Genomic DNA, 56,564 nt, shown 5'->3' with positions numbered 1-56,564 from the left:
TCCGGTCGGCACGGTGCCCGCTCGATCTCCTCGTGCTCACCGCTCCCATGGGACAGCGGCTGGACAAGCCGGATCGGGGCGTCACCTTGTCATATTCCGGAGAGGAACATACCGCCGTGATCGGCGAATCGCTCCAGTATGCACCTGGCCGACCCCGGAGGGTATCTTTTTCCCTTTGCACCTGAATCAAGTTGCAGCGGAATCGCGTCGCACCTGAACGGCCGGCCCGCCCCCGCGGGACCGGCCACGGCCGTCTCCGGCCCACAGGTCAGCTCCGGGGCGCGAACCGGTAGGCGCGGATCACGGTCTGCTCGACCGTGTTGCCCGCACTGTCGGCGGACCTGGCGCGCAGGGAGACATGACCCTCACCGGCCGGGTGCCGCACCATGGCCTGGCCCCGCAGCACCGGCGCCGGGCTCCAGGTGGCGCCGTCGTCGTAGGAGACCTCGACGGTGAGGTCACGGGACGCACCCGCGCCGGAGCCGGCCTGCGGCCGCACGCTGACCGGCACGCCGTACGGCCTGCCGCCCGGCACGGCGTTGCGGGCGTCCAGCGCGGGGGAGAAGCGGACGACGGAGATCGGCAGGGGCAGCTCCGTGCTGTTCTCGACGTGCTCCGAGCGGAACGTCCAGACGGTGGAGATTCGGGTGGACAGGGTGGCCGGGGCTCTCCGGTCGGCCTCCACGACCACCCGGTAGCCCGCCGCGCCGGCTGGGACGGCGAAACCCTTCCCGCCGAGCGCGGGCCGTTCGCCGATCAGCCGGCCGTCGCTGTAGAGGGCGGTGCGCGCCTTGGCGGTCGCCGCCCGGCCGGCGCGCCCGGCTCCGTCCCCGTACATCGGCACGTTCACCCGGATCGTATCGCCCGTGCGGGTCAACCCGCCGAAGTCCTCGCCCACCGGGGGCAGGGTAGGGCCGAAGACGCCCCGGTTCCACGACTCCCGGTAGCCGCGGCCGGGGATGTAACTCGTGAGCGGCGACTCGAAGAAGGTCTCCTCGCCGCCAGGGCCGTCCTCCCAGAAGAAGTGCCGCCAGCGGATCCCGCCGTCGGCGTTGACGTAATCGGTGTGGACCGACGGGGTGGTGAACCTGACCGGCGCGAGGTGGATGCTCATCCGCGCGTCCCCGGACGAGGCGCTGCCTGCCCGGCGCTGGACGCCGGGCAGGTGGGCGGCATAGTCGGCGTGGATCGCCGCGAGGTCGCGGTCGGCGACCCGGCGCTGGAAGCCGGTGACCATCCCGCCGCTGTGGAACCAGGCGAGCCGGTAGGTACGGGGGCTGTCGTCGGTGCCGCCGTCTGCGCCGGCCTGCGCCCACACCCCGCCGATCCCGGTCGTCACGTTGTCGTAGGTCCGGTCGGGGCCGAGCTGCGCGGTCGCCATGTTCTCGAAGCGGCCGGATACGAAGGTCCGGGTGCTGAGCTCGTCGCTGTAGGTCACCTGGGCGTCGAGCTGTACGGCCGACGGGTTCGGCACGGTCACCGAGACGGGCCGGCCCAGACGGGCGTCCAGTTCGAGGGTCTGGGCGCCGGTCAGGTCCAGGCCCGGGTGGATCAGATGGGTGGCGTGCTCGCCGTCGAACAGGCTGCTCTTCACCACCCACCTGCCCTTGGGCAGCCGGAGCGTGACGGAGCCGTCCCCCGGCTCCCGCAGGGAGATCTCCTTCCAGTCGCCGGCCTGGCGCAGGGTGGTGAGGTAGCGGGTGGCCGGGCCGCCGTCGCGGCCGCTGTGCCTGAGCGTCAGCGCGTAGGTCTCCTTCTCGTTCTCCGCTGCCAGCGGCGTGCTCACGCTGAGGCCCCCGTCCCCGCTCGCCACGAGGTAGCCGCCGATGTTCCCCACCGGCGCTTCGGCGGTGTCGGCGGTGACGGAGACGTCGGCCTGCCCGCCCGCGGGCACTGTGACGGTCCGGGGGGTCACGGTGAAGGACCCTGTGCCGCCCTGGTCCCCGATGGACAGTTCGAGCGTCACCGGGGAGGCGCCGGTGTTGCGGTAGGTGACCTTCCTGGTGATCGGCTTGTCGTCGTCGTGTGGCCACTCCTGCAGGCCGAAGCCGAGGCCGCCGGGTTCGGCGGTGACCTGCTGGGCCGTGGCCCGCGCCACGTCGACCCGGCCGGCGCCCTGCTCGAAGACCCCGTGCGCCGGGTTGGGGCGGGCCGATCCCATCAACGCGGCCTTGAGCGTCCCCGCGGTCCAGTCCGGGTGCTGCCCGGCCAGGACCGCCGCGGCGCCGACGACGTGCGGGGTGGCCATCGAGGTGCCGTTCATGGCGACGTAGGAGCCGCCGCCGCCTGGTGCGTCCTTGGAGCGCGCGGCGGTGATGTCCACGCCGGGCGCGGTGATCTCGGGCTTGAGCGCGGAGTCGCCCAGACGCGGCCCCCGGCTGGAGAACTCCGCCAGTTCATCGGACTTCGTGACGGCGCCGACCGCCAGGGCCGCGGCGGCGCTGGCCGGTGACTCCACCGATCGCTCCGCTCCGGTATTGCCCGCGCTGATCACGAAGAGCGTGCCGTAGCGCTCGGTGAGGGTCTCCACCGCGAGTTCCAGCGGGTCGGTCTCGGGGGTGTCCGTGGCTCCCAGGCTCAGGTTCGCCACCTTCGCACCCTGCTCACCGGCCCACTGCATGCCCGCCAGGACCGCCGATTCCTGGCACACGCTCTCGCAGACCTTGCCGGCCAGGATCGTCGCCCCAGGGGCGACTCCCCTGTACCTACCGTCGGAGGCGGCGCCGCTGCCGGCGATGGTGGAGGCGATGTGGGTGCCGTGCCCGCTCCGGTCGACGGCGTCGGGGGCCTCGGTGAAGTTGGCCTGGGCGCTCACCCGGTCCGCCAGGTCGGGGTGGGTGGCGTCGACGCCGGTGTCGAGCACCGCGACCTTCACACCGGTGCCGGTGTGCCCGCTCTCCCACGCGGTGGGCGCGCCGATCTGCTTGACGCTCACGTCCAGCGCCGGCTTGCGCAGGCCGTCCAGCCACACCTTGGCCGTGCCGCCGGCCAGGGCCCGCCCGCCGCCCGCGACGCCGTTCCAGAACCCGGTCCGGTCCTTTTCCGGCGCCCGTACGGCCAGGCCGTCCACTGCGGGCAGCTCCCGCGTCACCTGGGCTCCGCTCGCGGCCATCACCGAGCGCAGCCCGCTCCGGGCCGCGGGGCCGTCCGCGGGACCGGAGTGGGTCACGAGGAGCGGCAGGTCGTCCCGGCGGTCGTAGCCGTACTCGATGAGCGCCGTCACGTCGAACAGCCGGGGGTCGAGCCGGCCCTCGCGCAGCGGCGCGAGCGCGTCGCTGGGGAAGACGCGCAGCCGCCCGTTCTGGTCGTCGGTGACGAAGGAGATCCCCTCGCGGCCCTCGCCCCGCTCGATCACGGTGCCGTGGCCGGAGCCGGTGACCGTCACCCGGTCACCGGTGATCAGCGTGACGGCGACCGGTGCGGACACCCGGCCCGCGGCCCCCGCCGCCTCCGCCCGGCCCGCGGCCCCCGCCGGCTCCGGCTCGCTCGCGGCTCCCGCCGCCTGCGGCCCGGCGAGCGCCGCGACGAGCGCCCCGGCGACCAGCGCGCTCGTCGCTCTTCGTCTATTTGTCATGTCTTCCTTTCGGCCGGGATCTCCGGCTGGGGGGATGGGCGCCCGCCGCATGCCGGCGGGCGCGTGGACGCCGTGCCGTGACCGTCGTCCAAGCGCGCACGCGTGACCGATCCCCGGATTTTCCCCGTCAATTGAAGGTTCCGCGTTCGCATGGTCGTCCCGTCTCATGACGCGTTCCCGGGACCTCCCCCGGTCCCGGGAACGCGGCGCCCTAGGGGAGGGCGGGCACCGCCGGCTTGTCGTCGGTCCAGCCGATCTGGAGCGTGACCCTGGTGGAGGTCTTGGCGGGGAACGGCTCGCCGTCCATCATGGTCTTCACCTCGAAAGACAGCGGCGTCATCGTGCCGGTGTCGACGACCAGCCGCTCTGTGGCGGTGATCGCGTGCTTCTGCCGCGACTTACCGAAGCCCTTCTCCGAGTCGATGGAGAAGCCCTGTCCGGTCCTGCCCTGCGAGTCCTTGACCTTCCCCAGGGAACGGACGCCGGGCATCGTCGGCAGCGCCCCGTACGCCGCGGCGCGGACCTCCTTCACTGGAGCGCCGGACAGCGTGAAGATCAACGCATTCCTCACGACGCCTTCGCGATCGGCGTCGCGAACCTCCGAGTTCGGATCCCGCGTCGCCTTGTCGATCCAGGCCTTCAACCCGGCCGGGTCCGTGGGCAGTGCCTGGACCTGCTCGTACGACAGCAGCCGGCCCCCCGCGTGGAATCCGACCACGGGGACCCCCTTCATGTCCTTGACGACCTGGACCCGGCCCTTGTCCGGCTTGGCGGACAGGGAGACGGCCTTGCCCTCCGCGGTGCGGGTCCAGCTGGTCGGGGAGTCGTCGCGGCGCCACGCCTGCTCGTCCGCCGGGCTCTTCGGGCGCATGCCCAGCGCCCGGTACCCGCTCCAGGTCCTGCCGTCGGGCGCGGTCCAGCTCTCCGAGACCTCCTGCTTCTCCATCCAGTAGCGGTTCTCTCCGCTCCCGAGCTGCTGGGCGCTGCCCTTCCAGAGCGTTCTGGTGTGCCAGTAGGCGCCCTCCGCGGGAGCCGTCACCGCCTGAGCGGCGGCCGCGAGCCGGAGAGCCGGCATGGGCTGCGGGCTCGACAGCGCGATGGCGCCCACCGCGGCCAGGCCGATCCCGATCGCGGTCAACCGGCGGATCGGCGTGGCCGGGCGCGTCGTCCGGTCCCTCGAATGATCAGTTCGCATGCCAGCTAATACGCCTGGGCCGTCCGGGGCGTTGCCCGCCGAATCCATGAATTTCCTGGAATCGGGGTGGTCGATGCGGGCAACGGTCTGTCCGGCCCGGACGTATTAGGGGGCATGAAATCGGATGAACAGGCGTGAGCGGCCCGGAGGACGACGGGTTCGCCGCGTTCGTCGCCGCGCGCGGCACCAGCCTGCTGCGGGTCGCCTACCTCGCGTGCGGCGACGACCGGGAGGCGGAGGACCTGCTGCAGACGGCGCTGGAGCGCACCTACCGCAAGTGGGACCGGGTGCGCTACGACAACCCCGAGCCCTACGTCCGCCGCGTCATCGTCAACACCGCCATCAGCCGCGCCCGGCGCCGGGCGATCCTGCGGATCATCCCGACGCACACCCCGCCCGAACTGCCGGTCAGGGAGACCGACGTCGACCTGCGCCACGTGCTCATGGACGCCCTGCGAGCCCTGCCTCCCCGGCAGCGCGCGGTGGTCGTCCTGCGCTACTGGGAGGACCTCGGCGAGACCCAGACCGCGGAGATCCTCGGCTGCTCGGCGGGCACCGTGAAAAGCCAGGCGTCGAAAGCGCTCACCAAGCTCCGGTCGGCGATCGGCGCCCAATCAGTGGAAGGGCTGATCAGGAATGTCCATGCTTGAGGACGACCTCCGCCAGGTCATGGCGGACGAGACGGCGCACCTGCGCGCCGCACCCGACCTGGTGGACCGGGTCATCCGCTCCTCACGGCGCAGGAGGACGGTGCGGACCAGGTACGTCGCGGTGGCCGCCGCGGCGGCCGTCGTGGGGATCACGGTCCCCGCCGGCCTGATCCTCGCCTCCGGGCCCGCGGTCGTGTCCGGGCCCGCGGCCGAGGGGGTGGCCGCGGTGGTGTCACCCGACAGCACCGGATCCGCCGTGCCGCAGCCCTTCGAACCACCCCCGCTGCCCACCCCGTCGCCCACCCCGTCGCCCACCCTCGACTTCGGGGACCTGAGCGACGGAAAGGCCTTCGGGCGCGTCAAGGTGGGATACCTGCCCGACGGCCTGCAGTGGTCCCACCGGTCGAGCGACTGGGGTGACGCGTACACGACCTCGTGGAACTACGACGGCGACAAGAACGGCTTCTACTGCGTTCAGATCTTCGTCCACGAAGGCCAGGCCCTCCAGGAGGCCCGCGAGCGCGTGCAGTCCTACCGTTTCGACTCCAAAGGCCGGTCCTCCCGTGACGACTCCAAAGGCGAGGAAGTGACCATCGGCGACCGGACCGGCTATCTGATCACCCAGTGGGTCGGCGAGGACGGCGGCAAGGGCACCCCCACGATGTTCCTCGACATGGGCCCCGAGCGGATGGCCGAGATCATGCTCAGCCCGGTCTTCGTCAAAGATCTGGGCACCCGGGAAGCGGTCGAGCGCGAGCTGAAGAAGATCGCCCAAGGCCTTACCGCCACCGACGGGGACCCGGGGACGACCAGCGAGGCGCCCGCCGCCGACGGCGGGGACGCGGGGAAAGCCACCGAGGCGCCCGCCGGCGGCTGAACTCCCCGGGAGACCGTCCGAGGGCTCACCCGCGGCGACCGGAGCCCTCGGGAGACCTTCCGAGCTCGCCGCCGGGACGCGAGCCGCCCGTCACCGGCTCAGCGGCGGCCGCGATACGGCCCGTCCCGCCACCCCCGGTACGGGCGGTCGGCGCGGTCGCCGTATCCGGCCTGGTCGCGCGCGTTCCGCTGGTGCGGGCGGTCGCCCGTACGCCGCCCGGTCGCGTGCCCCCAGCCGCCGCGCCGCCCGGCGGCGCGGCGCTCGCCCTCCCCGTCCTTCTCGTCCTTGTCCTTCTCCATGCCGGGGGTGAAGCCGCCGCCGAAACGCCCCATGTCCGGGTGGCGGAAGGAGGACGGCGGGACGTCCTCCAGGGCGGCGGACATGGACGACACCCAGATCGGGCCGGGCAGGGAGGCGCCCTGCACCGCGCCGTAGTATTCGCCGCCGATCCGCACGTCGCGCAGCGGGTGGCGGTAGGAGCCGCGGATGTCGCCCACGCTGACCGCGGCGGCCAGGTCGGGGGTGTATCCGGCGAACCACGCCGAGGTGTAGCCGTTGTTGGTGCCGGTCTTGCCCGCCGCGTCGCGGCCGATGCCCTGACCCGTCATGGTGCCCTTGGTGAACACCCCCGACAGGATGTGGTTGACCGCGTCGGCCACCTCGCGATCGATCGCCTGCGTGCAGCTCGGCGGCACCTGGACCCGCCTGCCGTTGCGCTGGACGATGTCGGAGATGGCCATCGGCTGGCACTGGCGCCCCCGCGCGGCGAGCGCGGCGAACGCCCCCGCCACCGTCACCGGGTCCATCTCGTTGACCCCGAGGGTGAAGGTCGGCACCTCGCGCAGCGGCTTGCCGTCCGCGCGGACGATGCCGAGCGCCTTGGCGGTCCTGACCACCGGGCACAGGCCCACGCGCCGTTCCAGCATCATGTAGAAGATGTTCACCGACTTCCAGGTGCCGGTGGAGATGCTCTGCGGGCCGCCCTTGCCCTCCCCGCTGGCGTTGAAGACCTCGGCGTTGGGGTCGTTGACCTTGCGGCCCCGGCAGTCGACGTACCCCGACGCGGGCACGAACCGGCCCGGCGTCATGAAGCCCTCGTCGAACCGCCAGCCCTTGTTCAGCGCGGTGGTCAGGGTGAACACCTTGAAGGTGGATCCGGCCTGGAAGCCCTGCCCGCCGCCGTGCGCCACGTCGGCCGGCAGGTTGTAGGTGGTCCGGGGGCCGTTGTTGGTGTTGCCGGAGTTGCGGCCGTACTTCTTGCTCGCCGCCATCGCCCGGATCCGCCCGGTCCCCGGCTCGATCATCGCCTCGGCCGCGACCTCGGTGTCGCGCGGGTCGACCCGCGCGGAGATGGCCCGCTGCGCCGCCCGCTGGGCGACCGGGTCCACGGTGGTGCGCAGCACCACGCCGCCCCTGGCCAGACGGCGCTCCCGCTCGGCGCGGGTGTGGCCGAACACCGGGTTGGTCAGCAGCTCCTTGTGGACGTAGATGCAGAAGTAGGGGTAGGAGCTCTCCGCGCAGCCGCCGGGTTCGGGCTTCAGCCGGATGCCCAGGGGGCTCTTCTTGGCCGCGACGGCCTGGGCCGGGGTGATGTTCCCCACCTGGGCCATCCGGTCCAGCACGGTGTCCCTGCGCTCCCGCAGGCGGGCGCGGCGCCGCTCGTCCAGCGACGGGTCCGTCGCGTACGGCGTGCGCACCGCGCCGGCCAGCGTCGCGGCCTGCCGCAGGGACAGGGCCGACGCCGGGACCGAGAAGAAGCGCTGGGCCGCCGCCTCGATCCCGAACGCCCCCGCGCCGAAGTAGGCGATGTTGAGGTAGCGCTCCAGGATCTCGGCCTTGGTGTACTTCTTCTCCATCGCCAGCGCGTAGCGCAGCTCGGTGATCTTGCGCTTGAGGCTCGGCGCCCGGGCCTGGGCGCGTTCGGCGCCGGTCTGGGCGTTCTCGACCAGGATGTTCTTGACGAGCTGCTGGGTGAGCGAGGACCCGCCCTGCCGCACCCCGCCCGCCTGGGTGTTGGTCACCAGCGCCCGCAGCGTCCCCTTGACGTCGAGGCCCGCGTGCTCGTAGAACCGGGAGTCCTCGATCGCCACGATCGCCTGCCGCATGATCGGGGCGACCTTGTCGAGGGGCACGATCGTCCGGTTCTCGGTGTAGAACTGGGCGAACTGTTTGCCGTTCTTGTCCAGGAGCACCGTGCGCTGCGGGAGAGGGTCCTCCCGGGGGCTGGGAGGCAGGTCGGTCACGGTGCGCGCGACGTTGTTGACGGTGATCCCGGCGCTGCCGACCAGCGGCAGCGCCGTGGCCGCCGCCAGCAGCCCGCCGAGCACGCCGCAGGCCAGCAGCCCGCCCAGGCACACGACGGGGTCGCGCCTCACCTCATGTCGTCGCGCAGTCACAGATAGTAAAGTGCGGCCGGATGATCGAGCACAAACATCCGGGTGGAAAACTTTACCCTTGGGGGGCCTCTTCCCGGCTGACCTTCAGGCCCAGCGAGGCGAACTGCTCGAAGGGGCGGTGGTAGCCCCGCTCGATGTGGTGCACCCCGCGCAACGTGGAGGTGCCCTCCGCGGCCGCCGCGGCGAGTACGGCGGAGAAGCCGGCCCGGATGTCGGGCAGCGTCACGTCGGCGCCGCGCAGCTTGGACACGCCCCGCACGACCGCCGAGTGCTTGGCGTTGGTGTCGTGGTAGCGGCACGCCGGGCCGCCGAGGCACACGTCGAAGACCTCGATCTCGCAGCCCATCCGCTGCAGGGCGGGCACGTAGACCAGCCGGTTCTCGAACACCGTCTCGTGCAGCACCGACATGCCCTGGGCCTGCGTGAACAGCACCATCAGCGGCGTCTGCCAGTCGGTCATGAAGCCCGGATGCGTGTCGGTCTGCACCGCCGCCGCCCGCAGCCCGTCCGGTGCCGACGCCGACACGTAGTCGTCGGTGATGTCCATCTCGGCGCCCATCCGGGCCAGGGTGGTGATCGCGGTGACCAGCCGGTCCTGCGGGCAGCCGTGCACCCGCACCTCGCCACCGGTGATCAGGCCGGCGGCCAGGTAGGAGAACGCCTCGATCCGGTCGCCGTTGAGCCAGGTGGAGGCGCCGCGCAGCCGGTCCACGCCCTCGATCACGATGCGCCGGTCGGGGCTGAGCTCGATGCGCGCGCCCATGCGCTGCAGGAACAGGGCGAGCTCCACCACCTCGGGCTCCATGGCCGCGCCCTTGAGCACGGTCTTGCCCTCGGCCAGCACCGCCGACATCAGGATCGTCTCGGTGGCGCCCACGCTCGGGTAGGGCAGTTCGAGCCGGGTCCCGCGCAGCCGCTTGGCCTTGGCGTAGACACCGGTGTCGCTCACCTCGACCTCGGCCCCCATGGCGCGCAGCGCCTCGACGTGGAAGTCGACGGGCCGGCGTCCGATCGGGTCGCCGCCCACCAGCGGCACGAACGCCTCGCCCGCCAGGTGCAGCAGCGGGCCCAGCATCAGGATGGGGATCCGGTTGAGGCCGGTGAACGCGGCGGGCACGTGCGGGTTGATCTGCGGCCCCTGGGCGATGCGGATCTCCCGGGGCGTGATCTCCACGTCGATGCCGAGCGCCCGGAGCATCTGCGCGGTGATCCCGACCTCGCCGACGTCGGGGGCGTTGTGGATCGTGCTCTCACCGGTGCCCAGCATCGCGGCGACCATGTGCTTGGAGACGCCGTTCTTGGACCCGCGGACCTCGACGTCGCCACGGAGCGGCCCGGAGGGCTCGATCAGCCATACCTCTTCGTTCACCCGGACAGACTAACGGGATTCGGTCGAAGTCTCGGGGATCATGGGCCGGAGGGTCGGTAACATCGGGCACACCAGTACAGAGGGTGAGGGGAAACACATTGCGGCATGCGCGCGACTTCGCCGTCACGGTGCTCGTGCTCGGCCTCCTGGGAGGGGCCGCCGGTGTCCTGTGGTCGCTTCTCGCGCCACGCCCGCCGTACGTCATGACCAAGCAGGGGCCGCTGCTCGCCGATCCCTCCACCCAGGCGCTCATCGCGGCCGACGGCTGGTTCGCCGTCGTCACCGGCGTGCTCGGGCTGGTCTGCGGCGCCGCCGGCTACCTCCTGTCGCGCCGGGGGCGCCCGCTCGCGGTGGTGCTCGGCCTGGCCGCCGGCGGGCTGCTCGGCGGATACCTCACGCTGGTGGTCGGCCAGGCGGTCAACCTCGGCGCGCGGAGCGTCACCGCCGCCGGACCGGGCATGACCGTGACCCCCGGTCCGCTGGAGCTGACCGCCTGGGGGGTGATGTGCGCCTGGCCGCTGCTGGCCGTCGGTCTCTTCTTTGCCCTGGAGGGCGTCGCGGGCTACCGCGACTCGCCGCTGCGCCGCCCGTTCGGCGGGCAGGACCCCTACGGGCCGCTGTCCGCCTACGACATCAGCGGAAAGTAGGCCTGCGCGCGCCGTGCCCGGTGGCCCGCTCGAAGGCGTGGGCCAGCCGCAGCACCTCCAGGTCGGCGAAGGGCCGCCCGACGATCTGCACCCCCACCGGCAGCCCCCCGGCGGTGAACCCGCACGGCACCGACGCCGCGGGGGCGTGCAGCACGCTGATCCAGTAGGCCGAGCGCATCCACGCCAGGTAGTCCGGCAGCGCCTCCCCGTTGATCTCCGAGACGTACGGCGCGTCCACCGGGAACGGCGGCACCTGGCTGACCGGCGCGATCAGGAAGTCGTAGGCGCCGAAGAAGGCGGTCATCCGCCGGTAGAGGCCGCTGCGCAGCCGCTCCGCCCTGGCCAGGTCCGCCCCGGTCACCGCGCGTCCCCGTTCGACGTTCCAGCGGACGTTCGGTCCCAGGCGGTCCTGGGGCAGGTCGCCGTAGGACAGCGCGTAGTGCCACGCCCGGTAGGTCCGGAACGCGTCCTCGGCGTCCGACAGGTCCAGCTCCACCCGCTCCACCCGCGCGCCCAGCCCGGCGAGCACGGCGGGGGCCTGGGCGGTGACCTTCGCCGTCTCCACGTCCACCGGCAGCCCGCCCAGGTCGGGGCTCCACGCGACGCGCAGCCCGGTCAGGTCCAGCTCCAGGGGCTCGGTGAAGACCGCTCCGCTCCTGGCGACCGCCAGGGGAGAGGCGGCGTCGAACCCGGCCACCACGCTCATCAGCAGCGCCAGGTCCTCCACGGTGCGGGCCATCGGGCCCGGCACGCCGAGGGTGAACCACGCCGCCGTCGGAGAGGGCGACGGCACCCGTCCGGGCGTCGGCCGCAGCCCGACCACGTTGCAGAAGGAGGCCGGGTTGCGCAGCGAGCCGCCCATGTCCGAGCCGTCGGCCAGGGGCACCATCCCGGACGCCAGCGCCGCCGCGGCCCCGCCGCTGCTGCCGCCCGCCGACCTCGACAGGTCGTACGGGTTGCGGGTGGCGCCGAAGATCTCGTTCACGGTGTGCGAGCCGGTGCCGAACTCCGGGGTGTTGGTCTTGCCGACCGTGATCGCCCCGGCCTCGCGCATCCGCCGCACGATCAGGCAGTCGGCGTCCGGGACGTGGTCGGCGAAGAGCGGCGAGCCGTACGTGGTGCGGATCCCGGCGGTGTCGGCCAGGTCCTTGTGCGCGACCGGCAGGCCGTGCAGCGGCCCGCGCCACCGGCCCCTCGCCAGATCCCGGTCGGCCTCCTCCGCCTCCCGCAGGGCGCGCTCGGCCACCAGGGTGACGACCGCGTTGACCCGCGGGTTGACCTCCTCGATCCGGCTCAGGTGCGCCCGCAGCAGCTCGACCGCGCTGACCTGCCTGGTGCGCAGCAGTTCGAGCATCTCGGTAGCGGTCAGGTAAAACATCTGCTCCCCCCGATCACGGTACGGCCTGCGCCGAGTCTGGCCGAAGGCCGCCGCCGCCCGCGTCGGCAACCTTCGACAACGGCATGGCCGGGGGGACTAGCCCGCTTTGCCGATGGGGGCGGTGATCGCCTCCGTCAGGCGTACCAGCTCCGCCGGGGCGGTCTCGATCTGCAGCCCGCGCCGGCCGGCCGAGAAGTAGATCGTCGCGAAGTCCAGGGCGGAGGCGTCGATCACGGTCGGCAGCCGCCTGCGCTGCCCCAGCGGGCTGATCCCGCCGACCACGTAGCCGGTGACCCGCTCCACCTTGGCCGCGTCGGCCATCGCCGCCCGCTTGCTCCCGAGCGCCGCCGCGAACGCCTTCAGGTCCAGTTTGCCCGCCACCGGAACCACCGCCACAGCCAGCCCGTCCTCCACCTCGGCCACGAGCGTCTTGAAGATCCGCCCGTACGGCAGGCCGAGCGCGTCGGCGGCCTCCTCGCCGTAGGCCTGGGCGCCGGCGTCGTGTTCGTAGGGGTGCAGGGTGAAATCCACCTTGGCCTGGGTCAGCGCCACCGTCGCCGGGGTCCCCTGGCCTCCCTTGCTCTTGCTCTTGCTCACGGGCGAAGCTTACTGTCTGATTAAAATCTACATTGTAAAGGCTATGTCCGGATGCTGGACGGAACGAGACCGGGTGCCGGACCTCCGTAGACTGGACAGGTGATTTCCCGTACCGACCTGCGCGGAGCCCTCCCGGAGGACCTCCGCCACGTGCTGCCCCGTGCCGAACTCGACGTCGAAGCCGCCCTGGAGAAGGTGCGGCCGATCTGCGAGGACGTGCATCATCGCGGCGTCGAGGCCGTGCGGGAGCTGACCGCGAGGTTCGACGGCGTCGAGCTGGAGTCCACCCGGGTCCCCGTCGAGACGGTCACCAGGGCGCTGGAGGAGCTCGACCCCAGGATCCGGGCCGCCCTGGAGGAGTCGATCCGCCGCGCCCGCCTGGTCCACCGCGACCAGCGCCGCACCGACGTCACCACCCAGGTCGTGCCCGGCGGCACCGTCACCGAGCGCTGGGTCCCCGTCGAGCGCGTGGGCCTCTACGTCCCCGGCGGCCGGGCGGTCTACCCGTCCAGCGTGGTCATGAACGTCGTCCCCGCCCAGGAGGCGGGGGTGTCCTCCCTGGCGGTCACCTCGCCCGCGCAGAAGGAGTTCGGCGGGCTGCCGCACCCGACGATCCTGGCCGCCTGCGCCCTGCTCGGGGTGGACGAGGTCTACGCCGTCGGCGGCGCCCAGGCCGTGGCGATGTTCGCCTACGGCACCGAGGAGTGCCCGCCGGCCACCATGGTCACCGGCCCCGGCAACATCTGGGTCGCCGCCGCCAAGCGGCTGCTCAAGGGGCGCATCGGCATCGACTCCGAGGCCGGTCCCACCGAGATCGCGATCCTCGCCGACTCCACCGCCGACCCCGTGCACGTCGCCGCCGACCTGATCAGCCAGGCCGAGCACGACACGATCGCCGCCGCCGTCCTGGTCACCGACTCCGCCGAGCTGGCCGAGGCCGTCGAGCGGGAGCTGCCCCGCCAGGTCGCCGCCACCAAGCACGGCGAGCGCGTCACCGAGGCCCTGTCCGGCCGTCAGTCGGGCATCATCCTCGTCGACGACATGGAGGCCGGGCTGCGCGTCGTCGACGCCTACGCCGCCGAGCACCTGGAGATCCACACCGCCGACGCGCCCGCGCTGGCGGCCCGGGTCCGCAACGCCGGGGCCATCTTCGTCGGCGCCTACGCGCCGGTCTCGCTCGGCGACTACCTCGCCGGCTCCAACCACGTGCTGCCCACCGGCGGCTGCGCCTGCCACTCCTCCGGACTGTCGGTGCAGACCTTCCTGCGCGGCATCCACGTCGTCGACTACACCCGCGAGGCCCTCGCCGGCGCCGCCGCCCACGTGTGCGTCCTGGCCGACGCCGAGGACCTCCCGGCGCACGGTGCGGCGATCCGCGCGAGGTTCGACTGGGAGGTCCCCTCATGAGGACCTCCCGGCCCGTGCTCACCGGGCGCGCGGCCGCCCGCGCCCGTTCCGACTGGGAGACGTCTCCGTGAAGCTTGAGGACCTGCCGATCCGGGACGACCTGCGGGGGCGGTCGCCGTACGGCGCCCCCCAGATCGACGTCCCGGTCCGGCTCAACACCAACGAGAACCCCTACGGGCCCTCCGCGTCCCTGGTCGCCGACCTGGCCGAAGCCGTACGGCACGGCGCGGCCGGGCTCAACCGCTACCCCGACCGCGACGCCCTCGCGCTCCGCCGGGACCTGGCCGGCTACCTGGGTCACGGGCTGGCCGTCGAGCAGGTCTGGGCCGCCAACGGCTCCAACGAGGTGCTCCAGCAGATCCTGCAGGCCTTCGGCGGCCCCGGCCGTTCCGCGCTCGGCTTCGAGCCCTCCTACTCGATGCACCCGATCATCACCACCGGCGCGTCGACCGAGTGGATCTCCGGGGCGCGCGAGGAGGACTTCGGGATCGACCCGGACAAGGCCGTCGCCGCGATCGAGGAGCACCGGCCCGACGTCGTCTTCCTGACCTCGCCCAACAACCCCACCGGCACCGCGCTCGACCCGGCCGTGATCGCCCGGATCGTCGAGGCCGCGCCCGGCATGGTCGTCGTGGACGAGGCCTACTTCGAGTTCGCCCGCACCGGCACCCCGTCGGCGCTGACGCTGCTGCCGGACAATCCCCGGCTCATCGTCACGCGGACCATGTCCAAGGCGTTCGCGATGGCGGGCACCAGGCTCGGTTACCTCGCCGCCCACCCGGCGGTGATCGAGGCGCTGCTCCTGGTCCGCCTGCCGTACCACCTGTCCACGCTCACCCAGACGGCGGCGCGCGTCGCGCTCGCCCACCGCGAGGAGCTGCTCGGCACCGTCGACGCGCTGCGGGCCGAGCGGGACGCGACGGTGGAGTGGCTGCGCGGCAAGGGGCTGGCGGTCGCCGACTCCGACGCCAACTTCGTGCTGTTCGGCCGCTTCGCGGACCGGCACGCGGTCTGGCGGGGCGTGCTCGATCGCGGAGTGCTGATCCGAGAGGTGGGGCCGCCCGGGTGGCTGAGAGTTTCGATCGGAACGACCGAGGAGATGGCGGCCTTCCGCGCCGCCCTGGAGGGATCCCTGTGAGCAGTCTCGCCGGAGACGAGTCCGCCAAGCGTTTCGGCCGCGTCGAGCGCGTCACCAAGGAGACCTCGGTGCTGGTCGAGGTCGACCTCGACGGCACCGGGCAGGTCGAGGTGGCCACGGGCGTCGGGTTCTACGACCACATGCTGAACCAGCTCGGCAAGCACGGCCTGTTCGACCTGAGGGTCAAGACCGAGGGCGACCTCCACATCGACTCCCACCACACGATCGAGGACACCTCGCTCGCCCTGGGGGCCGCGTTCCGTGAGGCCCTGGGTGACAAGTCGGGCATCCGGCGGTTCGGTAGCGCGTCCTGCCCGCTCGACGAGGCCCTCGCCCAGGTGACGGTCGACCTGTCCGGCCGCCCGTACCTGGTGCACACCGAGCCCGAGGGCATGGCCCCGATGATCGGCGCGGAGTACGACACGACGATGACCAGGCACATCCTGGAGTCGTTCGTCGCCCAGGCCGCCATCTGCCTGCACGTCCACGTCCCCTACGGCCGTAACGCCCACCACATCGTCGAGGCCCAGTTCAAGGCCCTGGCGCGGGCGCTGCGCGAGGCCTCCGAGCTTGACCCCCGCGCCACCGGCGTGCCGAGCACCAAGGGCGTGCTGTGAGCGGGCCCGGCGTAGCCGCGCGGCCGGCGGGGGAGGGCGCGTGAGCGACAACTGGACCGCCGTCGCCATGGCCTTCATCGCCCTCTTCCTGGTCGGCGGGATCGTCTCCTTCTACAAACAGGGTCTGAAGGTGGGCGCGGTGCTGCTGGCCGCCCTCGCCGCCCTGGCGACTACCGCGGCGGTGCTCTGGTGGTGAACATAACCGTTCTCGACTACGGGTCCGGCAATCTCCGCTCGGCGGAGCGGGCCCTGGCCCGGGTCGGGGCGAGTGTCACGGTGACCTCCGACTACGAGGCGGCCATGGAGGCCGACGGCCTCGTGGTCCCGGGGGTCGGCGCGTTCGCCGCCTGCATGACCGGGCTGCGCGCCGTGCGCGGCGACCGCATCATCGACCGCCGCCTGTCAGCCGGCCGGCCCGTCCTGGGCATCTGCGTCGGCATGCAGATCCTGTTCGAGACGGGCGTCGAGCATGGCGTCACGACCGAGGGCTGCGGGGAGTGGCCCGGCACGGTCGAGCGGCTCGACGCGCCGGTCCTGCCCCACATGGGCTGGAACACGGTCACGGCGCCCGAGGGCACCGTGCTGTTCGACGGGATCGCCCCGGACACGCGCTTCTACTTCGTCCACTCCTACGGCGTGCGCGACTGGGAGCTGCGGGCCGGACCGGGCTTCACCGACCCCCTGGTCACCTGGGCCGAGCACGGCGTGCCGTTCGTCGCCGCGGTGGAGAACGGCCCGCTCATGGCGACCCAGTTCCACCCGGAGAAGTCGGGCGACGCCGGGGCCCAGCTGCTCACCAACTGGCTCGGCACCGTCAAGTGAGCCGCCGGATGAGGTGCCGGGTGAGCCGCCGGTGAGCAAGGAGCGGGCCAGGCGCAGGGCCGAGCGTGAGGCGGAGCAGGCGCGCCAGGCGGCCCTGCGCGCCGAGCGCGAGGCCCGCCTGGCCCGGCGGCGCGAACGCGTCGGCCGGGTCACCGCCCTCCTGCCCCGCAGGCCCGTCCGGGTCGCCGTCCAGGGCGGCATCATGGCCCGGCGCCGCCGCGCGCAGAACGGCCTCGTGGCCGTCCTTTTCCTGATCGTCCAGGTGATCGCCTGGCTGCTGTGGTCGTCGTGGACCGCGCGGCTCGGCGTGCTGGTTCTCTCGGTGCTCTTCGTGCCGCTTTTCGTCACCCTTGTCTTCGACCGGAGGTCCTGATCAGATGTCGCTAGAGTTGCTGCCCGCCGTGGACGTCGCCGACGGCCAGGCGGTCCGCCTGGTCCAGGGGGCGGCCGGCACCGAGACCTCCTACGGCGACCCTCTGTCGGCGGCGCTCGCCTGGCAGGAGGCCGGCGCCGAGTGGATCCACCTGGTCGACCTCGACGCCGCCTTCGGCCGAGGTTCCAACCGCGAGCTGCTGGCCACCGTCGTGGACGCCCTCGACATCAAGGTGGAGATGTCGGGGGGCATCCGTGACGACGCCTCCCTGGAGGCCGCGCTGGCCACCGGCTGCCGCCGGGTGAACATCGGCACCGCCGCCCTGGAGAACCCCTCCTGGTGCTCCAAGATCATCTCTGAGTACGGTGACAGGATCGCGATCGGTCTCGACGTCCGCGGCACCACCCTCGCCGCCCGCGGCTGGACCAAGGAGGGCGGCGACCTGTGGGAGGTGCTCGACCGCCTTGAGGCCGACGGCTGCCCCCGCTACGTCGTCACCGACGTCACCAAGGACGGCACCCTGCGCGGCCCCAACCTCGACCTGCTCCGCGAGGTCTGCGCCCGTACCGCCAAGCCGGTGGTCGCCAGCGGCGGCGTGTCCTCCCTGGACGACCTGCGCGCCCTGGCCTCGCTGGTGCCGATCGGCGTCGAGGGCGCGATCGTCGGCAAGGCCCTCTACGCGCACGCCTTCACCCTCGAAGAGGCCCTGGCCGCGGTGAGCTCGTAGGTTGCCGCACGTGACAGGGGGCGGGGGGAGCCACCGTTCGGGCACCCGGGTGTTCAGCGGCGGTGTCTGGGAGGAGCGCTACGGCTATGCCCGCGCGGTGGTGGCGGGGCCATGGGTGATCGTCTCGGGGTGCACCGCCACCGTCGGCGGTGAGGTCCAGCACGTCGGCGACGCCTACCGGCAGTCGCTGACCGCTTTCGGGGTCGCGCTGGACGCCATCGAGAAGGCGGGCCTGTCCCGCCGTGACGTGGTCCGGGTCCGTTACTTCGTGGTCGACGACGAGCACTACGACGAGGTCGGCCGCGCGCACGCCGAGCTGTTCGGCGAGGTCCGCCCCACCTGCACCGGGGTCCGGGTGGCGGGCCTGATCGACCCTCGGATGTTGGTGGAGGCCGAGGTCGAGGCATACCGTGAATGAGGAGCTGTAGAGAGATGAGTGTCGCGGTACGAGTGATCCCCTGCCTGGACGTGGACGCCGGGCGGGTGGTCAAGGGTGTCAACTTCGAGAACCTCCGTGACGCCGGGGACCCGGTCGAGCTGGCCCGCCGCTACGACGCGGAGGGGGCCGACGAGCTGACGTTCCTCGACATCACGGCCTCCAGCTCCGACCGGTCGACGATGTACGACGTGGTCAGGCGGACGGCCGAGCAGGTGTTCATCCCGCTGACCGTCGGCGGGGGAGTGCGCTCGGTCGAGGACGTCAACACGCTGCTGCGCGCGGGCGCGGACAAGGTGGGCCTGAACACCGCGGCGATCGCCCGGCCGGAGCTGCTGACCGAGGCGTCGCAGCGCTACGGCGCGCAGTGCATCGTGCTGTCGGTGGACGCCCGCCGGGTGGTCGACGGGCCGCCGACGCCGTCCGGTTTCGAGGTGACCACGCATGGTGGCCGCCGGGGGACCGGGATCGACGCGGTCGAGTGGGCCCGCCGGGGCGAGGAGCTGGGGGTGGGGGAGATCCTGCTCAACTCCATGGACGGCGACGGCACCCGGGACGGCTACGACCTGGAGATGATCCGGGCGGTGCGGGCCGCGGTGTCGGTTCCGGTGATCGCCAGTGGCGGTGCCGGTTCGCTGAAGGACTTCGCCCCGGCTGTGGAGGCGGGGGCGGACGCCGTGCTGGCGGCGTCGGTGTTCCACTTCGGGCAGCTCAAGATCTCCGAGGTGAAGGACGCGCTGCGGGGGGCGGGGCACCCGGTGCGCTGACGGGCCGAGGCTGGATGGGGAAGCTCGGGCACGTTGTTTTCGGTGGCCGGTAGTCGGGGGGCCGCTGATGGGCGGCGCTGAGGGCCGTTCGCGCTGCGGTGGGCCGGTGTTCCGGCCGGCCGTCGCAGTTGCGGTCCGGTTCCTTCAGGCCTCCGGCCTGGCGGGCGCGGTGGTCGCGGTCCTTTTACACGCCGGCCGGAACACCGGCCCACCTCCGCGCCACTCCGTCTCGCCGTACGGCATGCGGACCGTAGCCGCTCCGTCTCCGGCCGCCCGGGGTGCGTCCTGACGCTGAAGCGTCCGTGCGGGCGGGTTCAGGGGTGATCGCCGTCGCTGAAGCGCCTCTGCGGAAAGGAGCGCAGGGCCGGGCGCCGCAGGTGCGAGGAAAATTGTGATTATGCGACGGGTTCAGGGGCAATCGTCAGGCCAGGCGGACGGGACCGGCTCCGGCTTCCGTCGCTAGAAGAACGTGGTGGGATGTCCGGATCGTCGGAGCCATCCCCTGCGCGGTTCACGGGGCATCAGGTGGGCTTCCCTGACCACCGGCCGTTCGGCAGGACTTTCGTGAGCCGTCCGGAGGAAATCTGGGCGTGTGGCCGGATCCGGCCAGCGACTAATAATATATTTTGTCCCTTTATGTAGCTTTTATATATCTATGGGGCTTAAGTTTTACTTGTTTCATAAGTGGCTTTCAGGCTAAATACCTGACGTTTGCCGGCGACTTCGCTGCCCGCTTCACCACCGCCTACCGCTACGACGCGGCGGATCAGCTGGTCGAGGTCAAGGCCCCCGAGGTCAAGGTCGAAAAGGCGGGCTCAGCCTCCGACCTCCGCCCGACCGTCAAGTACGGCTACGACAGCGCGGGCCGCCGGACCCACTCGGTGGACCCCGAAGGCCGCACCACCACGGCCGCCTTCGACCGGCTGGGCCGCACCACCTCGGTGACGGCCGCGCCGTACACACCGCCGGGCGGTAGCACCCTCACGCCGAAAGCCGGATACACATACGACGCCGCCGGCCGGGTCACCAAGTTCACCGACCCGCGCGGATCGGTGTGGACCACCGACTACGACGCCCTGGGCAACCAGGTCAGAGCCGTCGAACCCGGCCCGGACGGCCAGCCCGGCGGGCAGTGGACCTACGAGTACGACACCGTGGGAGAACTGCTCAAAAGCGTGGACCCCAACGGGGCGCAGAGCCAGGCGACCTACGACGACCTGGGACGTCCGATCACGGCCACCATCGTCGAACGCAAGCCGACGCTGAAATCCCTGATCACCAAGATGGAGTACGACGACGCCGGCAACAAGGTCAAGGAGATCTCGCCGGGCAACCGCACGGTCGACTACGCGCTCAACCCGGCGGGTGAGATCACCTCGATCACCGACCCGCTGCAAGACGTCACCCGCTACGAGTACGACCTCGCGGGCCGCCTCACCAAGTCCATCGACCCGCTGGACAATGCCACGGTCACCGAGTACGACCTCGCCGGACGGCAGACCGCGACCAAGGATCTGAACGCCTCAGGTGTGCTGCAGCGCACCTTCGGCACCGCCTACGACGTGGCCGGCAACCCCGTCACCGACACCTCCGGCGAGGGCCGGGTCGTACGGCGCGTCTACGACGCGACGGACGCGATGGTCGAACTGGTGGAACCGGTCGCGACGGGCAAGACCATCACCACCACCTTCGGCTACGACGCCACCGGCGAGATGACCCGATCCACCGACGGGCGGGGCAACACCGTCTGGACCACCTACAACAGCCTCGGTCTGCCCGAGTCGACGGTCGAACCCGCGACCCAGGCCCACCCGCAGCCCGCCGACCGGACCTGGACCACCGCTTACGACGCGGGAGGCAACGTCACCTCCGTCGCCGCACCCGGTGGTGTGCGCGTCGACCGGAAGTACGACCACCTGGGGCGGCTGACCAAGGAGACCGGTGCCGGCGCGCAGGTCGCGACCCCGGAGCGGACCTACGGCTATGACCTGACCGGCCGTGAGACGGCGATCGGCGACTACGCCCTGGAGTACAACGACCGGGGCCTGCTGACGAAGGTGTCGAGGAACGCCGTCCAGACCGCCGCGTTCGCCTACGACGACATGGGCAACGTGACCCAGCGGGTGGACGCGAGCGGGACCGCGACCTTCGGCTGGGACAACGACGACCGCCTCAGGACCGCCGCGGAGCCGGTGACGGCGGCGTCACCCGGAACCTGACGATCGACGCCTTCGACCGCCTGACCTCCGACGGAGACGCCACCTACACCTACGACGGGCTCGGCCGCCTGGCCTCCCGCACGCAGGGCGGTTCGGCCGAGAACTTCGCCTACGCCGGGGTGGAGAACGACATCGTCGCCGTCACCGACGGAGCCGGCGCGACCCAGGGCAAGTATGGCCGCGACCCGTTCGGGGGGCTGCTCGGGCTCAAGGAGGGAAGCGGTCCCGCACTGGGTGTGATGTCCGACCAGCACGGCGATGTGGTGGGCACCTTCTCGGGCAGCGCGCTGGTGGACTCCACCTCCTACGACCCGTTCGGCGAGGTACTGGCCCGGACCGGGAGCCAGCGCCGGCTGGGCTTCCAGGGCGGATACACCGACCCCGCCACCGGCAAGGTCAACATGCTCGCCCGGTGGTACATGCCCGGCACCGGCGGCTTCGCCTCGCGCGACGACGTGACGCTGAGCCCGTACCCGTCGATCAACCTCAACCGCTACACCTACGTGGGCGGCGACCCGATGTCGCTCACCGACCCGTCGGGTAACTGCCCGTTCTGCATCCCGCTGCTGTTCATCGCCGCGCGGGTCGCGGTGCAGATCATCGCCAAGCAGGTGGTGAAGCAGGCCGTCAAGCAGACCGTGAAGCAGGGGGCGAAGCAAGGCGCCAAGCAGGGAGCCAAGCAGGGCGGGAAGCAGGGCGGGAAGCAGACTGCCAAACAAGGCGGGAAGCAAGGGGCCAGGCAGGGCGGGAAGCAGGCTGCCAAGCAGGGCGGCAAGCAAGGGGCCAGGCAAGGAGCCAAGCAGGCCGCGAAGAAGGCCGCGAAGCAGGCCGGTAAGAAGGTCACCAAGCAGGCGGTGAAGAAGGCCGCGAAGCAGACCGCCAAAGCTGCCAAGAAGGGCGCCAAGAACGCCAAGAAGGCGGCGAAGAAGGCCGCCAAGCAGACGACCAAGGCCGCGAAGAAGGCGGCGAGCAAGGCGAAGTCCAAGGCCAAGGCGAAGTCGACCAAGGCGACCACGAAGAACGAGGTCGCCACCGAAATGGTCGACACCGCCGTGAGCGACGCCATGGACACCCTCGGTGAGGCCACCGGCACCGAGCCGGCCGACCTCGGCGACTGGGGCATGGCCTGCTTCACCGTCACCAAATGCGGCCGGGACCTGGTCGAGAACCTCGTCGACAACACCACCGACAAGCTCGTCGACGACCTCATCGACGAGGTGACCCCCGACCTGCCGATGATGGACCCGCCGGGCACCGGCGACAACTGCGACATCAGTAAGCGCAGGCCCAACAGCTTCGTTCCGGGTACGCGAGTGCTGATGGCCGATGGCTCGACGAAGGCGATTGAAGATGTCGAGGCCGGCGACTATGTCATGGCCACCGACCCCAAGGCCGGTGTTACCGCGGCCAAGCCGGTCATCACCCTGATCACCGGTGACGGGGTCAAGAACCTCGCCAAGGTCACGATCGACATCGACGGTGCCCATGGCGATGCCACTGATGTCATCACCGCGACCGACGAGCACCCATTCTGGATCCCGTCTCTGCGCAAGTGGTTGAACGCCGGCGAACTTCAGCCTGGCATGTGGCTGCAGACCTCAGCAGGCACCCATGTCCAGATCACCGCCATCAAGAAGTGGACCGCCACCCACCGCGTCCACAACCTGACAGTCGACGACCTCCACACCTACCATGTGGTAGCAGGCGACCAAGCTGTTCTCGTCCACAACGACAATCCACTCACTGATGAAGAGTGCTTTACGCTTGCGGATCGGGCAAGGGACAAAGAGCGTGAAAGGATGTCCAACACCCAACGTCGCAAGCATGTGATGATGGTTGGTGCGGTTGATTGCACAAACGGGCTAGTTGTAGTCGGGAAGAAGCGATCGGGCGCCGGTGAGTTCTGTGCGGAGGATGTCGCCCGAGAAGAAGCAGTATCGCGAGGTTCTGATCCATCGAATCTTCGGTATGGTCACTCTATGCACCCAGACTCTGCAAAAGAGGCGGACTTCTGTGACAGATGCAGAAGCCGAATAGACCCAAGTCAGGTGCCATCCGATCGAAGGTGGTAAAAATACCAGTGAGCCAAGGGGGCCAAAATGGTGGATTGGGCATGGAAAGATCTCAACGTTCTCAATGGCAACGCCTCTTCGGTGCCCCCTCTTCTCTCTGCTCTGCTTCACGGAGCGTTTGAGGAAAGGGAGCATGCTTTCCGTGCTCTCTGTACACGTGTGGTGAATCAGGGTGATCTTTATTCTTCGGCCGCCGCCGTGACGGATGTTATACTGAAAGAGTTGAACGCCGGGTTGAAGATTTCAGAGAATGCCTGGCTTCTCCTGCATGAGATATTTCGTGGCTCATCTTACGGTCGCACCGTAATGATTGGAAGCTGCGAGTGGAGTATCGACGAATATTGCCGATCTCGAATCTTGGATAGTATTGAACTGATCGATGGATTGATCGAAGATCTGTCTGACGAAGAGTTTTCCTATGCGATGCTCCTTCTAGGAAGCATGGGAGAGTTTACTAATTCGGTTATGCCCATAATGGAACGGGAATCATGTACGCCTAAGGAAGGTCGGCGGGTTGCTGCTTGCAATGCTCTTGAAGTGGCTCGAGAGCTTTGGTGCGAGAGCCATGAAGGCTCGGATGGTAATTTAGTCGATCAATAGATGGGTCTCCGTCAATTATCTTGACGATGCCGTCGATGGCCGAAAGCCTCCTGTAGGCCCTGAAAGTGGTTTGACAGCCAAGTTGACGGCTATAGCAACCGTGATGGCGCGCTCAAAGGATCAATGCATCACCGCTGTTCAGGATCTCAGCGTAGATCTCTGCCGGAGTGCGATAGCCGTGGATCTTGCGGGGGCGGTTGTTGAGCTCGTCGGCGATGGCGTCCAGGTCGTCTTGACTGAAAGCGCGCAGATCTGCCCCTTTGGGCAGGTATTGACGCAGGAGTCGATTGGTGTTCTCGTTGCTGCCCCGCTGCCAGGGGCTGCGCGGTTTGCAGAAGTAGACCGGCATTCCGGTCGCGCTGGTGAAGGCGCGATGCCCGGCCATCTCCCGGCCGCGATCGGAGGCCAACGAGCGCCGCAGCCGGACCGGGATGGCCAAGACACTGCGCGTGAGATGGGGCCTGACCTGCTCGGCCTTGATGCCGTCCGGTAACGCGACCAAGGTCGTGTAGCGGCTGGTGCGCTCGACCAGTGTGCCGATGGCAGACGGGCGCGTGCCCATGATGAGATCACCTTCCCAGTGCCCGGCAACCGCCCGATCCTCGGCCTCGGCGGGACGGGCGGTGATCGGGGCCATGTCCCGCAGGACCCCGCGGCCCGTGGCCCGGCGGGCGCCTCGAGGGCGGCGCATCGGACGCGCGGTGCGCAGACGCTGAGTGAGCGCCCGGTCGATGGCCTGCCGGCGGCGCGGATCATAAAGCGACAGGTAGATCGCCTCGTGGGAGAGCTGCATGTCGGTCTCCTGCGGGTAATGTCGCCGCAGCCGGCCGGAGATCTGCTCCGGCGACCAGCACAGCGCGAGCTTGGCCTCGACCATCACCCGAAGCGCAGGTTGCCGGGCCAGCTTGGCCGGTTTCGGCCGACGCGCCCGCCGGTAGGCCTCAACCTCGGCCAAGGCGGCCCGGTAGCGCTCACGGCCGCCGTTGCGGGCGATCTCCCGCGAGACCGTCGAAGATGCCCTTCCCAGCCGCTGGGCCAGCAGCCGGGCGGACTGTCCAGCGGCGATGCCCCGGGATATCTCTTCACGATCAGCAGCCGTCAGATGGCGCGCGGACCGTCGCTGCGGGGCCTGGTGTACGCCGCCGCTCTGGTAGAGAAAGCGCCGGACGTGATGCATCGGGGCGCCCAGTGCCCGGCCCATCAAGCTGAAGGATTCCCCGTCGCGCCAGCGCCGCCAGATCTCGTCTTGCTGAGCGGGTGAAAACCCGTAGTCACGCACACACACCTCCACGGCTACATGATCATCCATGGGTGGTGCGTTGACCCATTGAGGGTGCCACCGATTAGCCGACCTTACGTTTTTGATGCCGCCCAACGCTTGCTATGCGGCGTGGGTGTCGGTGCCGCGCAGGATGTAGAGGTCATCACCGAACACCGCCGAGATCTGGAGTTGGCCGCCGAGCGCCTGCACATAGCGGGCAATGGCCTCGACGGTGGACACCTCGCCCCGCTCGATCTGGGAGATCCGGCTCTTCGTTACGCCCATGCGGTCGGCCACCTCGGTCTGCGACAAGCCCAGGATCTTGCGGCGCTCAGCCAGCCGGTGGCCGTCGATGTAGGCCTGATTGCGTCGCCGCGCTTCAACCACGGCCTCTTCGCCGCCGGAGCCGGCCACGATGCCGGCGCGGACATCGCTCCATTTGGGAAAGTTCGTCATCGGTCCTTCTCCTCCGCCTCGCGTTCCTTCAGGTATTCCGCGTACAGCTCTTCGGCGCGGGGGATGGCCCGGCGATACCAGCCCGACCAGTCGCCGGACTTGTCCCCACCTACCAGCAGGATGGCCGAACGCCACGGATCGAACACGAACAAGATCCGAATCTCGGAGCGGCCGGCGGAGCCGGGGCGCAATTCCTTCAGGTTGTGGACCCGGGAGCCTTCCAGCTTGTCGACCAGTGGGCGCCCCAAGCCAGGGCCGGCCTCGGCCAGCCGGTCAACGGCGTCGACGACCTGAACCCGAGACCGCTCGTCCAGGGCGTTGATCCAGGTGAGGATCTCGTTGGTGACACGGATTTCCCACTCCTCCACATCCTGGAGTGTAGCAAATCCTTTACTTCAGAACCGGCGTGGAGAGACCGGCTTGCCGATGACCCATGCGCCTTGACGGCAACGGCTGTGGACGACCTCGGGCTCCGAGCGCGGCCGGGGGCTGTCCGTGGTCGCGACCCTGGCCTCGAAGGTCGGCTGTCGCGGCACGCGGGCCGTGGGCCACGCGGTATGGGCCGAGCTGTCTCCGATCTGATAACCGTATTGCCCTGGCGGATTCGGGACGCGAACGAGGATCGGCCACCGCGAGAATTGGGCAGGTCCCTACCCTGCGAGGGCTCTGTCTCCGTTCTGAAACGCTCTCGGCTATCGCACCACGACCTTGTGGACTCCCGGGACGTTTCGGAGCACCGTCTTGATCGCGTCTACCGCCCGCCTGTCGGCAACCTTGATCTCATAGGTATCGGCCATCTGATGGAGGGGGGGCGACTCGCCCAGCATGTACTCGGCGACCTTGCGCGTGTGCTCGGCGTCTTGGAAATAGACCTTGTCGATTCCGTCGACCGTCGCGAGTATCGCCTCGATCGCCCTTCGCTCCTGCTCCAGGTTCTTCCCGCTGAGAAAAATTGACAGGTCCGATTTTCCGGTCCAGAAGAGATGGTCGGTGGAGAAGTTCACGGACACCACGCCAGGTAGGTCCTCTACAGCAGATCGCAGACCGTCCATCAAGGGACGCGTCGCGTCCGCATCCCCGACGCTCCGAAAGTGGCCATCGAATGACGGTGGAGCCTCCTCCTCGGTGAGGAGGCCCTCCTCACCGAACTGCTCGGCCGTCTCCTTGACCGCATCTTCGGCACTCGCGAACGTGAACTTCTCGATACCGGGCACTCCGCGGATCGCCGTCTCGACCGCCCGCCGCTGCCGATCTGTGACCCCGCTTCGACACTTCTGGACCTCCTCGGCCTCTCCTTTTTTGTCCGGACAGAGCCAGACGGAGAACAACATCGTCGGCCAGGGCCCGTCGGGCGGGGGCAGGACGGTGAGGGACGGCCGTTCTCGAAGCAAGAAGCCTGCCGCCACCACAGATAGGACGACGGTAACCATCGCCGCCATCAAAAGCCGTCGCCGAGGAATAGTCGGCACGACCTTGTCGGAGCCAGAGCTACCTTCTGGCGAACCGTTTTCATCACCAAGGCCGAAAGTCACACGGGCCAAGATCCCGGAAGGCCGGCGAGCCGGTCAAGTCTCCGATATCACGCCACGTCTCAGAGCCCTGGCAAAGACTCTGTTGGTTAACTTGCTGTGCGGGTCTTGCAGAGGGTTTTGAAGCTGCTGGGTGGGCGTTCGCGGGCGGGATGGTTGTCACGTTCGGTCCAGTCGGCAATCCGGGCGGCGTTCATGGCACAGGCGATCAAGACATGCTGCAGACGGGTCTCGGCCAGGCGCCTTCTGGGTCGGTGTCGATCGCCTCTGGTAACAGCGCGCTGTCGGCGGCGCTCTCCTGGCCCCAGCGCAGGCGGACGATCTGCCCGGCGGTTGCGCGGTCGCCCCGGCGTCCACGGCGATGGACGCGCGGGTGATGTTGCAGCCACCCTCTCCGGCCAGGTGCACCACGGTGGCGGCGATGTCGTCGGGGTCGCAGTAGCGGTTCAGCGCGGTGTACCGGCGCTCCTCGTCGGCTTCGGGGCCGACGGCGGGGTTCATCTCGGTGTTGGTCGAGCCCGGGTGGACGAGGTTGGCCGTGATGCCGCGAGGGCCGAGATCGCGTGCCAGTCCCTTGGTCAGCCCGATCAGCGCCGACTTGCTCGTCGAGTAGAGGGTCCAGCCGGGGTACGGCACGCGCTGGGTCAGGCTGCTGCCGATGTTGATGATCCGGCCTCCCTTTTTGGGCTGCGGGATGCCTTGAGCCTTCCAGCCGCGCCTACCGAGTCACCGTGGTCCCGCCAGGCGCTAGAAGACCCGGAAGTGGTGGAACAGCTCGTAGGAGAGGTCCTCGGCGGCGAAGGCGCGGGACTCGGAGTGTTTGACGGCCAGGTAGGCGGAGCCGCGCAGGGGGCCGAGGGCGTCCATGAGGACGTCGTCGGCCTCCAGGGCGTCCAGGGCCTCGTCGAGAGTGGAGGGCAGGCGGCGCACGCCCAGGGCGGAGAGCCGGCTCTCGCCGAGGGTGGCGGGGTCGACGTCGAGGGCCTGGCCGGGGTCGAGGTCGCGGCGGATGCCGTCCAGGCCGGCGTGGATGACGGCGCCGAGCGACAGGTAGGGGTTGGCCGAGGAGTCGGAGGGCTTGATCTCCAGGTTGGCCGACGCCGCGGCGTCCGCCCCGACCGGGGAGCAGATCCGCACCGCGGCCTCCCGGTTGTCCATGCCGTAGCAGGCGTAGGCGCTCGACCACATCCTCGGCGCCAGCCGCCGGAAGCTGTTCACCGAGCCGCAGGTCAGGGCGGTGAGCGCCGGGAGGTGGGCGAGCAGGCCGCCGATGAAGCGGTAGGCGGTGGCCGACAGGCCGTAGCGGTCCGCGGGGTCGCTGAAGAGGTTGGTCCGCAGGTCGGGATCCCACAGGGACAGGTGCAGGTGGGCGCCGTTGCCGGCCTGGTCGGCGAGCGGCTTGGGGGCGAGGGAGGCCCACAGCCCCGTGCGGAGGGCGACGCCGCGGACGGTCTCGCGGTAGAGCACCTGGTTGTCGGCGGCGCGCATGGCGGAGGCGTGGCGGATGGACAGCTCCTGCTGGCCGTGGCCGAGCTCGGGGTGGTAGTGCTCCACCCGCAGGCCCTGGGTCTCCATGGCGTGGATCAGGCTCATCGTGTAGTCGTGGGCCTGGTCGAAGCCGGTGGTGGCGTAGCAGAGGCTGTCGTCGACGGGGACCAGCCGGTCCAGGCCTCCGCCGGGGTCGGGCTCGCGGCGGCCGAGGGTGAACTCGGGTTCGTAGGCGGCGACGGCGACCATGCCCTCGCCGGCCAGGGTGGCGATCGCCTCGCGCAGGAAGGTGCGTGGGCAGGCGGGCCAGGGGGAGCCGTCGACCTGGCGCAGGTCCGACAGCATGGCCGCCGCGCCGGGGGCGTAGGGGAGGGCGACGAACGTGGCCGGGTCGGGCACGAGGCGGACCTCGCCGACGGGGCCGAGCCGCTCGACCTCCTGGAGCTGGTCGAGCATGTTCATCGCCATCATCGCCACGGTGTGCCCGATGCCGGAGACGAGCCGTTCGGCCAGCCGGGAGCGCGAGGTCGCCTTGCCCCGGATCACTCCGCCGTGGTCGGCGTAGAGAAAACGGATCAGCTCGACGCGCTCCGTCTCGGCGTGTTCGACGACGCGAAGACCCGCCGGGCCGAGCCGATCAACTCCGGTGACGCTGTGACGATCTCCCATGCTCCCTGCGTAACATGTCCTGGCGGACAGGGGAAGCACATCGCATGGTGCCCGGCACTGCGAGAGGTCCGCGCTCCCGCGCGGTCAGGCGGGAGCGCCGAGGAGAAGGCCGGCAAAAAGGTCATGGGCGGGGTGGCCCCCGCCGGGTGGTCAGCTCAGCACTCGTGTGAAGAACAGGGCCAGTTGGTCCGCTCCCCTCACAATCCCGTCGAAGACTCCGGTCACCGCGTCCGCCGCCTGAGCGGGTTTGGTGAACAGATAAAAGGCCACGAACGCCACCGCTACGTAGGTAGCGACCTTCTTGACCTGCATGGGGGCCTCCTGCAGTTCCAGTCCCAGCCTTATATACCCGGATTTTAAGGATCTTTGGCATCTTCGGCCCGGGTGGCTCCCGGATTTTGATGATCATACCTGTCCGGCCGGGGCGATCCACGGCCAGACCGCTGGATTGGCATGAGTCCCCCCACGCCATCGTGCGGGGGCGAGGCGCTTCTGTCCAACCCTTACTGCCAGTTGTACCGGTAGGGGTAGGGAAAGGGCAGGTCAAGCGCCCTGACGGGTTTCTCCCCATCTGGCGGCAGAGGGGTGCGGGGCCGCGCTCCGGCCCCGCCCGCCCGGCGGTGACCTGGGAAAAGGCCGATGAAAGGCCGCGGAGGGCTCCGGGAGGGCGGGGATGATCTTTTCTCCCAGAAAACTAAGGGTTCTTAGCAAAGGGGGCATCCGGATCACCGACGGCTCCGAATAAGAGGTCAAACCGACCCGAGGGGCCTCCCACATGACCCGAACCGCCTCCGCTGTCCCGTTCCTGTACGGCGGGCGCGCCGCCGGCCGTACGTCCACGGTCCCGGCCCGGCCCGCCGTGCTCAGGATGACCCCCTGCACCCTTCCGCCGCCTGATCGACCGGTCGCGGACGTCTTCCGGACAGTGGCCGCCGGACCGCCCAAGCCCGTGGTCTGAGAGGACGTCCCAACGATGGCAAGGCGCAAGATCGCCGTGGTCGGCAGCGGGGTGGCCGGTCTCACCGCGGCGTACGTGCTGCGGCGGGCCGACGACGTCACCGTCTTCGAGGCCGACGACCGGATCGGCGGGCACGCCCACACCCATGACGTGGCCGGTGACGACGGCCGGACGCTGGCGGTGGACAGCGGGTTCATCGTGCACAACGAGCGGACCTATCCGACGCTGATCCGCCTGTTCGACGAGCTGGGCGTGCGGACCCAGCCCTCCGACATGAGCATGTCGGTCTCCTGCGGGGGCTGCGGCCTGGAGTACGCGGGGGGCAAGAAGGCGCCGGGCCTGTTCGCCCGGCCCTCCAGCGCGCTCCGCGTGCCGTACCTGAGGATGCTCACCGAGGTGCCGCGCTTCCACCGGATGGCCCGCGAGATGCTGGAGCGCGGCGACGACCGCACGCTGGGGGAGTCCCTCACCGGCTTCTCGCCCTACTTCGTCTCCCACTTCATGACCCCGCTGGTGTCGGCGGTCTGGTCGTGTCCCCCCTCCGCCGCCGGGCTCTACCCGGCCCGCTACCTGTTCGCGTTCCTGGCCAACCACGGGATGCTCGCCGTCTCCGGATCCCCGCGCTGGCGGACCGTCACCGGGGGATCGCGCGACTACGTCGAGAAGATCGCCAAGACGCTCACCGCCGTGCACACCTCGACCCCGGTGCGGATGCTGCGCCGTACCGGGGAGGGGGTGGAGCTCGTCGCCGACGACGTCCCGCACCGGTTCGACGCGGTGGTCGTCGCCACCCATCCCGACCAGGCGCTGCGCCTGCTGTCCGACCCCACTCCGGACGAGCGGCGGGTGCTCGGCGCCTTCCGCTACTCCCGCAACCCCGCGACCCTGCACACCGACCCGTCGGTGCTGCCCCGGGCGCGGCGGGCGCGGGCCTCGTGGAACTACCGGACGGAGTCCTGCGCGGCCGCCGGCGGCGTCCAGGTCACCTACGACATGAACCGGCTCCAGCGGCTGGACGCGGCCGGCAGCCACCTCGTCACCCTGGGCACCGAGATCCCCGACGAGCACGTGATCGCCCGGATGGTCTACGAGCACCCGGTCTACACCCCCGAGTCGGTCGAGGCCCAGAAACGGCTGCCCCGGCTCAACAGCGGGGTGGTCGCCTACGCCGGGGCCTACCACGGGTGGGGGTTCCACGAGGACGGCTGCCGCTCCGGCGTCCGGGCGGCCGAGGCGCTCGGAGGGCGCTGGTGACCGGGCCGGCGCTGCCCGCGCTGTACGAGTGCGTGATCACCCATGTGCGGTCCGCGCCGATCCGCAACCGCTTCGGCTACGGGTCGTACCTGTGGCTGGTCGACCTCGACCGGCTGCCGGAGAACCGGTGGCTGGCCGCCTTCCACGCCCGGGACCACATGGGCGACCCCGGGCTGAGCATCCGGCGCAACGTCGACGCCTTCCTCGCCGCGCACGGCGTCACCGCCCACCGGATCACGATGCTGACCAACGCCCGGGTGCTCGGCCACGTGTTCAACCCGCTGACCGTCTACTGGTGCCACACCGGCGAGGGCGTGGCCGTGGTCGCCGAGGTGCACAACACCTACGGCGGACGCCACCGCTACCTGCTGCGCCCCGGCGAGCACGAGGTGGCCAAGGAGTTCCACGTCTCGCCGTTCCACCCGGTGGAGGGCCGCTACCGGCTCAGCCTTCCCGAGCCCGGCGAGCGGCTCGCGCTCACCGTGACCCTGCACCGCGAAGGTCATCCCCCCTTCGTGGCGAGCATCCGGGGCCGCCGCCGGCCGGCGACCGGGCCCTGGCTGTACCGCATGGCCGCCAAGCACCCCCTGGCCCCCCTCGTGGGCAGCGCCAGGATCCGCCGCCAGGGGATCGGCCTTTACCTGCGCGGCCTGAAGACAGTTCCCCCAGGAGGACCCAGATGACCCTCACGACCGACCGGCCCGCCGCGTTCTGGCCCGGCGTCGACACCGTTCCCCCCTCGCGGCTGCGCGGCGCGCTCGCGCGACGCCTGTTCCTGCACGCCGTACGGCGGCTGCCCCTGACCGTGGAACTGCCCGGAGGGCGGCGGCTGGGCGCGGGCGGCCCGGTGATGCGGCTGCGGCGCCCCGAGGCGTTCTACCGGCGGGTCGGGGCGGGCGGCCTCATCGGGTTCGGCGAGGCCTACATGGCGCGGGACTGGGAGGCGGACGACCTGCCCGCCGTGCTCACGGTGATGGCCGAGCGGCTGGCCACGCTCATCCCGCCCGGCCTGCAGCGGCTGCGGCGGCTGGCCGTACGGCGCGTGCCCCGTGACGAGCTGGGCGACCGGCAGGACGCCCGGCGCAACGTCCACCGCCACTACGACCTGTCCAACGACCTGTTCGCCGCGTTCCTGGACGAGACGCTGACCTACTCCGCCGCGCTGTTCGACGGCCCCGCGTCGTGGGAGACCCTCGCCGGCGCCCAGCGTTCCAAGATCGACCGGCTGCTGGACCAGGCGGGGGTGGGGCCGGGCACCCGGCTGCTGGAGATCGGCACCGGGTGGGGCGAGCTGGCGCTGCGGGCGGCCCGCCGGGGGGCCGCGGTGGTGTCGATCACCCTGTCGCGGGAGCAGCGGGAGCTGGCCCGCGCCAGGGTCGCCGACGCCGGGCTGTCGGACCGGGCAGAGATCCTGCTGGCCGACTACCGCGAGGTGAGCGGCCGTTACGACGCCATCGTCAGCGTCGAGATGGTCGAGGCGGTCGGCGCGCGCCACTGGCCGGTCTACTTCGCCGCGCTGGAGAGACTGCTCGCCCCCGGCGGCCGGATCGCGATCCAGGCGATCACGATGCCGCACGAGCGGATGCTGGCCACGCTGGACACCCACACGTGGGTGCGCAAGTACATCTTCCCCGGCGGCATGCTGCCCTCGGTCACCGCGATCGAGGACAACCTCGGCGGGCTGCGGATCACCGACCGGCTCTCGCTGCGCGCGGACTACGCCGAGACGCTCCGGCTGTGGCGCGAACGCTACCTGGAGCGGGTGGACGCCGTCGGCGCCCTCGGCTTCGACGAGACCTTCCACCGCATGTGGACCCTGTACCTCGCCTACTCGGAGGCGGGTTTCCGCTCGCGCTACCTGGACGTCTGGCAGTTCACCCTCGGGAGGCGATCATGACCGTCACCGCACCCCGCGCCCCCGGCCCCCAGGCGGGCGGGGACGCGATGTCCGACCTCCCGGGCAGGCCGCGGGCCGTCCGCTCCGAGCCTCCAGGGCGACCGGAGGCCGCGACGCCTGCTCTGCCCGGCCGGACGGAGGAGCGGGATGTTTGACCTCGCGGCCTTCGCCTGGTCCCTGCTGCTGTCGGCGGCGGCCCTCACGGCGCTGCTGGCTCTCACCCTGGCCGTCGCGCTCCGGGTGGGCCGCCACTCGGTGATCGACGTGGCCTGGGGCCTCGGCTTCACGGCCGTCGCCCTGGTGTCCTACGCCTCGTCCGGCGGCGATCCGGCCCGGCGGCTGCTGGTGCTCGTGCTCACCGCCGCGTGGGGGGTGCGGTTGGCCGCGCACATCGGGCGGCGCAACGTCGGGGAGAGCGAGGACCCGCGCTATGAGCGGATGCTCGCCCGCGCCCCGGGCAGCCGCACCCGGTACGCCCTGCGCGCCGTCTACCTGACCCAGGGCGCCGCCCTGCTGTTCGTCTCGCTGCCGGTCCAGGTCGCCATGTTCGAGACGGGCCCGCTCGGCTGGGTCGCCTGGGCGGGGGTGGCGCTCTGGCTGGTGGGAATGTTCTTCGAGGCGGTCGGTGACCGGCAGCTCGCCCGCTTCCGCGCCGATCCGGGCAGCGGGGGAAAGGTCCTGGACACCGGCCTGTGGCGCTACACCCGCCATCCCAACTACTTCGGCGACGCCTGCGTGTGGTGGGGCCTGTTCCTCGTCGCGGCCGACCGGTGGCCCGGCGTGCTGACCGTGCTCTCCCCGGTCCTCATGACCTACTTCCTGGCCGGTAAGACCGGCAAGCCGATGCTGGAGAGGCAGCTGTCCGGGTCGCGCCCCGGCTACGCCGACTACGTCCGTCGTACCAGCGGGTTCTTTCCACTGCCGCCCAGGAAAACGCGCTAATCAGAGTTCATGGATATCACCAATGTAAATGGAGGGGTATATCGGCCTGTGATACAAGCCTTGACTCCCGTATGCGCCCGGCTTAGTGTCTGACACTGGTCGCCGCATGTGCGTAAATCGACCAGTATGTGCGGCGGGACATCTTTCCCTGCGGTCGCAGAGAGACGAGGAGGTGTTCTATGCGGATCAAGCGTCGTGCCAAGGTGACCGCTCTTTCGGCTGTTCACCTGTGATGTGACGGACCGCCAGAAGACCGGCACCCTCGGTGCCGGTCTTCCTCCTGTATTTCACCTCCCGACGTCAGAAGGGGACCAGCCGTGCCGGTGAACTTCCTTCCAGTAAAGCCCTTTCTCCGGGCCACCGTACGGATCGGAGAAAAAGGCGAGGCCGAATTGCACACGCCCGGCGGCGTTCTGGAGGTCGAGGCCCCGGAGGGGATGGGGCAGCGGGATTTCCTCCGGCTGCTCCGGCTGCTCGACGGCAGCAGGACGATCGACGACCTGGAGCGTGAGACCGGTCTCGACGGCGAGGCGGTGCGCGAGGTCGTCGAGCCCGCCGTGGTGTGGGGTCTGGTCGACGACGGCGCCGTCCCGGCGGCGTCCTCGGGGCCGGCGGTCCTGTCCCGCCTGGAGGACGTCCTGAACCGGCTCCTGGAGGACCTGGTCTTCGCCGGCCCCTTCTGGCGCGAGGTCCTGGAGCGCCCGGAGGCCCTCCACCGCAACGTCTTCTTCGGCTTCGGCCTGGAGAACTGGTTCTTCCTCTTCCGGGAGAACGAGTTCGACTCCGCCGTGCTGGCCCTGGCCGAGAGCGCCGAGCTCAGAGCGATGCTCAACGACTTCTACCAGGAGGAGCACCGCCACGACGACATCGTGTTGCGTGCCTTCCAGCCCCTGGGCGTCACCCGTGACGACCTGCTGAGGGCGCGTCCCCTGCCGACCACGACCGCACTGATCAAGACGCTGTCCTGGTGGGCGCGGACCGATCCGCTCTTCTTCGTCGCCACGATCGGCGTGCTGGAGGGCCGCCTCGACTCCGACTCCGACGGCCCCGACGGGCGGATCGCCTACGACTCCTTCCTGGCCGCCTGCGACCGGATCGGCCTGGACCCGGCCTTCGTCGAGCCGATGCGCGCCCACGCCCGGGTCAACGCGGGGCACGACCACGGATCCGTCAGCCGGGAGCTGTTCGCGCGGGTCCCCGGCGTCGACGCGGAGACCGAGCGGCGCTGGCACGACAAGGCGCACCTGTTCGTGGAGGCGTACGCGGCCTTCTTCAACGGCATCCTGGAGCACTACTCCGACCCCCGGCGCCCGCTGCTGCGCACCGGCGACCTCTGAACAGGAGACATGATGAGCGACTTCGCCGGGTTCCGGCGGCCCTCGCTGCGTCCGGGGGTGCGGTCGGGCCCCACGCAGGACGGCGGCATCGAGTTCACCTACCTCGACGGGCGCCGGTTCGTCGAGTTCGAGTTCGACGCCGGCCGGGCCGAGAGGTTCCAGGACTTCGTCGCCGTGCTGGCCGAGGGCGGCCTGAGCGCCGCCGAACTCGGCGCCGCCTTCCCCGGGAGCCCGCAGGAGTACGGCGAGATGCTCGCCGCGCTGGACGAGCAGGGCATGATCGCCGAGGCGGAGGAGGCCGCGGAGGGCGGGATGAGCGGCGTCAGCGCCTACGCCTACCTGCGCAGGCACGCCGATCGGGTCCGCGCGGAGGTCCGCAGCCCCCTGGTCGAGGCGCTCGTCGACGGCAGCGTCACCCGCGGGCAGCTCATCGGCTACGCGGTCGAATACTGGCACATCACCCACCTGTGCCCCCGGGCCCTCGCCCCGGCGCTGGCCCGTGACGACCTGGGCCTGCCGGTGTGGGAGAAGCTGATGCACTTCTACATGACCGAGCGCAATCACGACCGCATAATGGAGAAGTCGCTGGCCGCGGTCGGCGTCCCCCGGGAAGCGCTGCTGCGCGCCCAGCCGCTGCCGGCCACGATGGCGATCATGGCCTCCCTCGGCGTGTACGCCTACAACTTCCCGCTGGCGCTGATCTCGACGCTCTTCCCCATGGAGGAGCCCGAGCCGGAGTTCCTGGAGCTGTTCCGCCTCCGCTGCGCCGAACTGGGCCTGCCGGAGGGCTTCGTGCGGCCGATCGTCAGCCACTCCGACGTCAACGAGGACGAGGCGCACGAGGCGGTCTCCCTCGACCTGCTGGCCGACTTCCCCTATCTGAGCACCGAGACGGTCCGCGAGTGCGCGAAGGCGGTGGCCGACGTGATCGAGCAGCGGGCCCGTCTCGACGCGGAGGTCGTCTCCTGGTACGGCGCGGGCGGGGAACTGCGCGACTTCGGTCACCACGGCTACCCGACACAGGCAGGCAAGGCTCTCACGTGCGCCCCGCTGACATCCTTGGCATAGGCGTCCTCGCCTCCGTGTGGGGCACGAACTTCCTCCTGGTCGAGGAGGCGCTGGAGGGGCTCAATCCCATCCAGATCGTCCTGATCAGGCTGATCCTGGGGGCGGCGGCCCTGCTGCTCCTCGCCCGCGCCCGCCGTACGGCGCTGCCGCGCGGGGGCGCGGTCTGGCTGAAGCTGGCCGGGATGGGGCTGCTGGGCCAGGCCGTGCCCTGGCTGCTGTTCGCCTGGGGGCAGCAGGAGGTCACCGGCGCCCTGGCCGGGGTCTACACCGGCCTGACGCCGCTGATGACGGTCCCGGTGGCCTGGCTGCTGCTGCGCGAGCGCCCCACGGCCGCCGAGGTCGGCGCCGCCGTCATCGGCTTCGCCGGGCTCGCCGTCGTCCTCGCCCCCTGGAGCGGAGGCGAGCGGGCGCCGCTGGGCGGTCAGCTGCTGTGCCTGGCGGGGGCGACCTGCTACGCGCTCGCCTACAGCTACGCCGGCCGGCTGATGCGGACGCTCGCCGACGGCAAGCTCTCCCTGGCCGCCGCCCAGGCGCTGGCCGCCTCGGCGATCATGCTTCCGGCCGGGAGCGGGCAGCTCGCCCATCCGGTGCGCCTGACGTGGCTGATCGCGCTCTGCCTGGCGCTGCTGGGCGCGGGTACGGCCGTCGCCTTCCTGGTCAACTACTGGCTGATCGCCCGGGTCGGCCCGGTGCGGGCGTCCCTGGCGTTCTACCTCATCCCGGTGGTCGCGGTCGTGGCCGGGCTGGCCGCCAGGGGCGAGCGGCTCAACCCGAACGAGGCGCTCGGCTCGGCGCTCATCCTGGCCGCCCTCGCGGCCCTGTACGTCTGGGAGCGCACCAGGGAGGCGAGACCGGCGCCCGTCCCCGAACCGGCGGAGACCCGCTGACATGGAGACCCGCCGGCATGGAACCCCACCCGTATGGAACCCCGCTGACATGGAGGCCCACAGGTATGGAACTCCGCGACGACTCCGGGCTCTCGGTCGCCGTCGCCTCCGCCGGGGAGGCGTTGGCCCTCTCCCGCGACCGGCGGGCCCTGCCGCCGGGCGTCAACGTGCTGCGGGTGCCCGATCCGCCCGCCGGGAGCTGGGTCGAGCTGGCCCGCGCCGGGTTCGTCCGCAAGCCCTCGTGGATCACCTGGGTCTCCCCGGTGTGCGACACCGACGAGGAGTGGCTGGCCCGGCTGCCCAAGCGGTCCCGCTACGACGTCCGCCGCGCCCGGCAGGCCGCGGCGCGGGAGCTGCGGCAGGTGGTGCGGCAGCCCCTGGAACCCGCCGGGCTGGAGGAGTTCCTCCTGCTGTACGGGAGCATGGTCGCGAGGATGCCCCACGGCGTGGGGTTCGCCGCGTCGCTGCGGGAGGCGATCCTCGCCGAGGAACGCCACTACGCCGTCTACGCCTACGGCGCGGACGGCATGGCGGGCGGCTGCCTGTGCCTGGAGAGCCCGCAGACCGGCACGGTCAAGCTGCGCTTCTCGGCCGTGGACCCGCTCTGGCGCGACCGCAGCCTGGCCCGTGTCCTGTACGCCGAGGCCGTCGCCGTGGCCCGGCGCAAGGGCTACCGCCGGGTGACCCTGGGAAACGACCCCAACCTGTACGGGCACATCCCGCAGCCGGGGCTGCTGACCTTCAAGGCGCGCCTGGGGTTCACCCCGGTCGCGGCGGAGCCGTTCGGGATGAATCCGTGGCGGGACGAGGCCGACCTCCTGCTCTCCCTGGACGGCCTGAACGATCTCGTCCTGATGCTGGGATACCTGGGGGACGTCTGGGCCGGGGACGGCTTCCCCGGCTATCGGCTGGAGGCGCGCAGCCGCCGCCCCGTCGACCCCGGCCGTTGCGACTTCCCGTTCGTCCTCGGCGCCAGGCATCGCCTGCTGCCGGACTGAGCTGACCCGTCCGTCCGCGGAGACGCCCCGGACCGGCAGGGAAAGGGAAGACGTCCCGGACCGGCCCGGAGACAACCTCGGACGGCCTCAGACACCCAGTGGCGCGTCCATCAGCCTGGCCACGGCCTCCTCGCCGCCGGCGACGTCGACCCTGGCGTGCGACTGGCGGCCGAAGCAGAACAGCAGGAGCTCGCCCGCGGTGCCGGTCACCTCGACCCTGGGAGCGTTCTTGGCCCCGCCGAGGGCGACGCCCCCGCCGATGCGGTGCAGGACGACGCCGACCGGGGACCTGCGCAGGAACAGGCGCCTGCCGGCGCGCACCTGCTTCCAGAAGGTCTCCTCCAGGTCGGCCGGGAGCTCGCGCGGCTCCCAGACCCGCTGCGCGCGCCGTACGTCCTCGTGGTGGATGAAGAACTCCATGGTGTTGACGGCCTTGTCCATGCCGGGCACCAGGCCGTAGATTCCGGCCGGGCCGGAACGGACCAGCTCGACCAGGCCCGCGTAGCCGTGCCGGGCCTTCAGGGACTCCTGCACCGAGGCGGTGTATCCGGCCAGCGGCTTGATCGCGATGCCGCCGGCGGCGTCCGGGCGGCGTTCGCGCAGGACGAGGTGGGCGGCGAGGTCGAAGGTGGTCCAGCCCTCGCAGAGCGTGGGGGCGTCCGGGCCGAGCTGGACGAACAGGTCGCTGAGCGCGGCGCGCTCGGCGCGGGCGTGAGTCATCTGATGATCCTAACAACGTCGTTGTCCCGGAAATCAGGGCAGATCGGGGCGGGGTGCGACCCTCCGGAGAGGAGGCTTGGGGAATAAGGACGTGATCCCGCGTGATAGTGACTTGTAGCAATGTTTCTCAGCGAAAGGACACCCCCCGAGTGGCGAGCAAGGTGACTTCCGCCGTCATGCGTAAGGGACTCCGCGTACTCGGGGTGGCCATCAGGGCCGAGAAGGCGGTCTTCGCCGCCGCCACCCTGTCCAGCGCGCTCTACGGCGTCATGACGGTCGCTTCGGCGTGGGCGCTCGGCTGGGCCACCGAGAACGTCGTGCTGCCCGCGTTCGCCGAGGGGGAGGTCGCCACCGGCACACTCGTCCTCGGCGCGCTTCTCATCCTCGGCGTGTCGCTGCTCAAGGCGCTGGGCGTGGCCGGCCGGCGCTTCTTCGCCGGCGTCATGCAGTACCGGATGCAGGCCCGGTCCCGCCGGGAGGTCACCCGGCAGTACCTCAAGCTCCCGCTGGCCTGGCACCACCGGCATCCGACCGGCCAGCTGCTGTCCAACGCCAGCTCCGACGCCGAGGCCGCCTGGGCCCCGCTCGCGCCGCTGCCGATGGCGGTCGGCGTGGTCGTGATGCTCTTCACCGCGGCGATCGCGCTGGTGATCACCGATCCCGTCCTCGCCCTGGTCGGGTTCCTGATCTTCCCGGCGATCGCCGTCCTGAACCTGGTCTACCAGCGCAGGCTCAGCCCGCTGGCCACCCACGCCCAGCAGCTCCGCGCGGAGGTCAGCGAGATCGCGCACGAGAGCTTCGACGGCGCGCTGGTCGTCAAGACCCTGGGCCGCGAGGACGAGGAGACCGTCAGGTTCCAGGCCAGGGCCGAGGAGCTGCGCGACGCCAACATCGCCGTCGGCCGCGTCCGCGGCCTGTTCGACCCGATGCTGGAGGCCCTGCCCACCCTGGGCGTGCTCGCCGTGCTGCTGGTCGGCGCGGGGAGGCTGGAGAGCGGCGCGATCAGTTCGGGCGTCCTGGTCCAGGTCGCCTACCTGTTCACCCTGCTGGCCTTCCCGATCCGCGCGCTCGGCTGGGTCCTCGCCGAACTGCCCCGCGCCGTCGTCGGCTACGACCGGGTCCAGGCCGTGCTCGCCGCGACGGGCTCCATGGAGTACGGCGCCGCCACGCTGCCGGGCACCGCTCCGGCCAGGCTGGAGGTCCGCGACCTCGACTACGCCTACGACGACTTCCCGGTCCTGCGCGGGGTGAGCTTCGAGGCCGAGCCGGGCCGTACCATCGCGCTGGTCGGACCCACCGGCTCGGGCAAGTCCACGCTCACCCAGACCTTCGTCCGCCTGGTCGACCCGGCGGCGGGCGCCGTGGTCGTCGACGGGGTGGACCTGCGCGAGGTCGCCCGCGGTGGGGTCAGCGACGCGGTGGCGCTGGTGCCGCAGCAGACGTTCCTGTTCGACGACACCGTGCGCGGCAACGTCGCCCTCGGCCTGCCGGTCGGAGACGAGGACGTCTGGGCGGCGCTGCGCCTGGCCCAGGCCGACGGCTTCGTCAGTGCCCTGCCCTCCGGGCTCGACACCAAGGTCGGCGAGCGCGGCACCACCCTGTCCGGCGGCCAGCGGCAGCGCCTGGCCCTGGCCCGCGCGCTGGTCCGCCGCCCCCGGCTGCTCATCCTGGACGACGCCACCTCCAGCGTGGACCCGCAGGTCGAGGCCAGGATCCTGTACGGCCTGCGGGACGCGGCCCAGGCCTCGACCGTGGTCGTCGTCGCCTACCGGATGGCCACCATCGCCCTGGCCGACGAGGTCGTCTACCTGGAGCACGGCAGCGTCGTCGACCGGGGCGGCCACGACCTGCTGCTCGCCCGCTGCGAGGGCTACCGCAACCTGGTCACCGCCTACGAACGCGAAGAGGCCGAGCGCGAGGCGCTCGGAGCAGAGGAAGAGGAAGAGGTCAGCGCGTGAGCGAGCGAGTCGGTAAACACAGCGGTCCGGTGCGTCTGCGGACCGGCGGACCGCTGGGCGAGGGATGCGCGTGAGCTCGCTTCAGGGGGTCGAACGGTCGGCGCTGGCCACCGTCAGGCACGGGCTGTCTCTCACGCCGGAGTTCCGCAAGGGGCTGGCCGGGACGCTCGCGCTGGCCGTGCTGGCCACACTGGGCAAGGTGATCGTGCCGATCGCCGTCCAGCAGACCATCGACCGGGGGCTCAAGGGTGAGGTCCCCGACCTGCCCTACATCCGCGCCGCCGTGCTGCTGTGCGCCGCGGCCGTGGTGCTGACGGCGGTGTGCGCGTATCTGATGAACGTCCGCCTCTACAAGGCCACCGAGACCTCGCTGGCCGGGCTGCGGGTGCGCGGCTTCCGGCACGTGCACGACCTGTCGGTGCTCACCCAGAACTCCGAGCGGCGCGGCGCCCTGGTCTCCCGGGTCACCGGCGACGTGGACCAGATCAGCGTGTTCATGCAGTGGGGCGGGCTGATGATCATCATCGCCCTGGGGCAGCTCCTGGTCGCCACCGTGCTGATGTTCGTCTACTCCTGGCAGCTCGCCCTGCTGGTCTGGATCTGCTTCCTGCCGCTCATGGTCGTGCTGCCCCGCTTCCAGCGCTGGCTGTCGGGCGCCTACACGCTGGTCCGCGAGCGCACCGGCGACATGCTCGCCGCCGTCAGCGAGTCGGTCGTGGGCGCGGCGGTGATCCGGGCCCACGGGGCGGAGTCCCGTACGGCCGGCCGGCTGGACGCCGCGATCGACGCCAACAGGGCCGCGCAGGCCCGCACACAGCGGATCGTCGCCACCGTCTTCCCGCTGACCGAGATCGTCGCGGCGGTGGCGCTGGCCGGAGTGGTGCTGCTCGGCGTGCGGCTGGGCATCGGCGGCGAGATCACCGCCGGGCGCCTGATCGCCTTCCTGTTCCTGATCACGCTGTTCGTCTCGCCCCTGCAGATCGCCACCGAGGTGCTCAACGAGGCGCAGAACGCGATCGCCGGCTGGCGGCGCATCCTCGGCGTGCTCGACACCCCGCCCGACGTCGCCGACCCCGGCCCGGAGGGCGTCGAGCTGCCGCGCGGCCCCATCTCGGTCTCCTTCGAGGAGGTCGGGTTCTCCTACCCCGGCGGGATGCCGGTGCTCAGCGAGGTGTCGGTGGACATCCCGCCGCGCTCGCGGATCGCGGTGGTGGGGGAGACCGGCTCGGGCAAGACGACCTTCGCCAAGCTGCTCACCCGGCTGATGGACCCCGTCTCCGGCCGGGTCACCGTCGACGGCGAGGACCTGCGCGCGGTCCGGTTCTCCTCCCTGCGCGAGCGGATCGTCATGGTGCCCCAGGACGGCTTCCTGTTCGACGGCACCCTGGAGGAGAACATCCGCTTCGGCCGCCCGTCGGCGACCGAGGCGGAGATCCGGCTGGCCATGACCGAGCTGGGCCTCACCGGCTGGCTGGAGGGCCTGCCCGCGGGTCTGGCCACCCATGTCGGCCAGCGCGGGGAGTCGCTGTCGGCGGGAGAGCGCCAGCTCGTGGCACTGGCCCGCGCCTACCTGGCCGACCCCGACCTGCTCCTGCTCGACGAGGCCACCTCGGCGGTGGACCCGGCGACGGAGGTACGGCTGGCCCGCGCCCTGGAGGGGGTCACGCGGGGCCGCACCGCCATCTCCATCGCCCACCGGCTGTCCACCGCCGAGGCCGCCGACGAGGTGCTCGTCTTCGACCGGGGCCGGATCGTGCAGCGCGGCCCGCACGCCGAGCTCGTCGAGGAGCCCGGCGTCTACGCCGACCTGCACGCCTCCTGGGTCTCGGCGGCCCGCTCGTAGCGGGTTTTCCCGGAGGGCGGGGCCGTACCGGCGGGGGTGCTCGTGGCGCGGGTCGTCCAGGAGCGGCCTTCGGGGTCGTGGACCGCGACGTGCCGCACCTCGACGGACCCGACGGTCACTCGGCCTGCCGGGGTAGCCCGGCCGGACCTGCCTCGCCGATACCGGCCAGTCTGAGGATTAGGGCTCTTGCGGGGAGGTAGGGGGACAGGTGAGGGTGTGGAACTCGCGGGGGGACTCATGACAGATGTGCTGGGCGAGGAGCCCGCGGCCGGGCAGTTCCCGGTGCTCGACGTGCGTTCGGCCGTGGTCCGCAGCGACCTGCTCGACGAGCTGCCGAACCTGCGTGTCCTGGACGATGACGACGACGATCCCGTGCTGGTGCGGTTGGACGGCACCCCCGTGGACACCTGGCGGGAGAAATACCCCTACGGCGAGCGGATGGACCGGGCCGAATACGACCGTCTCAAGCGGCTGCTCCAGATCGAGCTGCTCAAGCTCCAGTACTGGATGAAGGACACCGGCGGGCGGCTGGTCGTCCTGTTCGAGGGGCGCGACGCGGCGGGCAAGGGCGGCACCATCAAGCGGTTCATGGAGCATCTCAACCCGCGCGGGGCCGGCGTGGTCGCCCTGGAGAAGCCCAGCGAGCGCGAGAGCACCCAGTGGTACTTCCAGCGCTATGTCTCCCACCTGCCGGCCGCGGGGGAGATGGTCTTCTTCGACCGCTCCTGGTACAACCGCGCCGGAGTGGAACGGGTGATGGGCTTCTGCTCGCCGGAGGAGTATCTGGAGTTCATGGAGCAGGCCCCCGAGTTCGAGCGCATGCTCGTCCGCGACGGGATCCACCTGGTGAAATTCTGGTTCTCCGTCTCCCGGTCCGAGCAGCGCACCCGGTTCGTGATCCGCCAGGTCGACCCGGTGCGGCAGTGGAAGCTGTCGCCCATGGACCTGCAGTCGCTGGACAAGTGGGAGGACTACACCGAGGCCAAGGAGGACATGTTCCTGTATACCGACACCGAGCAGGCGCCGTGGACGGTGATCAAGAGCAACGACAAGAAGCGGGCCAGGATCGAGGCCATGCGCCACCTCCTGAGCCAGTTCGAGTACGACAACAAGGACCACGAGGTCGTGGGGGAGCCCGACCCCAGGATCGTCGTCCAGGCGGCCGACCTGCTCGACGACGACCGCGCGCGCTGAACCGGCGTCACGCCCGCCGCCCGGTCGGCGGACCCCGCCGTCACCGCCCGCCGGCCGGCCGGATCGATCCGCCGGGGCTCCGGCATGGCCGTCCGGCCATGCCGGAAGTCGCCCCTCTCCCTGGTTGCGGCACAATTGCCGCATGTCCCTTGACCCCGCCATCGCGGCACGGCTGAAGCGCACCGGCGACGGGCTGGTGCCCGCGATCGTCCAGCAGTACGACACCGGCGAGGTGCTGATGCTCGCCTGGATGGACGACGAGGCCCTGCATCGCACGCTCACCACCGGCCGGGCCACCTACTGGTCGCGCAGCCGCGGATCCTACTGGGTCAAGGGCGACACCTCCGGTCACGTCCAGCACGTCAGGTCCGCCGCGCTCGACTGCGACGGCGACACGATCCTGCTCAAGGTCGACCAGGTGGGCGCCGCCTGCCACACCGGTGACCGGACCTGCTTCGACGCCGACGAACTGGCGGTGAACCCGAAGTGACCGCCCGGCGGGCGCTGTGGACCTGGGTCGCCGTCTGCGTGGCGGGCGCCGCGCTCGTGCTGCTCGCCGCCGGGCGCGACTGGTTCACCGTGACGTACGGCCCGCGCAAGGTGGCGGTCTCCGCCGCGGAACTGGTGCCCGCGCTCGGTCCGGCGGCCTGGGCGGCGCTCGCCGCGGTGGTCGCCGTGCTCGCGACCAGGGGGGTCTGGCGCAGGATCGTCGGCGCCGTGATGACGCTCTGCGGAGCGGGGGCGATGGCCTGGGCCTGGCAGGGAAGCCGCGCGGGCGCGGCGCTGGAGGTCGCGGCCCGGCAGATCCCGCTGGCCGAGCCCGGAGCCCTGCACAGCGCCCCGGCCGCCGCCTGGCCGCTGGTCGCCGGGGCGGGCGGACTGCTGCTGGCGTGCGCGGGGGTGGTGGCCGCCGTCCGGGGCGCAGGCTGGCCCGGCATGTCCGACCGCTACGAGCGCCGCGGATCGGGCCCGGCCCCCGCCGGCGCCGCCTCCACCGGCGGGGCGCCGAGCGAGCGGGCGCTGTGGGACGCGATCGACCTCGGCGCCGATCCGACGGTCGGCCCTGAGGACACCGCCGCCCCGGAGAGAACGGCCGGTCCGGAGAACGGGGAGCGTTGAGGACCGGCCGTCTCGGGAGACGGCCGGCGGTCCATGGGCGCGGCGTTCCGGGAACGCCCCGCCGGCGGGGATACCGGTGGCGGCGCCGTCCGCGACGCCCGTGCTCGCCACACGGTCACAACTTGCCCACGGAAGCGGGGAGCGGCCCTCGTGGGAGACGCGGATCTCGCTAGGATTTCGCCCGCAACTCGCATAAAGGGGAGTCATTCATGAGCTACGGGAACCAGTCCGGCGGTTACGGGCCACCGCAGGGCGGCGGATACGGCTCTCCCGGCGGCTACGGCCCGCCGCCCGGCGGCGGTTACGACCCCTACGGCTACGGCGCGCAGCCGCCCCGAGGCAACAACGGCATGGCCATCGCCGCGCTGATCATGGGCATCGCCGGGCTGTTCGTGTGCGGCGTGACCTCGATCGTGGGCATCGTGCTGGGCCACATCTCGCTGGGCCAGATCAAGCGGACCCACGAGGAGGGGCGCGGCATGGCGATCGCGGGCCTGGTCCTGTCCTACTTCGGCGTCGCCTGCTGGCTGCTGGTGCTCGTCTTGGCGCTGGCGCTCGGCTGGTGGGGATTCGCCGCGAGCACCTCGCTGTCGGGTTACTGACGGGCATCCGCCCCCGTCTTGAGTATCGTGGCCGGTGACGGGTAGTCGCTGGTGGAGAGGTGCGGGCGGGCCGATGGTGACGGGAAGGACCACTGACGTGCGGGGGCCGCGGGCGCGGGCGCTGGCCGTGCTGGCCCCGCTCGGCGCCGCGCTGGCCGCCGGCGCCGCGGTCGCCTACGTGGGCGCGGTGGACCCCAACGAGCCGGGGCACTACCCCACGTGTCCGTTCCTCATGCTCACCGGGCTCTACTGCCCGGGCTGCGGCGGGCTGCGGGCCGTTCACGCCCTCGCCCACGGCGACCTCGTCACGGCCCTCGGGCTCAACCTCCTGGTCGTGGCCATGGTCCCGGTCCTGGCCCTTCTGTGGGGGCGCTGGGCGCTGCGTTCCTGGCGGGGTGTGCCACTCAAGGGGATATCCATACGTCCTTCCTATGTATGGGCTTTTCTTGCTTTAATGATCGTTTTTTGGATAGTGCGAAATGTTGCTTTTGGGGAATTCTTGGCCCCATAGTCACCTATAGGCGTCACCCCGTGGCGGGGCGACCGCGGCAAGCCCGATAGCATCGGCTGGACCAAGGCAATCGATCGGGAGGGGCCTTACTCGTGAGCGAGTGGAGCGAGCGGACCATGGACACGGCAGCGTTCGCGAACTTGACCTCCGAGTTTCGCGAGGAGGGCAAGTGAGCGTTCTGGAGGAAATCCTCGAAGGGGTGCGCGCCGATCTGGCCGGCCGGCAGGAGACGGTGTCGCTGGCCGAGCTCAAGGAGCGGGCCGAGCGGGCGCCCACGCCCCGCGACGCCTACGCCGCGCTGGGCGGCGACCAGGTGGCGGTCATCGCCGAGGTGAAGCGCTCCAGCCCGTCCAAGGGCGCGCTCGCCGCGATCGCCGACCCCGCCGCGCTCGCCGGTGACTACGAGTCGGGCGGCGCCCACGTCATCAGCGTGCTGACCGAGAGGCGCCGCTTCGGCGGCAGTCTCGACGACCTGGCCGCCGTGCGCGCCGTGGTCGACATCCCGGTGCTGCGCAAGGACTTCATCGTCACCTCCTACCAGCTCTGGGAGGCCCGGGCCTACGGCGCCGACCTGGTGCTGCTGATCGTGGCCGCGCTGGACCAGAACGCGCTGGTCTCGCTCATCGAGCGGGCCGAGTCGATCGGCCTGACCCCGCTGGTCGAGGTGCACACCGAAGAGGAGCTCGACCGGGCGCTCGCCGCCGGAGCCCGGATCATCGGCATCAACGCGCGTAACCTCAAGACCCTCGAGGTGGACCGCGAGGTGTTCGCGAAGCTGGCCCCGAAGATCCCCGAAGGCGTCATCAAGATCGCCGAATCGGGTGTGCGCGGTCCGCACGACCTGCTCGCCTACGCCAGGGCCGGCGCCGACGCCGTCCTCGTCGGCGAGAGCCTGGTCACCGGAAAGGACCCGCGGGCCGCGGTGGTCGACCTGGTCACCGCCGGCGCCCACCCCGCATCTCGACCTGAGGGGCAGTAAGCACGTGACAGCGACAGACGGAACCCTTCTCACCCCGGCCGACCTGGCCGGCAACGGCGTCCACGGGGACGACCCGGACGTCCACGGCAAGTTCGGCGTCTTCGGCGGGCGCTACGTGCCCGAGGCCCTCATCCCGGCGCTGGACGAGGTGGCCGCCGAGTACGAGAAGGCCAGGAACGACGCCGGGTTCCTGCGCGAGTTCGACCACCTGCTGCGCACCTACGCCGGGCGGCCGACCACCCTCACCGAGGTGCCGCGCTTCGCCGAGCAGGCGGGCGGCGCCCGGATCATCCTCAAGCGCGAGGACCTGACCCACACCGGCGCTCACAAGATCAACAACGTGCTCGGCCAGGCCCTGCTCACCAAGCGCCTGGGCAAGACGAGGGTGATCGCCGAGACCGGCGCGGGCCAGCACGGCGTGGCCACCGCCACCGCCGCCGCCCTGATGGGCCTGGAGTGCGTGATCTACATGGGGGCCGTCGACTGCGAGCGCCAAGCGCTCAACGTCGCCCGCATGAAGCTGCTCGGCGCCACCGTCGTCCCGGTCACCAACGGCAGCCAGACCCTCAAGGACGCCATCAACGAGGCCTTCCGCGACTGGGTCGCCAACGTCGACCGCACCCACTACCTTTTCGGCACGATCGCCGGCCCGCACCCGTTCCCGGAGATCGTCCGCGACTTCGCCCGCATCATCGGCGTCGAGGCCCGCCGCCAGATGCTGGAGCTCACCGGCAGGCTGCCGGACGCCGTCGCCGCCGCGGTCGGCGGCGGTTCCAACGCGATCGGCATCTTCCACGCCTTCATCGGCGACGAGGGCGTCCAGCTCCACGGCTACGAAGCCGGCGGCCGGGGCCTGGAGACCGGTGAGCACGCCCTCACGCTCACCGAGGGCTCTATCGGGGTCCTGCACGGCTCGCGCACCTACGTCCTGCAGGACGAGGAGGGCCAGACGATCGAGTCCCACTCGATCTCCGCCGGCCTCGACTACCCCGGCGTCGGCCCCGAGCACGCCTGGCTGAAGGACACCGGCCGCGCCTCCTACCACGGCATCACCGACGCCGAGGCCATGGACGCCTTCTCACTGCTCGCCCGCACCGAGGGCATCATCCCGGCGATCGAGTCATCCCACGCGCTCGCCGGCGCCCTCAAGCTCGGCCGTGAGATGGGCCCCGAGGCGACCATCCTGGTCAACCTCTCGGGCCGTGGCGACAAGGACATGGGCACCGCCATGAAGTACTTCAACCTCTGACGGCCGACTCGCGTCCCCACCGGCCCGGCCGGCGGGGACGAGGCCACGAACCGCAACGGAATCAACGATGACGACTCTTCAGACGGTGTTCGCCAGGGCGAAGGCGGACGATCGCGCCGCCCTCATCGGATACCTCCCCGCCGGATTCCCGACCAAGGACGGCGCGATCGCGGCCGCCGCCGCCATGGTGGACGCGGGCTGCGATGTGATCGAGATCGGCCTGCCCTACTCCGATCCGCTCATGGACGGCCCGACGATCCAGGACGCCGTGCACCGGTCGCTGACCAACGGCACCCGCATCGCCGACGTGCTGCGCACGGTCGAGGGCGTGGCCAAGACGGGCGCCGCCACGCTGGTCATGACCTACTGGAATCCGATCGACCGCTACGGCGCCGACCGGTTCGCCCGTGCCCTGGCCGACGCGGGCGGGGTGGGCACCATCACCCCCGACCTGACCCCGGAGGAGGCCGAGCCCTGGCGTGAGGCCAGCGCCGGAGCCGGGATCGACACCGTTTTCCTGGTCGCGCCGAGCTCTCCCGAGAGCCGCATCAAGGCCGTTGTCGGCTGCTGCACCGGCTTCGTCTACGCCGCCTCGCTGATGGGCGTCACGGGTGCCCGCGAGTCGGTCGGCGAGGCGGCCCAGGGGCTGGTCGAGCGGACCCGCCTGCAGACAGACATGCCGGTCTGCGTCGGGCTAGGGGTCGGCACCGGCAAGCAGGCCGCCGAGGTGGCCCGCTACGCCGACGGCGTCATCGTGGGCTCGGCGTTCATCCGCCGCCTGCTGGACGCCCCCGACGAGGCCTCCGGCCTGGCGGCGGTCCGCGAACTGGGCGCCGAGCTGGCGGCGGGCGTCCGGAGGTAGACCTCTCATCTGAAATGCGGCCGTTCCATAGAACGGCCGCATTTCTCGTTTCCCGCCGAGCCCGTCCGTTCCGCCTCCGGTGAATGCGGTAAACCACCCCGCCGGAGCCCGCCGCGTTTCCCGGCGTGCCGTTACCGGCCGGCCGCGCCTCTCCGTTCCGGCCGCCGAGCCGCCGGCGGGTTCCGCATCACCGGCGGGGCAGGGGCCGGAGATCAGGGCGGAGCCCGTCCCGGATACGGTGCGTCAGGGTGTGAAGGCCGTCCAGCGGGATTGGAGCCGGAGTTCGCCGTAGGATGTCTGCCTGCTGCTTCGGCCTGTCACCTGGGCATTTATGGTGCGGCAGTTCTGCGGTTCCGTGCTCGTTAGTTGGCTTATTCGACGCTTATCCAGCTCGTGATGGGGTTTCTCCCAGATGGTGCCGTATCCGTAGCGGTCGGCCATAACCGGGGGCCCGGAATAGGAGACGATGGTGCTCGTGACTTCTGACAAGCCCGTGCTTCCGCGGTCGCACTCGGCGAGTTCGGCGCTACCCTGGGTGACGACTGTCTCGCGGTTGGTGCTGGCGGGTGTGCTGATCGTCGCCGGTTGGGGGAAGATCGGCACGCCGGTGCTGTCCGTGCAGGCGGTCAAGGCATACGAACTACTTCCGGACTCGCTTGCCACGGTGGTCGGCTACGGCCTGCCCATCCTGGAGATCGTCATAGGGGTGTTGCTGGTTGTCGGGCTGCTCACCCGTGTGGCGGGCATCATCTCCGCGTTGCTTATGCTGGCTTTCGTCATCGGAATCGCATCGGCGTGGGCGCGCGGGCTGCGAATCGACTGCGGCTGCTTCGGCGGCGGCGGTCAGCTCAAGGCCGGGGTGGAGCCCGACTACCTCATCGACATCCTGCGTGACGCCGGTTTCTTCGCGCTCGGTGTGGTCGTCGCCTGGTTCCCGCCGGGGCGGTTCGCGCTGGACTCGGCGCTGGGGCTGACCTCGGTGCGGGAGCCGTACGATGACGACATCGAGGGCGATGACGAGAAGCCCTATGAAAAGGAGAACCACTGATGGGCAAGGCCGCGCGGGATCATTCGGCGCGTGACCGGATCAAGGCGCAGCGCGAGGAGCAGCGGAAGAAGGAGCGGCTCAAGCGCATCGCGACGATCACGACGGTGGCGGTCGTCGCACTCGGCGCCGTCGGGGCCGGATGGTGGTATGCCGCCCAGGGAAGCAAGTCCGAGGAGGCCACCGGGGCGCTGGCGCCGATCACCGCCGCCGCCGACGGCTCCGTGGTGATGGCCAAGGCGGGCGTGGAGAAGCCGGTGCTGGACGTCTACGAGGACTTCCAGTGCCCCGCCTGCAAGGCGCTGGAGGAGACCAGCGGCGCCACGATCAAGAACCTGGCCGCCGAGGGCAAGGTCAAGGTGGTCTACCACCCGATCACGATCTTCCCGCAGGAGGCGAACAAGGGCGTCACCCGCGGCAACTCCGTCCGCGGCGCCGCCGCCTCCCGCTGCGTCCCCGGCGGCGCTCCGTGGATCAAATTCCACGACAAGCTGTTCAAGGAGCAGCCGTCGGAGACCGTCGAGGGCTTCAAGCTCGATGACCTGGTCGCCTGGGGCAAGGACGCCGGGGTCACCGACCCGGGCTTCGAGAAGTGCGTGACCGGCCAGCAGAAGGCGGCTGAGCACACCGCCTACAGCACCAAGATCCTGGAGAGCGCGAAGCTCCAGGGCACCCCGACGCTGAAGATCAACGGCACAGAGGTGGACAACAGCGTGGCGTTCAAGCCGGCCGATCTGCGCCAGGCGATCCTTGATGCGGCCAAGTAGCCCGTGACACGGTAACGTCACCAGACATGCCCCTCGCCTCGATTCCCAGCCCCTCCCAGGGGGTCTGGCACCTCGGCGTGGTCCCCATCCGGGCCTACGCACTGTGCATCGTGCTCGGCGTCATCGTCGCCGTCATCATGGGTGAGCGCCGCTGGCGCGCCCGCGGCGGCGCGCCCGGCACGATCGTGGACCTCGCCGTCTGGGCCGTGCCGTTCGGCCTGGTCGGCGGACGTCTCTACCACGTCATCACCGACTGGCAGCTCTACTTCGGACCGGACGCGCCCAACGAGCCCATCGAGGCGCTGTTCATCTGGAACGGCGGGCTGGGCATCTGGGGGGCCGTCGCGCTCGGGGCCCTCGGCGTGTGGTTCGGCTGCCGCAGCCGGGGGATCTCCCTGTCCGCGGTGGCCGACACCGTCGCCCCCGGCATCGCGGTCGCCCAGGCGATCGGCCGCTGGGGCAACTACTTCAACCAGGAGCTGTTCGGCCGCCCCACCGACCTGCCCTGGGGCCTGGAGATCGACCCCGACCGGCCGGGCACGGTGCCGGGCGAGGCGACCTACCATCCCACGTTCCTCTACGAGTCGATCTGGGACCTGGGTCTGGCACTCGTCCTGATCTGGGCCGGCCGCAGGTTCGCGCTCCGTCACGGCCGGGTCTTCGCCCTCTACGTCGCGGGCTACACCGTGGGCCGCTTCTGGATCGAGGGCCTGCGGGTGGACACCGCCCACCACATCTTCGGCCTGCGGCTCAACCAGTGGACCTCCGTCATCCTGTTCGTCGCGGCACTGGTCTATTTCTGGTATGCCGGAAGGAAGACAGGCGAGGAGTCCGTCGGGGTGACGCCGGAGCTCGCGCTGGAAGGCGCGGGAGGCGTCGACCCGGCACATCCGTCCGACGAGGCCGACGACGCCGAGAAGGCAGGCGACGCCAGGGAGGACGATCGGCCGGAGGGGCGTGCGGAGCCCGCCGACGTGACCTCGGAGCCCGCCGGCGTGACCTCGGAGCTCGCACCGGGCGGTGCGGGGGCCGTCGATCCGGCCCACCCGTCCGACCAGGCCGACGAGGCCGAGAAGGCCGAGAAGGCCGGCACGCCCGGGGCGTCCCGGGAGGAGATCGCGGTGCGGACCGCGGCAGAGGGCGAGAAAGAGAGACCATGAGCGCAGGCGAGTCCGGGGGGCGCGCCGAGATCCATCACGCGCACCGTGACGTCAACGGAGGCTGGCTGCGGCCCTCGGTGTTCGGTGCGATGGACGGGCTCGTCTCCAACTTCGCCCTGATCGCCGGTGTCGCGGGCGGTACGGCCAGCACCAAGGTCATCATGCTGGCCGGGGTGGCCGGGCTGGCGGCGGGCGCGTTCTCCATGGCCGGCGGCGAGTACGTCTCGGTGGCCAGCCAGCGGGAGCTCGCCCTCGCCGAGATCGACGTCGAGCGGCGCGAGCTCGAACGCCACCCCGAGGCCGAGGAGGCCGAGCTCGCCCAGCTCTACGAGTCGCGCGGCGTCGAGCCCGCCGTGGCGGCGGAGGTGGCCCGGCAGATCTCCCAGGATCCCGAGAAGGCGCTGGAGGTGCACGCCCGGGCCGAGCTCGGGGTCACCCCGGCGGACCTGCCCTCGCCCAGGATCGCCGCCCTCTCCTCCTTCCTGTCCTTCAGCGTGGGCGCGATCCTGCCGCTCCTGCCGTACCTGCTGGGGGTCACCAGCCTGGTGAGCTCGGCGGTGATCTCCTGCCTGGCCCTGTTCGGCGCGGGCGCGCTGGTCTCCCGGGTCACCGCGCGCAGCTGGTGGTACAGCGGGCTGCGCCAACTCGTGGTCGGCGCGGTCGCGGCCGCTCTGACCTTCGGCCTCGGCCATCTCCTGGGAGGGAGCGGACTGTGATGACCACTCCCACCCGCAAGCGCCGCCGCACCCCGGCGAAGACGCAGACCTGGAGCATCCCCCAGCTGGAGGAGTGGGGGCTGAGCCAGGGCCAGCAGCGGCTGCTGGCGGTCGTCGGCTCGGTGGCCGGCGTGCTGGTCGCCGCGGTCGTCCTCACCTTCGTGATCGGCTCGATGAGCAGCGACTTCGTGCCCGAGAGGGCCACCGCCGCCGCCATCTCCACCCAGCCCCGGCCCGACGCCTACAAGGGCTGGGTCTCGCCGAAGCTGTTCGCGCCGATCGCGCGGAGCAAGGCCGACCCCGATCCGCTGACCCTGAAGGACGTCTTCGCGGAGAAGGTCCTCAAGGAGGGCAGGACCACGCTGAAGCTGGCGGCCACCAAAATGGACGCCGACTGCTCGGCGGTGGTCTGGGGGCAGGGCCTGGCCGACCAGCTCGCCCAGGCCGGATGCACCCAGGCGGCCCGGGGCGTCTACACCGACGGCCGCCACGTCGCCCAGTACACCCTGCTCAACCTGCGTGACACCGCCTCCGCCGACGGGCTCGTCCAGTCGCTGACGACCATGCACCGGGGCGGCTGGACCCATCTGCTGGCATCGGGCAGGGCGCGCTTCCCGGTCGGTGGTTACACCGAGGCCAGCGGTCACGCCATGGGCCACTACGTGGGCCTGGTCTGGATCGGCCGGGCAGACGGCGCCGAGCCGGGGGCCAAGGACGACTTCGTCTCCCTGTCGCTGGCGGTCCGCGGCGCGGAGAAGGCCGTGTTCCGCCGCGTCGTCGCCGCCGGACCCATCCCCGCTCCGTAGACCCGCACCCCGGATCGGCCCGGCCCCGGATCGGCCCCGGATCGGCCCGGCCCCAGATCGGCCCGGCCCCGGATCGGATCGGCTCCGGATCAGCCCGGCTCCCGGCCGCTGGACCTGCCCGGCTCCTGATCCCCGCCCCTGCCCCCTAAGCCTGCGCCACCCCTGCGGTCCCAGTAGGCTCATCGGTCATGCGCAAGTGGATCGCCGTCGCCGCCGTGCTGCTCGCCGTCGCCGCCGGAGCGGCGTTCCTGTGGCTGGGCGGCGGCGAGGAGGACGCCCCGCGTCCGGCCTTCTTCCGGGGTGAGCCGACCACGGCGCACTACGCCCCGATCGCCACCCGCGCCGCCGACCCCGATCCGCTGACCGCCGCCGAGATGTTCCCCACCGGATCGGTGACCGCGGGCCAGAGCACGCTCGCGAGCAAGGGGACCGAGACGCTCACCGACTGCGTCCCGGCGGTGTGGGGGAGCGCCGAGGCCGCCGTCGCCGGATGCACCCAGGTGCTCCGGGCCCACTACGCGACCCCGGACGGCCGGGTCTCCGGACAGTTCCTCATCTTCAACCTGGCCGACGCCGCCGCGGCCGACGGGCTCGTGGCGGCCCTCGAAAACGGCGGTTTCGTACGGCCGGCCCCCGGCACCCCCGCCGGTTTCGACGGCTCCCGGAGCTGGGCCCAGGCCCGCGCCCTGGGACACTACGTCACCGTGAGCTGGGTCGCCCCGGTGGGCGGCGCGGGCCGGGTGGACCTCACCTATCCGCAGGTCGCGATGGACAGCCTCAGCCTGGTGATCCAGCGGCGTCTGGTGCGGTGAGGGAGCCGCGCACCGCGGCGGGGAGCTCCTGGAGGCGGTGGGCGGGCAGTTCGAGGACGGTGACGTCGTCGGCCCAGGGGGCGACGGCGGTGATGACGGCCCTGGCCTGCTTCTTGGTCAGCTCGCCCCGCACCTTGATGAGGGCCTCGCGCCAGGTGTTGGCGAGTTTGCCGTGGGCGTTGTCCAGGATGCGGCGCAGGATCCGCCCCTCGTCCGTCGTGGGAGGCGGGAGCCGTACGGCGTGGACCGTCGAGCCGTCGGCGGTCAGGCCGTAGACCGGGGAGAGCAGGTCGGCGGGCAGATCCTTCGGCGGTCCGGCCAGGGTCACCTGGACCCGCTGGGCGCGGGTGGCCAGCAGCAGCCGGGGCAGCGCCGCCTCCAGCCCGGCCGGTACGGCTATCGCGACCCTGTCGGGGTCGCTGGCGTAGGGCTTGGCGAGCCATGTCGTCAGGCGGGCCCGGGGCGTCTTGGCGAGCAGGTCCCTGGGCCACTCGCCCACGAGCACCTCGGGGGCCTCGGGGGCTTCGGGCGCCTGGCCGGTGGCGGCCGGCGCGGGGACGGGCGAGCCGGTGGACTCGACGGACTGCGGACCGTGGGTGTAGATGGCCGCGCCGAAGCCGTCGACGCGGGCGGCCACGGCGGGCCAGGTCTTGGTGGTGGGACGGAGGATGTACAGGTCGGCGGCGGAGCCGATGGCCTCGGCGCCGAAGTAGCGGTTGAAGTCGGGGTAGATGGCCTCGTTGACGAGGTTGAGCTGGGACAGGGCGTGCTGCACCTTCAGCGCGAGGGCGGGGGTGCGCTCGCTGGCCCCGTAGGCCAGCAGGATCCGGCCCCGCTCGCGGTCGCGGAGCCCCTCCACCGCGCGGGCGACGAACAGCCCGACGCCCTCGGGGGTGTAGGGCGGGTCGGTGATGGCCAGGTCGGCCCATGACTGGGCGGAGGCGGGCAGGCCCAGGCGCAGGTCGGCCCAGCGGGTCCGTACGTTGAGACCGAGCCGGTCGGCCTGGGCGGCGATGTAGGCGAGGACGCGCTCGTCGACGTCCACCACGGTCACCTCGACGCCCGGGTGCAGCATGGCGGTCGCCAGCGAGGTCAGGTCGTGGTCTCCCACGCACAGCAGCCGGGCCCCCTCCAGCCAGAACCGGGCGTCCAGCAGCAGTGCCCGGCGGACCACGGTGTCGGCGGTCGCGGCCACGTGGTCCAGCGCCTGGCGGCCGCGGGGCGCCTTGGCGACCAGTTCCTCCATCCGCGCCACCAGATCGGCGTGGCCGGGCAGCAGGTGCGCCACCGGGTCGGCGGGCGCGACGGCGGCGCCGGCGAGGCCGATCAGCGGCTCCCGGAGCCGGAAGCGGTCGCCGGAGCGCTCCAGCCCGACCTCGCGCAGCAGGGCCTCGACGGTCCGCCGTGACGTCGCGCTCTCCCGGACCAGATCCGCCAGAGTCCACCAGCGGCCGTCACCCAGGAGAGCCAGCACCGTCCGCAGCCGCCTGCCGTCCACACCCGCCTGCGCGATGAGCGCCGCAATCGCTTCCATGGGGCCACCCTAGAGCCCCCACCTGGAATGTCCTGCCCCGCTGTCCTGTTGAACGAAGCGGACGAATCGCTACTAAACGGTT

56 protein-coding genes are annotated in these 56,564 nt (G+C 71.0%); 40 read left to right on the top strand and 16 right to left on the bottom strand.

What is annotated here, in order from left to right:
* Positions 1-268: 268 nt before the first annotated feature.
* Both BM085_RS12090 and BM085_RS12080 read right to left on the bottom strand, forming a co-directional pair.
* A complete protein-coding gene (locus BM085_RS12090) occupies positions 269-3,574 on the bottom strand; it encodes a S8 family serine peptidase (protein ID WP_143120894.1) in 3,306 nt (1,101 codons plus the stop codon).
* Positions 3,575-3,785: 211 nt separating this feature from the next.
* Positions 3,786-4,769 (bottom strand): hypothetical protein, encoded by a 984-nt coding sequence (locus BM085_RS12080; RefSeq protein WP_143120893.1) that lies wholly within the window; start codon positions 4,767-4,769, stop codon positions 3,786-3,788.
* A gap of 134 nt (positions 4,770-4,903) precedes the next feature.
* Here BM085_RS12080 and BM085_RS12075 point away from each other — a divergent pair, with 134 nt between their 5' ends.
* Positions 4,904-5,419 carry a SigE family RNA polymerase sigma factor gene (locus tag BM085_RS12075; protein WP_093887080.1) on the top strand — a complete coding sequence of 172 codons (516 nt, stop codon included), beginning with the start codon at positions 4,904-4,906 and terminating at the stop codon, positions 5,417-5,419.
* Positions 5,412-6,296 (top strand): hypothetical protein, encoded by an 885-nt coding sequence (locus tag BM085_RS12070; RefSeq protein ID WP_093887079.1) that lies wholly within the window; start codon positions 5,412-5,414, stop codon positions 6,294-6,296. The genes BM085_RS12075 and BM085_RS12070 overlap by 8 nt, the downstream gene beginning before the upstream one ends.
* A 98-nt stretch (positions 6,297-6,394) precedes the next feature.
* On the opposite strand, the gene BM085_RS12065 is transcribed toward BM085_RS12070, so the two are convergent.
* Both BM085_RS12065 and murA read right to left on the bottom strand, forming a co-directional pair.
* The gene (locus BM085_RS12065) at positions 6,395-8,692 is read right to left on the bottom strand and encodes a transglycosylase domain-containing protein (protein ID WP_093887078.1); all 2,298 of its coding nucleotides are present in this window, start codon (positions 8,690-8,692) and stop codon (positions 6,395-6,397) included.
* Positions 8,693-8,744: 52 nt separating this feature from the next.
* Positions 8,745-10,061: a UDP-N-acetylglucosamine 1-carboxyvinyltransferase gene (gene murA, locus BM085_RS12060; protein ID WP_093887077.1), complete on the bottom strand. Its 1,317-nt coding sequence runs from the start codon at positions 10,059-10,061 to the stop codon at positions 8,745-8,747.
* Positions 10,062-10,159: 98 nt separating this feature from the next.
* Between murA and BM085_RS12055 the strand changes: the two genes are divergently transcribed.
* Entirely contained in the window at positions 10,160-10,708 is a 549-nt protein-coding gene (locus tag BM085_RS12055; protein WP_093887076.1) for a hypothetical protein, read from the top strand.
* Here the strand turns inward: BM085_RS12055 and BM085_RS12050 are convergent.
* Together BM085_RS12050 and ybaK are read right to left on the bottom strand one after the other, a co-directional pair.
* On the bottom strand, positions 10,695-12,086 hold the full coding sequence (locus tag BM085_RS12050; protein WP_093887075.1) for an amidase: 1,392 nt from the start codon (positions 12,084-12,086) through the stop codon (positions 10,695-10,697). The two genes, BM085_RS12055 and BM085_RS12050, sit on opposite strands and share 14 nt — an antisense overlap.
* Positions 12,087-12,182: 96 nt before the next feature.
* A complete protein-coding gene (gene ybaK / locus BM085_RS12045; RefSeq protein ID WP_093887074.1) occupies positions 12,183-12,683 on the bottom strand; it encodes a Cys-tRNA(Pro) deacylase in 501 nt (166 codons plus the stop codon).
* 99 nt (positions 12,684-12,782) lie between these two features.
* Between ybaK and hisD the strand changes: the two genes are divergently transcribed.
* The 12 genes from hisD to BM085_RS42920 all read left to right on the top strand — a co-directional run bounded on the left by hisD (position 12,783) and on the right by BM085_RS42920 (position 23,861).
* On the top strand, positions 12,783-14,090 hold the full coding sequence (gene hisD / locus BM085_RS12040; protein ID WP_093887073.1) for a histidinol dehydrogenase: 1,308 nt from the start codon (positions 12,783-12,785) through the stop codon (positions 14,088-14,090).
* A gap of 67 nt (positions 14,091-14,157) precedes the next feature.
* On the top strand, positions 14,158-15,228 hold the full coding sequence (locus BM085_RS12035) for a histidinol-phosphate transaminase (protein WP_177245073.1): 1,071 nt from the start codon (positions 14,158-14,160) through the stop codon (positions 15,226-15,228).
* Positions 15,225-15,845, top strand: a complete 621-nt coding sequence (hisB, locus tag BM085_RS12030) for an imidazoleglycerol-phosphate dehydratase HisB (RefSeq protein WP_093887072.1) — start codon at positions 15,225-15,227, stop codon at positions 15,843-15,845. Before BM085_RS12035 ends, hisB begins: the two co-directional genes overlap by 4 nt.
* Positions 15,846-15,885: 40 nt before the next feature.
* Complete coding sequence (locus BM085_RS44360; RefSeq protein WP_177245072.1) at positions 15,886-16,041, top strand: hypothetical protein; 156 nt, start codon at positions 15,886-15,888, stop codon at positions 16,039-16,041.
* Complete coding sequence (gene hisH / locus BM085_RS12025; RefSeq protein ID WP_177245081.1) at positions 16,032-16,667, top strand: imidazole glycerol phosphate synthase subunit HisH; 636 nt, start codon at positions 16,032-16,034, stop codon at positions 16,665-16,667. The genes BM085_RS44360 and hisH overlap by 10 nt, the downstream gene beginning before the upstream one ends.
* 31 nt (positions 16,668-16,698) lie before the next feature.
* Complete coding sequence (locus tag BM085_RS12020; protein ID WP_031160028.1) at positions 16,699-17,040, top strand: hypothetical protein; 342 nt, start codon at positions 16,699-16,701, stop codon at positions 17,038-17,040.
* A gap of 4 nt (positions 17,041-17,044) precedes the next feature.
* Entirely contained in the window at positions 17,045-17,767 is a 723-nt protein-coding gene (gene priA, locus BM085_RS12015) for a bifunctional 1-(5-phosphoribosyl)-5-((5-phosphoribosylamino)methylideneamino)imidazole-4-carboxamide isomerase/phosphoribosylanthranilate isomerase PriA (RefSeq protein ID WP_093887070.1), read from the top strand.
* A 10-nt stretch (positions 17,768-17,777) separates the two neighbouring features.
* On the top strand, positions 17,778-18,185 hold the full coding sequence (locus BM085_RS12010) for a RidA family protein (RefSeq protein WP_093887149.1): 408 nt from the start codon (positions 17,778-17,780) through the stop codon (positions 18,183-18,185).
* 14 nt (positions 18,186-18,199) lie between these two features.
* Positions 18,200-18,970, top strand: coding sequence for an imidazole glycerol phosphate synthase subunit HisF (gene hisF / locus BM085_RS12005; protein ID WP_093887069.1), 771 nt, complete (start codon positions 18,200-18,202; stop codon positions 18,968-18,970).
* Between the two features lie 626 nt (positions 18,971-19,596).
* Positions 19,597-21,189 carry an RHS repeat domain-containing protein gene (locus BM085_RS12000; protein ID WP_093887068.1) on the top strand — a complete coding sequence of 531 codons (1,593 nt, stop codon included), beginning with the start codon at positions 19,597-19,599 and terminating at the stop codon, positions 21,187-21,189.
* Positions 21,123-23,261 (top strand): polymorphic toxin-type HINT domain-containing protein, encoded by a 2,139-nt coding sequence (locus tag BM085_RS44355; RefSeq protein ID WP_483883302.1) that lies wholly within the window; start codon positions 21,123-21,125, stop codon positions 23,259-23,261. The genes BM085_RS12000 and BM085_RS44355 overlap by 67 nt, the downstream gene beginning before the upstream one ends.
* A gap of 27 nt (positions 23,262-23,288) precedes the next feature.
* Entirely contained in the window at positions 23,289-23,861 is a 573-nt protein-coding gene (locus tag BM085_RS42920; RefSeq protein ID WP_143120892.1) for a hypothetical protein, read from the top strand.
* Between the two features lie 112 nt (positions 23,862-23,973).
* Here the strand turns inward: BM085_RS42920 and BM085_RS11990 are convergent, their stop codons facing one another.
* The 7 genes from BM085_RS11990 to BM085_RS44350 form a co-directional block, all read right to left on the bottom strand.
* Entirely contained in the window at positions 23,974-25,152 is a 1,179-nt protein-coding gene (locus tag BM085_RS11990) for an IS30 family transposase (protein ID WP_425443264.1), read from the bottom strand.
* Between the two features lie 90 nt (positions 25,153-25,242).
* Positions 25,243-25,578: a helix-turn-helix domain-containing protein gene (locus BM085_RS11985; RefSeq protein ID WP_093887065.1), complete on the bottom strand. Its 336-nt coding sequence runs from the start codon at positions 25,576-25,578 to the stop codon at positions 25,243-25,245.
* Positions 25,575-25,946 (bottom strand): type II toxin-antitoxin system RelE/ParE family toxin, encoded by a 372-nt coding sequence (locus BM085_RS11980; protein WP_093887064.1) that lies wholly within the window; start codon positions 25,944-25,946, stop codon positions 25,575-25,577. Before BM085_RS11980 ends, BM085_RS11985 begins: the two co-directional genes overlap by 4 nt.
* Positions 25,947-26,270: 324 nt before the next feature.
* Positions 26,271-27,008, bottom strand: coding sequence for a permease-like cell division protein FtsX (locus tag BM085_RS11975; RefSeq protein ID WP_093887063.1), 738 nt, complete (start codon positions 27,006-27,008; stop codon positions 26,271-26,273).
* Positions 27,009-27,266: 258 nt separating this feature from the next.
* Positions 27,267-27,803, bottom strand: a complete 537-nt coding sequence (locus BM085_RS11970; RefSeq protein ID WP_281249839.1) for an SDR family NAD(P)-dependent oxidoreductase — start codon at positions 27,801-27,803, stop codon at positions 27,267-27,269.
* Positions 27,804-27,854: 51 nt separating this feature from the next.
* The gene (locus BM085_RS11965; RefSeq protein WP_093887062.1) at positions 27,855-29,264 is read right to left on the bottom strand and encodes a glutamine synthetase family protein; all 1,410 of its coding nucleotides are present in this window, start codon (positions 29,262-29,264) and stop codon (positions 27,855-27,857) included.
* A 150-nt stretch (positions 29,265-29,414) separates the two neighbouring features.
* On the bottom strand, positions 29,415-29,576 hold the full coding sequence (locus BM085_RS44350; RefSeq protein WP_012889618.1) for a hypothetical protein: 162 nt from the start codon (positions 29,574-29,576) through the stop codon (positions 29,415-29,417).
* 463 nt (positions 29,577-30,039) lie between these two features.
* Here BM085_RS44350 and BM085_RS42915 point away from each other — a divergent pair, with 463 nt between their 5' ends.
* The 9 genes from BM085_RS42915 to BM085_RS11925 all read left to right on the top strand — a co-directional run bounded on the left by BM085_RS42915 (position 30,040) and on the right by BM085_RS11925 (position 38,605).
* Positions 30,040-30,222, top strand: a complete 183-nt coding sequence (locus BM085_RS42915) for a hypothetical protein (RefSeq protein WP_143120891.1) — start codon at positions 30,040-30,042, stop codon at positions 30,220-30,222.
* Positions 30,223-30,237: 15 nt separating this feature from the next.
* Positions 30,238-31,476 carry an NAD(P)/FAD-dependent oxidoreductase gene (locus BM085_RS11960; RefSeq protein WP_093887061.1) on the top strand — a complete coding sequence of 413 codons (1,239 nt, stop codon included), beginning with the start codon at positions 30,238-30,240 and terminating at the stop codon, positions 31,474-31,476.
* Positions 31,473-32,159: a DUF1365 domain-containing protein gene (locus tag BM085_RS11955; RefSeq protein WP_093887060.1), complete on the top strand. Its 687-nt coding sequence runs from the start codon at positions 31,473-31,475 to the stop codon at positions 32,157-32,159. Before BM085_RS11960 ends, BM085_RS11955 begins: the two co-directional genes overlap by 4 nt.
* Positions 32,156-33,373 carry a class I SAM-dependent methyltransferase gene (locus tag BM085_RS11950; RefSeq protein WP_093887059.1) on the top strand — a complete coding sequence of 406 codons (1,218 nt, stop codon included), beginning with the start codon at positions 32,156-32,158 and terminating at the stop codon, positions 33,371-33,373. Before BM085_RS11955 ends, BM085_RS11950 begins: the two co-directional genes overlap by 4 nt.
* 147 nt (positions 33,374-33,520) lie before the next feature.
* Positions 33,521-34,315 (top strand): DUF1295 domain-containing protein, encoded by a 795-nt coding sequence (locus BM085_RS11945; RefSeq protein WP_093887058.1) that lies wholly within the window; start codon positions 33,521-33,523, stop codon positions 34,313-34,315.
* 392 nt (positions 34,316-34,707) lie between these two features.
* Positions 34,708-35,652 (top strand): thiaminase II/PqqC family protein, encoded by a 945-nt coding sequence (locus tag BM085_RS11940; protein WP_093887057.1) that lies wholly within the window; start codon positions 34,708-34,710, stop codon positions 35,650-35,652.
* 12 nt (positions 35,653-35,664) lie between these two features.
* Positions 35,665-36,720 carry a thiaminase II/PqqC family protein gene (locus tag BM085_RS44345; protein ID WP_093887056.1) on the top strand — a complete coding sequence of 352 codons (1,056 nt, stop codon included), beginning with the start codon at positions 35,665-35,667 and terminating at the stop codon, positions 36,718-36,720.
* Positions 36,693-37,607, top strand: coding sequence for a DMT family transporter (locus tag BM085_RS42910; RefSeq protein ID WP_177245070.1), 915 nt, complete (start codon positions 36,693-36,695; stop codon positions 37,605-37,607). The genes BM085_RS44345 and BM085_RS42910 overlap by 28 nt, the downstream gene beginning before the upstream one ends.
* 65 nt (positions 37,608-37,672) lie before the next feature.
* Positions 37,673-38,605 (top strand): GNAT family N-acetyltransferase, encoded by a 933-nt coding sequence (locus BM085_RS11925; protein ID WP_093887055.1) that lies wholly within the window; start codon positions 37,673-37,675, stop codon positions 38,603-38,605.
* Between the two features lie 87 nt (positions 38,606-38,692).
* On the opposite strand, the gene BM085_RS11920 is transcribed toward BM085_RS11925, so the two are convergent.
* Positions 38,693-39,325, bottom strand: coding sequence for a TIGR03085 family metal-binding protein (locus tag BM085_RS11920; RefSeq protein WP_093887054.1), 633 nt, complete (start codon positions 39,323-39,325; stop codon positions 38,693-38,695).
* A gap of 176 nt (positions 39,326-39,501) precedes the next feature.
* Here BM085_RS11920 and BM085_RS11915 point away from each other — a divergent pair, with 176 nt between their 5' ends.
* Complete coding sequence (locus BM085_RS11915) at positions 39,502-41,283, top strand: ABC transporter ATP-binding protein (protein WP_245789271.1); 1,782 nt, start codon at positions 39,502-39,504, stop codon at positions 41,281-41,283.
* A 64-nt stretch (positions 41,284-41,347) separates the two neighbouring features.
* A complete protein-coding gene (locus BM085_RS11910; RefSeq protein ID WP_177245069.1) occupies positions 41,348-43,126 on the top strand; it encodes an ABC transporter ATP-binding protein in 1,779 nt (592 codons plus the stop codon).
* Here the strand turns inward: BM085_RS11910 and BM085_RS44340 are convergent.
* The gene (locus tag BM085_RS44340; protein ID WP_177245068.1) at positions 43,081-43,245 is read right to left on the bottom strand and encodes a hypothetical protein; all 165 of its coding nucleotides are present in this window, start codon (positions 43,243-43,245) and stop codon (positions 43,081-43,083) included. The two genes, BM085_RS11910 and BM085_RS44340, sit on opposite strands and share 46 nt — an antisense overlap.
* 118 nt (positions 43,246-43,363) lie before the next feature.
* Here BM085_RS44340 and ppk2 point away from each other — a divergent pair, with 118 nt between their 5' ends.
* The 14 genes from ppk2 (at position 43,364) to BM085_RS11840 (ending at position 54,948) form a co-directional block, all read left to right on the top strand.
* Positions 43,364-44,320, top strand: coding sequence for a polyphosphate kinase 2 (gene ppk2, locus BM085_RS11905; RefSeq protein WP_093887051.1), 957 nt, complete (start codon positions 43,364-43,366; stop codon positions 44,318-44,320).
* Positions 44,321-44,462: 142 nt separating this feature from the next.
* The gene (hisI, locus tag BM085_RS11900; protein WP_012889635.1) at positions 44,463-44,810 is read left to right on the top strand and encodes a phosphoribosyl-AMP cyclohydrolase; all 348 of its coding nucleotides are present in this window, start codon (positions 44,463-44,465) and stop codon (positions 44,808-44,810) included.
* On the top strand, positions 44,807-45,439 hold the full coding sequence (locus BM085_RS11895; RefSeq protein ID WP_177245067.1) for a Trp biosynthesis-associated membrane protein: 633 nt from the start codon (positions 44,807-44,809) through the stop codon (positions 45,437-45,439). The genes hisI and BM085_RS11895 overlap by 4 nt, the downstream gene beginning before the upstream one ends.
* 209 nt (positions 45,440-45,648) lie before the next feature.
* Positions 45,649-46,041: a DUF4190 domain-containing protein gene (locus BM085_RS11890; protein ID WP_086576369.1), complete on the top strand. Its 393-nt coding sequence runs from the start codon at positions 45,649-45,651 to the stop codon at positions 46,039-46,041.
* A gap of 97 nt (positions 46,042-46,138) precedes the next feature.
* Positions 46,139-46,552: a DUF2752 domain-containing protein gene (locus BM085_RS11885; RefSeq protein ID WP_245789270.1), complete on the top strand. Its 414-nt coding sequence runs from the start codon at positions 46,139-46,141 to the stop codon at positions 46,550-46,552.
* A 169-nt stretch (positions 46,553-46,721) separates the two neighbouring features.
* On the top strand, positions 46,722-47,531 hold the full coding sequence (gene trpC / locus BM085_RS11880) for an indole-3-glycerol phosphate synthase TrpC (protein ID WP_031159981.1): 810 nt from the start codon (positions 46,722-46,724) through the stop codon (positions 47,529-47,531).
* Between the two features lie 43 nt (positions 47,532-47,574).
* Complete coding sequence (trpB, locus tag BM085_RS11875) at positions 47,575-48,780, top strand: tryptophan synthase subunit beta (protein ID WP_245789280.1); 1,206 nt, start codon at positions 47,575-47,577, stop codon at positions 48,778-48,780.
* A gap of 67 nt (positions 48,781-48,847) precedes the next feature.
* Positions 48,848-49,642, top strand: a complete 795-nt coding sequence (gene trpA, locus BM085_RS11870; protein WP_093887047.1) for a tryptophan synthase subunit alpha — start codon at positions 48,848-48,850, stop codon at positions 49,640-49,642.
* Positions 49,643-50,108: 466 nt separating this feature from the next.
* Entirely contained in the window at positions 50,109-50,690 is a 582-nt protein-coding gene (locus tag BM085_RS11865) for a DoxX family protein (RefSeq protein WP_245789269.1), read from the top strand.
* Complete coding sequence (locus BM085_RS11860; protein WP_093887046.1) at positions 50,690-51,454, top strand: thioredoxin domain-containing protein; 765 nt, start codon at positions 50,690-50,692, stop codon at positions 51,452-51,454. Before BM085_RS11865 ends, BM085_RS11860 begins: the two co-directional genes overlap by 1 nt.
* Positions 51,455-51,480: 26 nt before the next feature.
* Positions 51,481-52,614: a prolipoprotein diacylglyceryl transferase gene (gene lgt / locus BM085_RS11855; protein ID WP_093887045.1), complete on the top strand. Its 1,134-nt coding sequence runs from the start codon at positions 51,481-51,483 to the stop codon at positions 52,612-52,614.
* Positions 52,611-53,330 (top strand): VIT1/CCC1 transporter family protein, encoded by a 720-nt coding sequence (locus BM085_RS11850; protein WP_093887044.1) that lies wholly within the window; start codon positions 52,611-52,613, stop codon positions 53,328-53,330. The genes lgt and BM085_RS11850 overlap by 4 nt, the downstream gene beginning before the upstream one ends.
* On the top strand, positions 53,330-54,136 hold the full coding sequence (locus tag BM085_RS11845; RefSeq protein WP_143120889.1) for a hypothetical protein: 807 nt from the start codon (positions 53,330-53,332) through the stop codon (positions 54,134-54,136). The genes BM085_RS11850 and BM085_RS11845 overlap by 1 nt, the downstream gene beginning before the upstream one ends.
* Positions 54,137-54,324: 188 nt before the next feature.
* A complete protein-coding gene (locus BM085_RS11840; protein ID WP_093887042.1) occupies positions 54,325-54,948 on the top strand; it encodes a hypothetical protein in 624 nt (207 codons plus the stop codon).
* On the opposite strand, the gene BM085_RS11835 is transcribed toward BM085_RS11840, so the two are convergent.
* Complete coding sequence (locus BM085_RS11835; protein WP_093887041.1) at positions 54,914-56,482, bottom strand: bis-aminopropyl spermidine synthase family protein; 1,569 nt, start codon at positions 56,480-56,482, stop codon at positions 54,914-54,916. The genes BM085_RS11840 and BM085_RS11835 overlap by 35 nt on opposite strands.
* Positions 56,483-56,564: the final 82 nt, after the last annotated feature.

This window comes from Streptosporangium canum, assembly GCF_900113865.1.
GTDB lineage: Bacteria > Actinomycetota > Actinomycetes > Streptosporangiales > Streptosporangiaceae > Streptosporangium > Streptosporangium canum.
This window is presented reverse-complemented; position numbering and strand designations above follow the sequence as displayed.

Excerpts from the sequence above, each read along its gene's own strand:
- BM085_RS11835 (WP_093887041.1), bottom strand. The coding sequence starts at position 56,482 with ATGGAAGCGATTGCGGCGCTCATCGCGCAGGCGGGTGTGGACGGCAGG.
- lgt (WP_093887045.1), top strand. The coding sequence starts at position 51,481 with ATGCCCCTCGCCTCGATTCCCAGCCCCTCCCAGGGGGTCTGGCACCTC.
- BM085_RS12090 (WP_143120894.1), bottom strand. The coding sequence starts at position 3,574 with ATGACAAATAGACGAAGAGCGACGAGCGCGCTGGTCGCCGGGGCGCTC.
- BM085_RS11960 (WP_093887061.1), top strand. The coding sequence starts at position 30,238 with ATGGCAAGGCGCAAGATCGCCGTGGTCGGCAGCGGGGTGGCCGGTCTC.
- hisF (WP_093887069.1), top strand. The coding sequence starts at position 18,200 with ATGAGTGTCGCGGTACGAGTGATCCCCTGCCTGGACGTGGACGCCGGG.
- BM085_RS12050 (WP_093887075.1), bottom strand. The coding sequence starts at position 12,086 with ATGTTTTACCTGACCGCTACCGAGATGCTCGAACTGCTGCGCACCAGG.
- BM085_RS12080 (WP_143120893.1), bottom strand. The coding sequence starts at position 4,769 with ATGCGAACTGATCATTCGAGGGACCGGACGACGCGCCCGGCCACGCCG.
- BM085_RS11950 (WP_093887059.1), top strand. The coding sequence starts at position 32,156 with ATGACCCTCACGACCGACCGGCCCGCCGCGTTCTGGCCCGGCGTCGAC.
- BM085_RS12070 (WP_093887079.1), top strand. The coding sequence starts at position 5,412 with ATGCTTGAGGACGACCTCCGCCAGGTCATGGCGGACGAGACGGCGCAC.
- BM085_RS11865 (WP_245789269.1), top strand. The coding sequence starts at position 50,109 with ATGGTGCTCGTGACTTCTGACAAGCCCGTGCTTCCGCGGTCGCACTCG.
- priA (WP_093887070.1), top strand. The coding sequence starts at position 17,045 with ATGTCGCTAGAGTTGCTGCCCGCCGTGGACGTCGCCGACGGCCAGGCG.
- BM085_RS11925 (WP_093887055.1), top strand. The coding sequence starts at position 37,673 with ATGGAACTCCGCGACGACTCCGGGCTCTCGGTCGCCGTCGCCTCCGCC.
- BM085_RS44350 (WP_012889618.1), bottom strand. The coding sequence starts at position 29,576 with ATGCAGGTCAAGAAGGTCGCTACCTACGTAGCGGTGGCGTTCGTGGCC.
- BM085_RS11945 (WP_093887058.1), top strand. The coding sequence starts at position 33,521 with ATGTTTGACCTCGCGGCCTTCGCCTGGTCCCTGCTGCTGTCGGCGGCG.
- BM085_RS11985 (WP_093887065.1), bottom strand. The coding sequence starts at position 25,578 with ATGACGAACTTTCCCAAATGGAGCGATGTCCGCGCCGGCATCGTGGCC.
- trpA (WP_093887047.1), top strand. The coding sequence starts at position 48,848 with ATGACGACTCTTCAGACGGTGTTCGCCAGGGCGAAGGCGGACGATCGC.
- BM085_RS11965 (WP_093887062.1), bottom strand. The coding sequence starts at position 29,264 with ATGGGAGATCGTCACAGCGTCACCGGAGTTGATCGGCTCGGCCCGGCG.
- BM085_RS11860 (WP_093887046.1), top strand. The coding sequence starts at position 50,690 with ATGGGCAAGGCCGCGCGGGATCATTCGGCGCGTGACCGGATCAAGGCG.
- BM085_RS11850 (WP_093887044.1), top strand. The coding sequence starts at position 52,611 with ATGAGCGCAGGCGAGTCCGGGGGGCGCGCCGAGATCCATCACGCGCAC.
- BM085_RS11920 (WP_093887054.1), bottom strand. The coding sequence starts at position 39,325 with ATGACTCACGCCCGCGCCGAGCGCGCCGCGCTCAGCGACCTGTTCGTC.
- BM085_RS11915 (WP_245789271.1), top strand. The coding sequence starts at position 39,502 with ATGCGTAAGGGACTCCGCGTACTCGGGGTGGCCATCAGGGCCGAGAAG.
- BM085_RS11840 (WP_093887042.1), top strand. The coding sequence starts at position 54,325 with ATGCGCAAGTGGATCGCCGTCGCCGCCGTGCTGCTCGCCGTCGCCGCC.
- BM085_RS42915 (WP_143120891.1), top strand. The coding sequence starts at position 30,040 with ATGACCCGAACCGCCTCCGCTGTCCCGTTCCTGTACGGCGGGCGCGCC.
- BM085_RS44345 (WP_093887056.1), top strand. The coding sequence starts at position 35,665 with ATGAGCGACTTCGCCGGGTTCCGGCGGCCCTCGCTGCGTCCGGGGGTG.
- BM085_RS11890 (WP_086576369.1), top strand. The coding sequence starts at position 45,649 with ATGAGCTACGGGAACCAGTCCGGCGGTTACGGGCCACCGCAGGGCGGC.
- BM085_RS11910 (WP_177245069.1), top strand. The coding sequence starts at position 41,348 with ATGCGCGTGAGCTCGCTTCAGGGGGTCGAACGGTCGGCGCTGGCCACC.
- BM085_RS11975 (WP_093887063.1), bottom strand. The coding sequence starts at position 27,008 with ATGGTTACCGTCGTCCTATCTGTGGTGGCGGCAGGCTTCTTGCTTCGA.
- ppk2 (WP_093887051.1), top strand. The coding sequence starts at position 43,364 with ATGACAGATGTGCTGGGCGAGGAGCCCGCGGCCGGGCAGTTCCCGGTG.
- hisI (WP_012889635.1), top strand. The coding sequence starts at position 44,463 with ATGTCCCTTGACCCCGCCATCGCGGCACGGCTGAAGCGCACCGGCGAC.
- BM085_RS42920 (WP_143120892.1), top strand. The coding sequence starts at position 23,289 with ATGGTGGATTGGGCATGGAAAGATCTCAACGTTCTCAATGGCAACGCC.
- BM085_RS11845 (WP_143120889.1), top strand. The coding sequence starts at position 53,330 with ATGACCACTCCCACCCGCAAGCGCCGCCGCACCCCGGCGAAGACGCAG.